Source organism: Chondromyces apiculatus DSM 436 (assembly GCF_000601485.1).
In the GTDB taxonomy this organism is placed as follows: domain Bacteria; phylum Myxococcota_A; class Polyangia; order Polyangiales; family Polyangiaceae; genus Chondromyces; species Chondromyces apiculatus.
Map to the genome: position 1 here is coordinate 57672 of NZ_ASRX01000055.1, position 41038 is coordinate 98709.

At 70.5% G+C, this 41038-nt stretch carries 27 protein-coding genes and 1 pseudogene (1 of these 28 running past the window's edge); 12 read left to right on the top strand and 16 right to left on the bottom strand.

Features of this window, described 5'->3' with window-relative positions:
• The 6 genes in view from CAP_RS29670 to nuoE are tightly spaced (at most 4 nt apart) and all read right to left on the bottom strand, a layout consistent with a single transcriptional unit that may run on beyond the window.
• A protein-coding gene (locus CAP_RS29670) for a complex I subunit 4 family protein (protein ID WP_052376321.1) crosses the window boundary here: on the bottom strand, positions 1–1325 show its 5' portion. 568 nt of this gene lie to the left of the window's left edge; 1325 of the gene's 1893 nt are visible here — the first part of the coding sequence; the start codon lies at positions 1323–1325; its stop codon lies beyond the left edge, outside the window.
• Complete coding sequence (gene nuoL / locus CAP_RS29675; protein ID WP_052376322.1) at positions 1322–3877, bottom strand: NADH-quinone oxidoreductase subunit L; 2556 nt, start codon at positions 3875–3877, stop codon at positions 1322–1324. The genes CAP_RS29670 and nuoL overlap by 4 nt, the downstream gene beginning before the upstream one ends.
• A 1-nt stretch (position 3878) precedes the next feature.
• A complete protein-coding gene (nuoK, locus tag CAP_RS29680; protein WP_044247032.1) occupies positions 3879–4190 on the bottom strand; it encodes an NADH-quinone oxidoreductase subunit NuoK in 312 nt (103 codons plus the stop codon).
• Entirely contained in the window at positions 4187–4795 is a 609-nt protein-coding gene (locus CAP_RS29685; RefSeq protein ID WP_081865390.1) for an NADH-quinone oxidoreductase subunit J family protein, read from the bottom strand. The genes nuoK and CAP_RS29685 overlap by 4 nt, the downstream gene beginning before the upstream one ends.
• On the bottom strand, positions 4792–6144 hold the full coding sequence (gene nuoF, locus CAP_RS29690; RefSeq protein ID WP_044247033.1) for an NADH-quinone oxidoreductase subunit NuoF: 1353 nt from the start codon (positions 6142–6144) through the stop codon (positions 4792–4794). The genes CAP_RS29685 and nuoF overlap by 4 nt, the downstream gene beginning before the upstream one ends.
• A 4-nt stretch (positions 6145–6148) precedes the next feature.
• Positions 6149–6628, bottom strand: a complete 480-nt coding sequence (gene nuoE / locus CAP_RS29695; protein ID WP_044247034.1) for an NADH-quinone oxidoreductase subunit NuoE — start codon at positions 6626–6628, stop codon at positions 6149–6151.
• 385 nt (positions 6629–7013) lie between these two features.
• Here nuoE and CAP_RS55860 point away from each other — a divergent pair.
• From CAP_RS55860 to CAP_RS29710, 3 genes and pseudogenes are all read left to right on the top strand, one after another.
• Positions 7014–7232: pseudogene (locus tag CAP_RS55860) on the top strand (zinc ribbon domain-containing protein); the annotation flags it as partial.
• Positions 7233–7625: 393 nt separating this feature from the next.
• Complete coding sequence (locus CAP_RS48875; protein WP_231511759.1) at positions 7626–8549, top strand: hypothetical protein; 924 nt, start codon at positions 7626–7628, stop codon at positions 8547–8549.
• Between the two features lie 101 nt (positions 8550–8650).
• Positions 8651–9013: a DUF2752 domain-containing protein gene (locus CAP_RS29710; RefSeq protein ID WP_044247065.1), complete on the top strand. Its 363-nt coding sequence runs from the start codon at positions 8651–8653 to the stop codon at positions 9011–9013.
• Positions 9014–9029: 16 nt separating this feature from the next.
• Here CAP_RS29710 and CAP_RS29715 read toward each other — a convergent pair whose 3' ends face one another.
• From CAP_RS29715 to CAP_RS29735, 5 genes are all read right to left on the bottom strand, one after another.
• A complete protein-coding gene (locus CAP_RS29715) occupies positions 9030–9641 on the bottom strand; it encodes a hemerythrin domain-containing protein (protein ID WP_231511760.1) in 612 nt (203 codons plus the stop codon).
• A gap of 162 nt (positions 9642–9803) precedes the next feature.
• Complete coding sequence (locus tag CAP_RS29720) at positions 9804–10784, bottom strand: serine/threonine-protein kinase (RefSeq protein WP_063748775.1); 981 nt, start codon at positions 10782–10784, stop codon at positions 9804–9806.
• Positions 10785–11200: 416 nt separating this feature from the next.
• Entirely contained in the window at positions 11201–13927 is a 2727-nt protein-coding gene (gene mutS, locus CAP_RS29725; RefSeq protein ID WP_044247037.1) for a DNA mismatch repair protein MutS, read from the bottom strand.
• A 137-nt stretch (positions 13928–14064) separates the two neighbouring features.
• The gene (locus CAP_RS29730) at positions 14065–17220 is read right to left on the bottom strand and encodes an LVIVD repeat-containing protein (RefSeq protein ID WP_052376323.1); all 3156 of its coding nucleotides are present in this window, start codon (positions 17218–17220) and stop codon (positions 14065–14067) included.
• Positions 17217–18977 (bottom strand): SMP-30/gluconolactonase/LRE family protein, encoded by a 1761-nt coding sequence (locus CAP_RS29735; RefSeq protein WP_052376324.1) that lies wholly within the window; start codon positions 18975–18977, stop codon positions 17217–17219. Before CAP_RS29735 ends, CAP_RS29730 begins: the two co-directional genes overlap by 4 nt.
• A gap of 273 nt (positions 18978–19250) precedes the next feature.
• On the opposite strand from CAP_RS29735, the gene CAP_RS29740 reads away from it, so the two are divergent.
• The 5 genes from CAP_RS29740 to CAP_RS29760 all read left to right on the top strand — a co-directional run bounded on the left by CAP_RS29740 (position 19251) and on the right by CAP_RS29760 (position 29313).
• The gene (locus CAP_RS29740; protein ID WP_197041409.1) at positions 19251–21821 is read left to right on the top strand and encodes a serine/threonine-protein kinase; all 2571 of its coding nucleotides are present in this window, start codon (positions 19251–19253) and stop codon (positions 21819–21821) included.
• Positions 21822–22219: 398 nt separating this feature from the next.
• A complete protein-coding gene (locus CAP_RS48880; RefSeq protein ID WP_231511761.1) occupies positions 22220–23236 on the top strand; it encodes a PP2C family protein-serine/threonine phosphatase in 1017 nt (338 codons plus the stop codon).
• Between the two features lie 129 nt (positions 23237–23365).
• On the top strand, positions 23366–24397 hold the full coding sequence (locus CAP_RS29750) for a hypothetical protein (protein ID WP_044247040.1): 1032 nt from the start codon (positions 23366–23368) through the stop codon (positions 24395–24397).
• 179 nt (positions 24398–24576) lie between these two features.
• Complete coding sequence (locus tag CAP_RS29755) at positions 24577–28569, top strand: serine/threonine-protein kinase (protein WP_052376325.1); 3993 nt, start codon at positions 24577–24579, stop codon at positions 28567–28569.
• Positions 28570–28632: 63 nt separating this feature from the next.
• Positions 28633–29313, top strand: a complete 681-nt coding sequence (locus CAP_RS29760) for an OmpH/Skp family outer membrane protein (protein ID WP_081865394.1) — start codon at positions 28633–28635, stop codon at positions 29311–29313.
• A 42-nt stretch (positions 29314–29355) separates the two neighbouring features.
• Here CAP_RS29760 and CAP_RS29765 read toward each other — a convergent pair whose 3' ends face one another.
• The 4 genes from CAP_RS29765 to CAP_RS29785 form a co-directional block, all read right to left on the bottom strand.
• Entirely contained in the window at positions 29356–30198 is an 843-nt protein-coding gene (locus CAP_RS29765; RefSeq protein WP_156041255.1) for an exodeoxyribonuclease III, read from the bottom strand.
• A gap of 35 nt (positions 30199–30233) precedes the next feature.
• Positions 30234–32225: a CBS domain-containing protein gene (locus tag CAP_RS55220; protein ID WP_044247042.1), complete on the bottom strand. Its 1992-nt coding sequence runs from the start codon at positions 32223–32225 to the stop codon at positions 30234–30236.
• Positions 32226–32377: 152 nt separating this feature from the next.
• Positions 32378–32998, bottom strand: a complete 621-nt coding sequence (locus CAP_RS54145) for a putative quinol monooxygenase (RefSeq protein ID WP_231511762.1) — start codon at positions 32996–32998, stop codon at positions 32378–32380.
• Positions 32999–33119: 121 nt separating this feature from the next.
• The gene (locus CAP_RS29785; RefSeq protein WP_044247043.1) at positions 33120–34061 is read right to left on the bottom strand and encodes a LysR family transcriptional regulator; all 942 of its coding nucleotides are present in this window, start codon (positions 34059–34061) and stop codon (positions 33120–33122) included.
• A 616-nt stretch (positions 34062–34677) separates the two neighbouring features.
• On the opposite strand from CAP_RS29785, the gene CAP_RS29790 reads away from it, so the two are divergent.
• The 3 genes from CAP_RS29790 to CAP_RS29800 all read left to right on the top strand — a co-directional run bounded on the left by CAP_RS29790 (position 34678) and on the right by CAP_RS29800 (position 38799).
• Entirely contained in the window at positions 34678–36147 is a 1470-nt protein-coding gene (locus tag CAP_RS29790) for a glycoside hydrolase 64/thaumatin family protein (RefSeq protein ID WP_044247044.1), read from the top strand.
• A 123-nt stretch (positions 36148–36270) separates the two neighbouring features.
• Positions 36271–37254 carry an AAA family ATPase gene (locus CAP_RS29795; RefSeq protein WP_044247045.1) on the top strand — a complete coding sequence of 328 codons (984 nt, stop codon included), beginning with the start codon at positions 36271–36273 and terminating at the stop codon, positions 37252–37254.
• Positions 37255–37590: 336 nt separating this feature from the next.
• Positions 37591–38799 carry a hypothetical protein gene (locus CAP_RS29800; protein ID WP_156041256.1) on the top strand — a complete coding sequence of 403 codons (1209 nt, stop codon included), beginning with the start codon at positions 37591–37593 and terminating at the stop codon, positions 38797–38799.
• Positions 38800–39054: 255 nt separating this feature from the next.
• On the opposite strand, the gene CAP_RS29805 is transcribed toward CAP_RS29800, so the two are convergent.
• The gene (locus CAP_RS29805; protein ID WP_156041257.1) at positions 39055–40152 is read right to left on the bottom strand and encodes a tetratricopeptide repeat protein; all 1098 of its coding nucleotides are present in this window, start codon (positions 40150–40152) and stop codon (positions 39055–39057) included.
• Positions 40153–40516: 364 nt separating this feature from the next.
• On the opposite strand from CAP_RS29805, the gene CAP_RS29810 reads away from it, so the two are divergent.
• Positions 40517–41011, top strand: a complete 495-nt coding sequence (locus CAP_RS29810) for a hypothetical protein (protein ID WP_052376326.1) — start codon at positions 40517–40519, stop codon at positions 41009–41011.
• Positions 41012–41038 lie beyond the last annotated feature (27 nt).

Genomic DNA, 41038 nt, shown 5'->3' on the forward strand with positions numbered 1-41038 from the left:
AACAGCGCCGTGTAGATGGGCATCACCTTGGCGATGCCGCCGAACTCGGAGATGAGGCGCGTGTGCCGGCGGTCGTAGATGACGCCGACGAGGAGGAAGAGCGCGCCGGTGGAGATGCCGTGGTTCACCATCTGGAGCACGGCGCCCTGGATGCCGGTCGGCGTCACGCCGAACAGGCCGAGCATCACGAAGCCGAGGTGGGCGACGGAGGAGTACGCGACGAGCCGCTTCACGTCCGCCTGCTTCCAGGCGACGAGCGCGCCGTAGATGATGCCGCCGAGGATGGCGACCCCTGCCAGGTTGGCCGCGAGGCTGGAGGCCGGCCCGGGGAACAGGCCCATCGAGAAGCGCAGGTAGGCGTAGGTCCCGATCTTCAGCATCACGGCCGCCAGGATGATCGACCCGCCCGTGGGCGCCTGGACGTGCGCGTCAGGCAGCCAGGTGTGGACGGGCCACATCGGCACCTTGATGAAGAAGGCGATGGAGAAGGCCCAGAAGCACATCATCTGCGCGGGTCGGGAGAGCACCACCTGCGAGAGGGCGAGGTAGTCGAACGACCAGACGCCGGTCAGCCGCTGGTGCGTCCACGCGAGGTACACCATGGCGGCCAGCATCAGCATGGAGCCGGTCATCGTGTAGATGAAGAGCTTGAGGGCGGCCTTGATCTTCTCCGCGCCGCCCCAGATGCCGATCATCACGTACATCGGCACGAGCATCAGCTCCCAGAAGACGAAGAACAGGAACAGGTCCAGCGCCACGAAGGCGCCGAGCATCGCGCCCTGCAGCAGCAGCAAGCAGAAGCAGAGCTCCTTGACCTGCGTCTTGATGGATCCGAACGAGGCGTACGCCGCGATGGGGCCGATGAAGGTCGTCAGCAGGATGAGCCAGAGGCTGATCCCGTCGACGGCCACGTGCCAGCGGATGCCCAGCGACGGGATCCAGTCCTTGATGAACTGGAAGTGCCAGCCAGGAGTCATGGGCACGGTGAGGAGCGCCAGGGAGACGACGAACCCGACGCCCAGCACCACGAGCGTGAAGCCCCGCACGAGCGAGAGCATCTGACGCGGGATGAACAGGACGCCCACCGCGCCCAAGATGGGCATGCCGATGAGCACGTTGAGCAGGTGCGGCCACTCGTCAGCCGTGGCCTCTGCCGCGGCGCCCTCCACAGGCCACAGCCACTGGACGCTCAGCACGGTCAGCGCCGTGATGAGGCCGAGGGCGACGCGCCGCCGTGCAGGGAACTCACCGCGCGGGAGGATCCCCGCGACGATGCCGGCTGCGAGCGCCAGCCAGTACTTGATGACCAGGTCGAAGGGGCTCATTGCAGGCCTTTCGGCTGGATCAGATCAGGGATCCGCTCCGCCGGGATCGTGCCGGTGGGCAAGGTGGGGGGCTGCGGCGCCGGCAGGGCGCCGGGCTCCGTGGCGCCGCGACGGCCGCCCGCAGGCCGGGTCAGCGTGAACGTCTCGCTGGACTCGCTGCCCCAGGCGTTGCGCACGCGCAGGGTGACGTCCTTCGTCTCCCCGGGATCGAGCTTGACGGTGTGCTCGGTGGTCTTGGCGAAGGTGGTCTCCGAGACCCCTGGCGTGTCCCAGCGGTAGGAGTAGCCCAGGCCGGGAGCTGCCGAGAGCTTCACCTCACCGCTGCGGCGTAGCGCCTCGTCGTTCACCGTCGCATCGGCGTGCGGCTTCACCATGAACCAGCCCACGCCCACCAGGCCGAGGACCATGGCCGCCGCGTAGACCTGCACGCGACCGGTCTGGAAGGCGCGGAGCACGGTGCCGAAGAAGCCCACGAGGGCGGCGGTGAACTTGGCGAGGATTCCATCGACGATCCACTTGTCGGCGATGGTGAAGATGTCCGCGAGCGCGTCGACCATGCCCACGACCGTGGCGTCGTACAGCTCGTCGATGCGCCACTTGTCGTAGATGAGCCGGTGCAGGCGGGGGAACATGGTCGCGAAGCGTCGCTCCGGCTCGCCGCGGCGGTTCTGGTACACGACCATCGCCCCCACAGTGCCCGCGAGGAAGGCCGCGATGCCCGGGAGCATCATCGGGAAGAGCAGCCCTTCGGTGCCCTCCCGCTGCCGGATGGCGCGAGAGCTGAGCGCGAAGACGGGCTCCAGCTTGTGCGCGAGCGGAGCGACGTGGATCGGCTCGGCGACCAGGAAGCCCGCGCCGATGGAGAAGGCGGCGAGGACCATGAGGGGGATCGTCATCGGCAGCGGCGACTCGTGCGGCACCGGGCCGGTGATCTCGCCGTGCTCCTCGTGGTGGTCGTCGTGGCCGTGGTCATCGTGGCCGTGGCCGTGACCGGGGTCCTTCCACGTCGGGTCGATCTTCCACCCACGGAACTCACCGTGGAAGGTCCGGAAGTACGAGCGGAACATGTAGAAGGACGTGAACACCGCGCCGGTCACACCGGCCCAGTAGATGGCCCGGCCGAGCCAGGAGGGCCACATCCACTGCGACACACCCGGCGCGCTCACGGCCATGATGTCGACGGTGAAGGCCTTCCACAGGATCTCGTCCTTCGACCAGAAGCCCGAGCCCAGTATCGGCAGGCCCGCGATGGCGAAGCAGGCGATGAGGTACGTCCAGCGGGTGATGGGCATGTAGGCCTTGAGCCCGCCCATGTTCCCCATGTCCTGCGATCGGTCGGTGTCGTGGATGCGCACGTGGATCGCGTGGATCACCGAGCCGGCGCCGAGGAAGAGGCACGCCTTGAAGAAGGCGTGGGTGAAGACGTGGAAGAAGCCCGCGGCGAACGCGCCCACGCCCACGCCGATGAACATGTACCCGAGCTGGCTGACTGTGGAGTAGGCCAGCACCTTCTTCAGGTCGTTCTGGAAGAGGCCGATGGTCGCCGCCAGCAAGGCCGTCAGCGCGCCGGTGACCGCCACCACTGCCAGCGCAGCAGGCGAGAGCACGAAGACCGCCGAAAGACGGGCGACGAGGTACACGCCCGCGGTGACCATGGTGGCCGCGTGGATGAGGGCGGAGACGGGCGTGGGGCCCGCCATCGCGTCCGGGAGCCAGATGTAGAGCGGGATCTGCGCGCTCTTGCCGGCACAGCCGAGGAAGACCATCAGGCCGACGGCGGTCGCCGCCAGGATCGTCACCGGCTGCTCGGGCAGGAGGAAGTGGAGGAAGCCCGGCAACGTCCCCGAGGACATGTTGCCGATGGGCCAGATCTTGACGTTCTGGAGCAGGCTGCTCGCGCCAGACTGGATGCCGTCGAAGCGGAGGGTGCCCACGTAGTAGACGATGAGCGCCATCGCGACGAGCAGGCCGAAGTCACCGATGCGGTTGACGATGAAGGCCTTCTTGCCCGCCGCCGCGTTCTTGTCTTCGCCGTACCAGAAGCCGATGAGGAGGTAGCTGCACAGGCCGACGCCCTCCCAGCCCACGAAGAGCATGGCCAGGTTGTCGCCCATGACGAGCGTGAGCATCGCGAAGCAGAACAGGTTCAGGTACGCGAAGAACCGGTGAAAGCCCGGGTCATTCTTCATGTACTCGCTGGAGTACAGGTGGATGAGGAAGCCGACGCCGGTGATGACGAGCATCATCGTGCCGCTCAGCGCGTCGACGCTGAACGCGACATCGATCGGGATCGACTGACCCATCCGACCCTGGATGGAGATCCAGCGCCAGGCGGTCCACGTGAGCTTCCCCTCGGCAGGGAGGAGCAGGTACGTCAATACGCTCGCCAGGAAAGAGCCGCCGAGCGCGGCGAGCGCCATCAGCCGGACGCCCTCCTTGCCCAGCCGCTTGCCGAACAGTCCATTCACCAGCGCGCCCAGGGCGGGCAGCGCCAGGATGGCGGCGAGCAGGGTGAAGTCCGACGCGGGGAACAGAGTCCTCAGGGCTTCCACGCTAGCTCCTCAGCAGATCGGCCTCGTCGGAGCGCATCGTCCGTCGGACCCGGTAGAAGGCAAGGACGATGGCAAGCCCCACAGAGGCTTCGGCCGCAGCCACGGCAATGACGAAGAAGGTGAAGATCTGCCCGTTGTGGTTCAGCGGGTGGATCCGGTTGTAAGCGACGAGGGTCAGGTTCACTGCGTTGAGCATCAGCTCGATGCTCATCAGCAGGATCAACAGGTTCCTGCGGAGCAGGAAGCCGATGGCACCCGTGATGAAGAGCACCGCGGCGACGACCAGGTAGTACTCGATGGGGACGCTGCTCATGAATGGACGTCCTTGGTGTGGGTGGTGAGCACCGCGCGGGCAGCGTCACTCCCCTGCTTGTCATCATCGCCCGGCGCGGGGGCGAGGGTGGGATCTACCTGCTTGCCGCGGGCGACGGCGACGGCGCCGACCACCGCGATCAGCAGCAGGACGCCAGCGATCTCGAAGGGGACGACGGCCTGGGTGAACAGCTCCCGTCCGAAGCCCTCGACGGTACCCATCCCGGTGGGCGCGGCGGAGAGCGCCCGCGGACCGGCGCTGGCCGAGAAGACCAGCACCAGGGCGCCCACGCTCGCAGCGAGGAGAACTCCGGCTCCGAGATACCTCGGCAGCGCAGAGCGGGTGTCGCGCCCGGACGTCGCCGAGGGGCCGAGGAGCATGATCACGAACAGGAACAGCACGACGACGGCGCCGGCGTAGACGAGGATCTGGATGGCGGCGAGGAACTCCGCCGCGAGCATCAGATAGAGGCCAGCGATGCCGACGATCGCCGAGAGCAAACCCATCGCGCCGCGGATCGGGTTGCGGGAGGCGACGGTGAAGAAGCCCCCGAGCACGACCAGGAGCGACGCGAGGAAGAAGAAGGCGAGTTCGAAGATCTTCACGGTGCGAGCACTCCCGTGGACGACTTGCCCTTCGTCCGGATGGACTGCTCCATTTCCTTGCGGAACTTGCGCAGGAAGCCGAGCGCGGGCATCGCCGTGCCCTCTCCGAAGGCGCAGATGGTGTTGCCCATGATGTTGTCGGCGATCTCGTGGAGTCGATCGAGCTCTTCGAGGGTGGCCTGCCCGGCGACCATCCGGTCGAGGATGCGGAAGATCCACGCGCTGCCTTCCCGGCAAGGCGTGCACTGGCCGCACGACTCGTGCCGGTAGAAGCGCATCAGGTTGTGGAAGGCGAGGATCGGGTCGACCTTGTCGCTGAGCACGATGGCGCAGCAGGTGCCGAGCATGGTGCCGAGCGCGCGGTAGGTGTCGACACCCATGGGGACGTCGAGCGCACTCTTGCCGTGCCAGGGGTGCAGCGGAGACTTCGGATCTGGCGCGTCCACCACGTCGTCAGGGCGGATGATGGGGCAAGAAGAGCCGCCCGGGATCACGCCCAGGAGCTCGCCGTGCTTCACCCCTCCGCCGAGGTCGTAGACGAGCTCCCGGAGGGTAAGCCCGACGCAAGCCTCGAAGACGCCAGGCTTGTTCACGTGCCCGCTCACTCCGTAGAGCCGGCAGCCGCCATCCTTGATGTTGTGCAGATCGGAGAGCTTCGAGAAGGCGTCGCCACCCATCTCCAGCGCGATCGGGACGGCCGCGATGGTCTCGAGATTGTTCACCGTGGTCGGCATCCCGAAGGCGCCGTACTGCGCGGGGAACGGGGGCTTGAGCCGCGGCTCCCCGCGCTTGCCTTCCAGGGAGTTGAGGAGGGAGGTCTCCTCGCCACAGATGTACGCCCCGGCGCCCGTGTGCACGTAGACCTCGACCGGGTAGTCGATGCCGAAGGGCTTCTTGCCGAGATAGCCCTTCGCGCGAGCTTCCTCGATGGCTCCCCAGAGGCGCTCCTTGGAGAGGTGAAGCTCATCCCGCACATAGATGTACGCGGCGTGCGCCCCGATGCCGAAGCATCCGATGATGCACCCCTCGATGACGAGGTGCGGGGCCTTCTCCATCAAGGTCCGATCCTTGAAGGTCCCCGGCTCCCCCTCGTCGGCGTTGATGACGAGGTAGTGGGGGCGATCTGGCTTGGGCGGCCACGGCATGAAGCTCCACTTCACGCCCATCGCGAACCCGGCGCCGCCGCGGCCCCGGATGTTCGCCGCCTTCATGTCATCGACGAGCGCTTGGCGATCCATCTGCAAGGCGCGCTTCGCCTGCTGATAGCCGCCGTCGCGCTCGTACACGGACAGGCGATGGCCATCCTGGACGTCGTAGTGCTTGGAGAGGTACTTCGTCTGGCGCAGCATCCGGTTACCTCGTGAGCCGGTCGAGGATTGCGTCGACCTGCTCGATGGTGAGGTCCTCGTGGTAAATCTTGTCGACCTGCATCATGGGCGCGGTGCCGCAGGAGGCGAGACACTCCGCCGTGCGCAGCGTCACCTTGCCATCCTTCGTCGTCTCACCTGCGTGAATGCCGAGGCGTTTCTCGCAGTGGTGGAGGATGCGATCCGATCCCGCGAGAGCGCAGCTCAAGGTCCGGCACACCCACACCTGGTGCTTGCCCACCGGCTGCTGGTTGAAGAGCGTGTAGAAGGTCACCACGCCCTTCACATGGGCGGACGAGAGTCCCAGCCGATCTGCGACCCACTGAATGACCTCGTCCGAGACCCAGCCATGCTGTTCCTGGCAAAGGTGGAGCACAGGGATGCAGGCGGCCTGGCGGTTCGGATAGCGCGAGAGGATCTTCTCGAACTCGAGCTCTCGCTCGGGGCTCAGGGCGAAAGATGTCATGTCGGCTGCTGGCACGGTCGCTGGCTCCCTATTGCCTCGGGTCGCCGGAGCCGACGCGAGGCCGACTCGGGTTCGCGGTGCCCCGTCGGCGGACAGTAGGGGCGCCACCAGAAGGTCGGCGACAGGGGCGCCCCTCGCGGGGATACACGCCTCATGAACCAACCTTCGCGTGTGAAGCCAGCCGAAGCTGGCAGTCGTCAGCGCAGTTCCTGCGCGTGTGGCCGTTCTATCTGACGGAGCAACTTCTCGAAGCGCGCGCACGCTAGTGAGCGACGCCAGGTCGTGTCAAGGCGCGCAGCGTAATGCCGTGGGTGCGAACGAAACGCAAGAGCCGGCCTACTCCTTGCCTCGAATCGCGGCCCCAGATCGCTGCCCCCGCTTGGCGATGGCGGGAGGACGTGGACCAGGGACGGGTGAGACCGTCACGCTTGTTCTTTCTTCCATCTTGAGCCCAGGGCTCCCCTTCCAGTACCCTCCGCGCCAATTCGCAACGCGCGCAGGGCGCGAGCAGCAGCGAACTCCTCGCCGGAGGTGGTGCGTGTTTTGTCCGAATTGCGGGACGCAGAACTCCGAAACGGCGTCCACGTGCATGAAGTGCGGCTTCAACCTCAAGGGAGCGGCCGCCCCCAAGTTCAAGGGGACCATGCTGATGAATCAGCAACCTCCGGCAGGCGGCCCCCCGCGCCCTCCCGGCGCGCCTCCGGCCGGGCTGCCTACGCCCTCGCCCGCTGCGCCGCCTCCTGGTATCCCGGCGGCTCCCCTGAACCAGGGACTCGCGGGCACCGTGGTGGGTGTGCCGCCCGCAGGTCTCGGTGTATCGGCCGGACCGCTCCCCGGGCCTCCTCCTCCTCCAGCAGGAGGGTACGGTGGTCCTCCGGGAGGGTTCCCTGGCAGTAGCCCGCCGGCGCCCCCTGCTCCTGGAGCAGGCCCCGCGTTCGCTGGCGCAGCGGCAGGCCCCGCCGGGGGGCCGGCAGGCAATTACGGGCAGAGCCCTCCCATGAATCCACTGGGTGGAACGCTCGCCATCGACCAGCTCCCCTCCTACGGAGCTGTCGGCGGGGGTGCGCCCCCTGGTGGATCGGCCGGCTCCTTCCCTCCTCCCGGCGGACAGCCACCGGGAGGCTACGGGGCGGCCCCGAGCGGCTACGGTGGCCCTCCCGGTCCTGACGCAGGCGGTCCTCCGGGCGGCGGTTACGGCGGCTCTCCCTCGGGTGCTCCCGAAGGTTATGGCGCGCCTCCGGGCGGCTACGGCGCGCCTCCGGGCGGGGCTCCGGGTGGCTATGGCGCGCCTCCGGGCGGCGGTTACGGTGCGCCTCCGGGCGGCGGCTACGGCGCGCCTCCCGGTGGGGCTCCAGGCGGCGGCTACGGCGCTCCGGGTGGCTATGGCGCTCCTCCGCCAGGGGCCTCCAATCCTCCTGGCGCCTTCGGGGCTCCGGGCGGTGATCCGGGAGCCTTCGGAGGCCAGCAACCGGGGTACGGCGCACCTCCTGCGGGTGGCTCTTACGGCCTCCCGGGCACGGGTGGCGCGCTCGCCGCGCCGGGCCAGTTCGGCGCCGCACCCATGGGGGGCGGTCCTGGTGGCATGCAGCCTGGCGGCTTCCGTGGGGAGACCCGGAACCCGGTGACGACCCTCATCCTGGGGATGGTGTGCTGCCTGTACGGCCTCTACCAGATGTGGACCATGCTGAACGAGCTGCAGCAGTACACCCGGGACCAGGAGTTCAAGCCCTGGTACATGTTCATCCCGCTGCTCCAGTACTACTTCCTGTGGGTCAAGGTGCCGGAGCAGGTGACCCGCGCGAAGCAGATGGCAGGGTCCCGCAATCCGCAGGCGGCAGGCATCGTCCTCTACATCTTCCTGCCGATGTACGCGCTGTCGAAGGACCTGAACGAGGTCTGGGATCCCAACGCCGCGGTGTGAACAACACCGCCTCGACGCCCGCGACAGGATCCGAGCGCACACAGGCTGCGCTCCTTCTCCCCCCACCTTCTCCTCACGGACGCCTCACCCGCTTCGCACGGGTGGGCGCGCTCGTCGCCGTGCTCGGCGGAGCCGTCGCGCTCGAGATCCCTCTCTGTCCCTTCGCCATCCTCACCCGTCATCCCTGCCCGGGCTGCGGCCTCACCCGGGCCGCGCTCGCGCTGATGCGAGGGGATGCCGCGGAAGCCCTGCACCTGCATCCCCTGTCCGTGGTGCTGGTCCCGGTGATCGGGCTCGTCCTCGCCCACAACGCGCTGAGCTACGTGAAAGACGGCCGGGTCGCCGCGACCGAATCACTCCAGGGGCGCAGACCCACCGTCATCGCCCTCGTGCTCGGCGCCCTCGGCCTCATCGTCTGGATCGCGCGCTTCTTCGGCGCACTGGGTGGCCCCGTCCCGGTGTGAGCCGGACGCAGACCCATCACACCCGCGACACCCGCGACACCCGCGCGCGGGTCACAGCACCTGACGCCAGGGGCCGTTCCTCCGTGGACCGCGAAGACGTACCCGTCCCGCCACGTCGCGCCGTGCGCCGACCTCGACCCACGGGAGCGCGCAGGGGCGCAGAGGTGTCGATGTGGAGCAGCAGATCGTACGCGCGCGCCAGGTGCTCGCCGAGGTCATCGAGCTGCTCGTCGGAGAGGTCGCGCTTCATCTTCTGGAACATCCAGTCCTCTTCATCGGCTGCGTGCTGCTCGAAGAGCCCCCTGAGGAGCTTCAGCCGCGCCTCGAAGCACACGTCCGTCACGCGCGTGCGCAGCAAGCTGTCGGCCGCGAAGCGGGTCAGCGCGTGGGTCTCGTGAGCCTCGTGGAGCTTTCCACGATCACCCCTCATCCGCTCCGCGCACGCCGGATAGAGGTAGGTCTCCTCGATCCGCATGTGCGCCTCGATCGTGCGCGCCAGCTCGTTGATCATCACGGTCCGACGCCCAGGGCTCGGCTCCACCGTGATGCGATCGATGAGTCGACAGATGTCGAGATGTTGCTGCTCCAGAAGATCCAGCGCGTCCATCGAACCCTCCCCCTCGAGCATGGATCGCTCGATCCTGCCCTCTTGCAACGCATCAGGCACCACGCCGCCGCCCACACCGTCGCGAGCGTTCGTCCCGGGCCTTCGCGCGCTCCCGCGAAGCGCCAGAGGGGACGACCCTCGTGGGGGCGGTCTTGGCCCCCTGCTCCCAGCGGTGCGCAGGTACTAACGCCTGCGCGACGTCCGGCGGGTAGAAGAGCGCTGCAAGGCGCAGACCGCTCGAGGGTGAGCGGCGCCTGCGCGCTCGGCAACGGCAGTGAGGGCGGAGCGCATCTCCGCGGCGCTCTGGAAACGGGCATCCGGGTGCTTGGCGAGCGCGCGCGTGAGGATCGCCTCCAGCTCGCGGGGCGCATCCGCGCGGCGACGCCGGAGCGGAATGGGAGCGGCGCGCACGATCGAGACGAGCATGTCGACGTCGGAGGAGCCGCGGAACGGAAGCTCCCCGGTGAGCGCAAACCACAGCAGGAGCCCCACCGCGAAGAGATCGCTGCGCTCGGTGATGGCGCGGCTGCGCAGCGCTTGCTCAGGCGACATGAACCGCAAGGTCCCCACGAGGGCCCCCGGGCTGTCCGTCGTGTACCCATCGCCCGTATCGATCCCTGGCTCGTGTGCGAAGCCCAGGTCGATGAGCTTGACCAGGACTCCCCCTCCCGCCTGGGGCACGAGCAGGATGTTGTCCGGCTGCAGATCCCGGTGCACGACCCTCGCGTCATGCATCGCCCCGAGCCCCGCGAGGAGCTGATCGGCAATCGCGAGCGCGCGCTCCGTGGAGAGTGGACCGTGACGACGGACCTCATCGCCCAGGGTCACGCCTTCGTAGAGCGGCATCAGGTAGAACGGCCGTCCATCCTCCAGGCGCCCATCTGCAAGTGCCGGACAGACGTTGGGATGATCGATGCGGCGCGCGAAACGAACCTCCCGCGTGAACCGGTTCACGATGCCCGGATCGTGGGCGTGCTCCCGTCGCAGGACCTTGAGGGCGACCGGCGTGTCGGTCGCGAGATCTCGGGCAGCGTACACGGCCCCCATGCCGCCTTCGGCCAGGAGCCCCTCGATGACCAGCCCCTGGGTCGCGACCCCGGCCAGCGCGTCCTCCTGGAGGGTCTCCTCGGAGGTGACGGCGCTGCGGCCCCTGTGACGGACCACACCGGACCGAGCCAGCCCGATCGGGGAACTCACCGCGGGAGGGGCATCGAGCGCGGCAACGGCGCCGCTGGCTCCAGGCACCGACCTGCCCAGGACAGTCTTGGGAGAAATCGGTGCTCCCTGTATTCGCTGTGCGGGTTCCACTGGTAGACGCTCGTCAGGTTGTGCCTGATGAGTGTCCATGGTTCGAGGGGTACTGGCAAGCCTTTTGGCCCCCTCTCATGACCGGATCCGAGGGTTGGAGGGAGCGTCTTACGTCCGGAATTTACAGAGGATTCCCTGTCCCAGACAGGTGTCCGCTCCGGGCGGCGGGGAGCAACCCTAGGGTTCAACCCGAACGCACCCTAAGGGCAGCCGTCCCGCGGTGCACGGAGGTGTTCCATTGTGGATGAAGTGAGCAGGGAGGAAGGAGGGGGTCAGGAACCCAGGAGGCCCTTCAGCTTGACCACGAGCTGAAGGGCATCGAGCGGGGTCAGTCGGTCGATGTCGACCGCGCGTACCGTATCGAGCACCGCTGCCTGCTCCGCCGAGGGGGCCGGAGGAGGAGCCGCGAACAGGTCGAGCTGGATGGCCCCGGTGCGGGACCGCCCGCGCAGCGAGGCATGCTTGCCGCCGGGCAGCGCTGCGCCTCCCTCCAGCGTGCCCAGGATGGCCTTCGCCCTCGCGAGAACCCCTTCCGGGACCCCTGCGAGACGGGCGACGGCGACCCCGTAGCTGCGGCTTGCCGGCCCTGCCTCCAGCTTGTGCAAGAAGATGACGTCGTCACCGTGCTCCCGGGCCGACACGGAGTGGTTGGCGACCCCGGGACCACGGCGCGCGAGCTCCGTGAGCTCGTGGTAGTGCGTCGCGAACATGGCCCTGCAGCCGACGACATCGTGCAGATGCTCGGCGACTGCCCACGCGATCGCGAGCCCATCGTAGGTGCTCGTCCCTCTGCCGATCTCGTCGAGGATCACCAGCGACCGCCTCGTGGCTTCCCGCAGGATGGTCGCCGTCTCGCGCATCTCGACCATGAAGGTGCTCTCACCGCGGGCCACGTTGTCGCTGGCCCCCACGCGGGACAGGATGCGGTCGACCACCCCCACCTCCGCCGCCCGGGCCGGCACGTAGCTGCCGAGCTGCGCGAGCACCACGATCAGCGCCACCTGCCGCATCAGGGTCGACTTGCCGGCCATGTTCGGCCCCGTGATCAGCCACAGGCGCTCGCCCGAGAGATCCAGCGTCGTGTCGTTGGGCACGAAGTTTCCGGCAGCCGCATGACGCTCCACCACCGGGTGCCGGCCCGACTGGATGGCGATGGCATCTCCCAGCGTGATGTGCGGGCGCGCGTAGTCGTACCGGTGCGCCACGTCGGCGAGCGCTGACGCCACATCCCACTCGGCGAGGCGCCGGGCCAGGACGCGAACCCGGTCCGAAGCCTCCGCCACCCGGCTGACCAGACGTGAAAACAGCGCCGTCTCACGCTCCAGCGCGCGCGCACCGGCGTGCTCGATCTTGTCCGCCAGCTCGTCCAGCTCGTCGCTCGTGTACCGCTCCCCCGTGGCCACCGTCTGCTTGCGGCGAAACGTGTCGGGCACCTTGGACAGGTGGGTCCGGGTCACCTCGATGTACCAGCCGAAGACCCGGGTGTAGCGGACCCTGAGCGACGAAGCGCCTGTCTGTGCCCGCAGCTTGGCTTCGAGCGCCACGATGAGCTCCGTCCCGCTCTTCTCCAGCGCGCGCGACTCGTCGAGTTCCGCGTCGTAGCCCTCGCGAAAGATGCCCCCCTCACGCGCGTGCGGCGGCGGACGCTCGATCAGCGCGGACGCGAGCTCCTCCAGCAGCTCCCCCACCGGATCCACGTCCGCGCCGAGCACCCCATCGCCGTCCACCCCGCCGCCCCCCTCGTAGCTCTCCGACGAGGGCCCGCCGTCCACGAACGCGCGCTCTGCGGCGGGGATGGACCGGACTGCCGTGATCGCCGCGGGAGCTGCCGCGAGGCCATCCCGGAGCGCCCCCAGATCCCTCGGCGTGGCCTCGCCGAGCAGGGCACGCACCGCCAGCCGCTCCAGGTCACCGATCCCACCGAGCGCGTCCCGCAGGTCGGTGCGGGCCCGGGGGTGGGTCACGAACAGCTCCACGGCGTCCAGGCGGCGGCGGATGGCCCCGATGTCCGTGAGGGGCGCCAGCAGGCGGCGGCGGAGCAGGCGGGCCCCGGCCGGCGTGACGGTGGCGTCGATCACGTCGAGCAGCGAGCCGCGCCTCCCCCCGTCGGCAGCCCGCACCAGCTCCAGGTGCACCTGCGCGGTCTCATCGATCCGCAGCGTGCCCGAAGCCTCCTGGGGAGCCACGCGCCGCACCGGCACACGCGCCCCCGGGCTGCAGCGCCGCGCGAAGCGGAGCGCCCGCGCAGCAGCCCGGTTGGCGACGAGGGGGTGCTCGGTGAGCGCCTGCGCCGCGATCGGCTCGGCCGCAGCCTCGTCCAGCGTCGCAGCCACGTGCGCGTCCTCGAGGTCGTCGTCCTCGCGCAGCGCGGCCTGAGGGATCACCGCGCTTGCAGCCGCGCGCACGTCGTCCAGCCCCTTGCCGAAGAGGACCTCCCGCGGCTCGGCGCGGGCGAGCTCCGCGAGCAGCGTCGCGGCGTCGGGGAGGACGGCTGCCGACAGCTCCCCCGTGGAGAAATCGAGCAGCGAGAGCCCGTACATGGCCCGCCCCGGAGGCGCACCTGGCGCCGCGGCGACCGCATCGACCGCCGCGAGGTAGTGGTTCGCCCGCGCGTCGAGGTGCTCGCTCTCCGTCACCAGGCCCGGCGTGATCACCCGGACCACCTGCCGCGGCACCAGGCCCTTGATCTTCGAGGGGTCACCGAGCTGCTCGCAGATGGACACCTTGTGGCCGAGCGCGACGAGGCGGGCCACGTACCCGTGCGCCGCGTGGTGCGGGACGCCGGCCATGGGCACCTCCTCTGGCTCCCCCTTGTTGCGGCTGGTCAGCGTGAGGTTCAGCGCGCGGGAGACGAGCACTGCGTCCTCGTTGAACATCTCGTAGAAATCACCCATCCGGAAGAACAGGATGGCGTCGGGATGCACAGCCTTCGCATCCTCGTACTGACGCATCACCGGGGTCAGCTTCTTGCGGGCGGCGGACGGCGCAGGCGCAGACATCGGCGTGTAATTAGCCGCATGCGGCGCTGAGGTCCATGTACGCGCAGCCCGAGATCGGTCGTGTTCCTCGTGGAAGAAGGCAGCCGATGCCGGGAATGCACCCCGGCCTGGACCGCCGACGGCTCGGGACTGTCGGCTCAGTAGTACTGACGAGAAACGGAGAGCGAGCCCGGAAGGATCATCATCAGGCCCTCGAGCGACCCATCCGTCACGGCCAGCTCACCGGTCGCCGGGAGGAAGCGCATCGACTGAGGCTGGATGTCCGCGCCGCCGGCCGCGAGGTTCACGATGAGCGGCACGAAGGCCCCCTGCGTGGCGAAGCGGAACTGCATGTCACGCTGAGGCGGCACCAGGCAACGCCCGTCCTGGCAGGGCGTCCCCGGGCAGTCGGCTGCGGATCCGCATACCTTGCGCCCTTCGGTGATCGCGAGCTTCATCATCGGGCTGGTGAGGACCCTGGGATCTCCTTCGCAGATCGCCACGTCGTCGGGCCACCCTGCCGCCAGGGCGCAGCCTGGCGTCGAGGACGTGGACGAACGAACCCGAGCGTTCATGCGAGCCACCGTGGAATCGCAGGAGTTCCTGCACACGCTCGACACGGGGTCGACGATCACGTGATGAAGGAAGCCGGTGACCTGCGAGGTCGCGATCCACTGACTGCGTCCCCGCACCTGGTACGCAGCGGAGCCTGGGAAGCAGCAGTTGAGATCGGAGGAGGGCCCCCCGAGCGTGGGCGGATCGAGGACCAGGTGATCCTGGTAAGCCTCGCGGATGGTGAGCTCTCGCCGCGGCGAGGGCGACGCCGCCAGCCCGAACTCGGCGCGGCACGAGTCGTACGTGCACGTCCCCCGGCTCGGATCCGACCAGTGCGCGTTCGACTCGTCGGGCAGGTCCGAGACGATCGCCAAGAAGTCCGAGAGGGCCTGCACCGAGGCCTCCGACGCGTCTTCACCGGCCGCCTCGAGCTGCTCACGCACGCTCTCGGCGCTCTGGACACCGCGGCCACAGAACAGCCCCGCCGTGTCGTAGAGGTCCCAGCGCTTCTCCCGCGCGTCCGCGCCATCGCAGGCCCCCTCCACGCACCGCAGCGAGCCGGCGTTCGTGCTGAAGCCGGGGAGCGCCCCCTCGTAGGTCACGGCCCACGCTTGATTGGCGATGTGCGCGCGCGGATCCTCGAGGTTCATCCGCAGCGCGTTCCGGCCATCGATCTGGCCGGCGCGCAGGTAATCCAACTCCGGATCGGGGGCCGTGTCGATCACCAGCCTCTGCGCGCCCACCGCGAGCCCGAAAAAGGTGTCCGGGTCCGCCGGGAGCGGCGCCCGCATCTTCGGTTGCTCGTCGTCGTCGGAGAGCGCGGTGCCTGCGCGGTCGTAGAGGAGCGGCAGCGTCAGGAGACCCGGCTCGCCCCGCAGACCGCTCGTCTCGCTTGAGAACACGAAGTTCAGGCTGCGCGGCGTGTTGGGGACGACCACGTTGCACGACGGCTCGTTGGTGCTCGCGAGGTTTTCACTCCCCTCCCCCTGGCAGCGATCTCCGACATCCTTCGGGGGTAGCTGGGGACCATTACCGTCGGAATCTTCAGGCGCGGACGAGTTGGCCTGATCCGGGTCGTAGTGGAACGGACAGAGGTCCGTGGCGTCGGGGATGCCGTCCGCGTCCATGTCTCCGGGAGGCGCGTTCGGCGGAGGACCGTGGCCGGACGGACCCACCGCGGAGCACCCCAGGGTCTCGCTGAAGATCTTGGGTCCGCGGCACGAGGCGTCGAGATCGTCGATGTCGATCACGCTGATCTGCGCGTTCGTGAGGAGCGCGAACGCGAACGTACCGCGCAGCCGCGTGGGGCTCGCGCCGCTGTCGAAGGCCGCCGACGTGCGGTACAGCGTCTCCAGATCGCAGCTCGGATCGGCCGTGTCGCTGCACACGTCGAGCGTCGGGTTCGGATCGCAGCGGATGCCGGTCGTGGCGACGCCGGTCTCCGGATCGACCACCGGCAGATCCCGATCGATGATGAGGATGTCGCGCACCGGGGCGTTGAACCGCACCCGATCCGGAGGGATGAACGGGTTCCACTCCGGGTGCGGCCGCGCGATCGGGGTCCGCTGCGTCGCGCCGTCGCTCACGTCGAAGACCATCAGGTCGCCTTCGTCCGCGTCGACTGCGTACAGGTAGCGCCGGAAGTCCACGGTGGACGAGTTGCTCACCGCGATGCGGGTCGTGGTCACCACCCGGGTCGGATCGTCCATCGATCCCGTCACCAGCGGCGGACGCTCCACCGGCGCACAAGGCGTCGCCATGTCGATCGCGTGCACGAGCGGCAGCTCCAGGTCCGCGACGAACAGCCGCTCGCCGCTCAGCGCGATCCCTGCGGGCCTCGGCGCGCCGAGCGGCAGCGTCGAGGGCGTGAGCAGCTCGGGGTTCACGCACGCCGCCGCCGGAGGCGGGCTCGGCGGATCTCCCGGGGGTGGCACCTCGGCCTTGAGCGGCACCCACCGCTCCACGGGGCAGCTCGCGTACGAGCCTGGATGGCGGTCGAGGAGCCGCTGGGCGTCGATCACCACGAAGCCGCCCATCTCGGGCAGCGTCACCACGAGCTTCTGCCGCCCCAGCCCTTCGGCGCTCAGATCACCGTGCTGGTAAGGCGTGACCGGCTCCCCTTCGTCGGCCACGTAGCTCGCCCCGTAGGCGACGTCGCAGGAGCCGCGCTCCCCCTCAGGCCCCGCTGGATCCACGACGAGCAGTATCTCTCCTGGCGCAGAGGGGAGAGAGCATGCGGGCCACGAGTTCAGCTCCGTGGGGGGCCGCTCTGCCGCTGGCCGGATGAGGTGGGAAGGCAGCGCGAAGAGCCCTTCCCGACCCACCTCGGCGGTGGCCACGAACGTCGCCGTCCCTCCCGTCGTCGACACGATGTCGACCGGCAGGGCACCCACGTGCAGGAAGTTCGCGCCCGGCACGCCCGGATCCTGATCCAGCACCGGGCTCACCGTGGTGGACATGTCGACCACCGCCACCTCACCGCGGGTCGTCTGGGTGACGAGCGCGTAGAGGTGCGGCAGGGTCGTGTTCCCCTCCTCGTCGACCCCGTAGTCGTCCACGCTGGTGGCGCTGCGCCGCGAGCACGCCGTCAGCGGCAGACCCGGCGCCTCTCCCGGCGCCGCGAGGCACACGAACGAGCTACGCCCGGATCGCTCGAGCGACCGGACATCTACGGTGACGGCTTGCTGCGCGCATCCCCCTGCCACGACCGTGGCCGAGGCGAACACGGGGAGGGCGAGCGCGGCGGCGCGGCGGATCATTGCGACTCCTGGGGCGACTCTGGCTGACCCAGCGTCAGGATCATGGATCCAAAGGTCTCTGGACGGCGCGCGTCGAGATCGACGACGCCGATGTACGAATCCGTGAAATGCCCCACGTACATGAACGAGTGCGCCCGCGCCCCGACGCTGCCCTGCACCTCCACGGAGGGCGGCGGCGCGAAGGTGTCGAAGGCGATCGCGTGAGGCCCGCGGCCGGTGCGGATGATCGCGTCGATGCGACGCCCCACCGGGTCGTACGAGAAGATGAAGCGGGAGTCGAAGGCCACGGCGAAGACCCGCAGCGCCGGCAACCCGTCCTTGTCGATGATGTGCCCGATGGAGACCCGCGAAGCCCCGTAAGCAAGCGGCACCGTGTCGTGGATCTCCAGCGTCTCGTACGCGCTCGTGAAGCGCTGCGGCCCGCAGAGCTGCGTCCCCTCCGGGGGCACCCCCTCGAAAGGCACCGGCACCGTGCGCGCTTTCCCGACGATCAGCGACGCCGGGGAGCGGTTGGCGACGAAGAAGCGGACCGGGATCTCCGTGCAGGCGGCCATGCACGAGATCCTCCCGTCCGAGCACCCTTCCCCGCACGCCTCCCACTGCGCCTCGCACGCCGACTCGCACGCGCGCCGCTCGCTGTCGTCCACCGCGACGCCGCGCGAGTCGGCCCCGCTCGTGTTGACGGTGATCCCGAGCTGGAGCGCGCGCGTCAGGTACCCCCGCGGCGGGTCCGATCCCGCGTCTGGCTCATAGCGAAGCAGGTCCAGCACCGGCTGCGCGCGGTACGTCATCAGGAACCCCGACTGGTAGCTGATCGCGTCCCCGCATGCCGCCACGAGCCCCGGCACGGGCAGCCCCGCGACCTCGGTCGGCCCGGCCGCGAGCCCCGAGAGGACGTACGTGAGCGCGGGCTTGGCGTCCCAGGGGTTCACGATCAGGCTCGCCGCCGTCTGGGTCTGGTGCGCCGTGACGATCGCGCTCCCTGCCGGGCTCGACGCGATCCCCACCGGCTCCAGGGGCAGCCGGAGCGCCCGCGGGCTCTCGTAGGCATTCTCGCCGATGCGGTAGTCGGCGCCGCACCTCCCCTGGCTGTCCGCGCCGCAGTCGAGCCGCACCGAGCGCTCGCAGGCCGAGGGGTTCGCCGCGCACGAGCGATCGTCGTCCACCTCGAAGAACGAGATCGAAGGATCGCCGCGTACCGGGATGAAGAGGCGCGCCCCCTCCCCTTGCCCCTCCGGCGGGTGCACCATGATCGCGCCCGACGCGAACGCCCCGATGATGGCCGAGCGACGGATGAACCCCTCGACGCCGAGCGGCGCGCAAGGACCGGGGTAGAGCACCGGGTTCGGGTTCTTGCCGATGGCCCCGCACGGGACCCCACCGCCTTGCAGGATGCCCTCGCACGCGGCTTTGAAGCTCGCCGACGACGCCTCGTCTTCTCCGGGCAGCGGCGCGAAGCCCGAAAGCGCCCCCTGGAGGCACAGCGCCCGCTCCGTCAACCCCCCCGCGCCGGACAGCGCGAGCGCCTGCACCGTGCCGCCGTTGTACCGGAGATCGAAGTCGGAGTTGGCCACGTAGAGCGTCTGCCCACCGGGCGACACCGCGAGGCCCGTGGGAAAGTAGAAGCGGTCGACGGGTGGAGCGAGCCCCCCGTCCGCGCTGAAGCACCCGGCGGCCGCAGCCCCGACGGCGACGGCGATCGTGAGCCCTGCACACGTCGCACGTGGCCAGTGGGTGGTTGCACGGGTAAGCATCATGCGGCCGCGGAGCCTAGTCAGCAGGTCCTAGCGAGGCAACCCGCTCGGGGCTGTCCGGTAGTGACGCCCGTCACCTGGAGGGTGGTCCCGCCGCCCCCCATGCCCCCCCGCCACGGCCTCTGACCTGACGCTTGCAAGGGAATTGCAAGGGAACGAAGCTCAATGCGCGGCGGCATCTCCCTGGTCCAACCCCTCCCTGGCGAGCGGGCAATCGGTGCTCGCCAGGCTGCGCCCTTCGGTGCCGACACCCCACGACCCGAGCCTGCGCCGTCTGTGCCCGCCGTGCTCGGGGACTACACGATCACCCGCCGGATCGGCGCGGGGGCCATGGGCGTCGTCTACGAGGCCGTGGATCGCCGCGACGGGCACCGCGTCGCGCTCAAGACCCTCGAATGCATGGACCCGTCCGGGCTCTACCGTCTCAAGCAGGAGTTCCGCGCCGCGGCAGACATCGCGCACCCCAACCTGGTGACCCTGTACGAGCTCGTCTCGGATCACGGCACCTGGTTCTTCACCATGGAGCTGGTGGAGGGGAAGAACTTCCTCGGCCACGTCGCCCTCCCTTGCACCGTGAGCGACACCGCTCCCCGTGACCTCGCCAACGGCGCCGACCTCGCCGACCACGCGTCGGCGGGCGTCACCCTGGACGCGGCAGTCGTCCGCACCCTGCAGAGCGGACAGGTCCCGCGCAACTACCCACCGCGCTCCCAGACCTCCACCGGCCCTGCCCGTTCGTCGGAGCCCCCCACCCTGCGCCGCCTCCCGCCTTCCTTCCCCGCGCCTCGACCTGCCGCGCGGATCGATCTCCTGCGGCCGGCCCTCCTCCAGCTCGCGCACGCCGTCGATGCCCTTCACCGCGCCGGCAAGGTTCACCGGGACATCAAGCCGGCCAACCTACTGATCACCCCCGAAGGCCGCCTCGTCGTGCTCGACTTCGGGCTGACCGGCGCTCCGGGCGAGCGAGATGGCCACGATGGTGAAGGTACCCCCGGCTACATGGCACCAGAGCAGGCCAACGGCGGCGCGGCGAGCACCGCGAGCGACTGGTACGCCGTCGGCGGCGTCCTTTACCACGCACTGACGGGGAGGCTCCCCTTCCGCGGAAGCGCCCTGGAGATCCTCAGCGCCAAGCTGGAGCGCGAGCCCCCCCCACCGTCGGCGGTGACCCTGGGTATCCCGCCCGATCTCGACGTGCTCTGCAGCGCCCTCCTCCGCCGCGACCCAGCCCGACGTCCCACCGGGCCCGAGGTGATCCGCGCCCTCGTCCAGGCCACCACCCCCCTGCCCTCGCACGACATCCTCACCGACAGCGCCCGCCCGGAGCTGCCCGAGAGCGGCAAGCTGGTCGGCCGCGCGAGCGCGCTCGAAGTCCTGATCGACGCCTACCAGGCCACCGAGCCAGGCGTCCCGGTGTGGATCCAGGTGCACGGACCGGCTGGCGTCGGCAAGACGGCGTTGCTGCGCCACTTCGCCCAGCGCGCTCAGCGCGGAGAGTTCGCCCTTGCTCCCCGCTTCCTCCGCACCCGAGCGCACGTGGGCCATACGGGCCACGCGGGCCACGCGGGAGCCCCGGCAATTCCCTCGGCTTCCTCGGCCTTCCCTCCCTCCTCGGCCTTCCCTCCCTTCTCGGCCTTCCCCCCCTCTTCTCCCTTCCCCTCCTCGGCCTTCCCCCCTTCCTCCACCGCGCTTGCGCTGGAGCGAAGCCCCCAGCCAGGCAACCTGCAGGAGGATCCCTTCACCGATCCCACGAGCGACACCGCCCCCATGACGGTCCGGGTCATCCGCCGCGATCGCTGCAGCCCGAGCTGGGCTCCTCGCGGCTGGACCTGCCGTAGCTGGCCTCCTCCTTCGGCCCTCGGCCTGGGCGCCACCGTGCTCCAGGGCCGCTGCCACGAGCGCGAGACTTTCCCCTTCAAGTCCCTCGACGGCATCACCGACGCCCTGAGCCGACTTCTGGGCGCTTCCGGCACACAGCCCGCCTTCGCCGAAGGCTTCGACGGTGACAGCTCGCTCGTCGCCCGAGCGTGCAGAGACCTCACGCCTGACGATGCGCTCGCGCTCCTGCGCCTGTTCCCGGTCCTGACGCGCATCCCTTCCCTCGCCGAGACCGCGGGCGTGACCTCGGCCGTCCTCGCCCGCGACCCGAGCGCGAGCCCCCACCGCCCCCTGGTCAGGCAGCAAGCGGCCAGTGCCCTCAAAACCCTGCTCGGCGCCCTCGCCGCGCGGTCCCCGCTCATCATCGTCCTCGACGACCTGCAGTGGGGAGATCGCGAGAGCGCCGAGCTGCTCCGCGAGGTCCTGACCCCTCCGAACGCTCCCGCACTCCTTCTTCTGACAGCCCACCGGAGCGACACCGCGGCCGACCTGCCTCCAGCCTGCGCCGATCTCGCCGCCGCGATCGGCGCTCCTCGGGTCCTTGCTCTGGACCCTCTCCCCAGAGAGGAGGCCCGCAAGCTTGCCCTCGATCGGCTCCAGGGCAGCGCGACCCCCGAGGCGCATGCCGAACGGATCGCGGCGGAGGCCTCGGGCTGTCCCCGGAGCCTCGAGATCCTGGCCCGTCACGCCCGCGAGGGAGGACGCCCTCTCATGAAGGAGGCGCTCGCCACCCGGATCGCCGCCTTGCCCCCGAAGGCACGCCGGCTCCTCGACATCGTGACGGCCCAGAACGCCCCCATGTGCCGCCAGAGGGCCCTCGAAGCCGCAGGAATGGGGGCCGCGCAGGCCATGCAGCTTCTCTGCGCCACCTGGCTGATAAGGCTTGACGTCAGCCCCGCTGGACCCGTGGTCAGCGCCACGCATCCGCGCCTCTGCGCCCAGCTCCTCCTCGAGTCCCCCGCCCCGTAGCCCTCTCCCCCCCGCAGCAGAGCGCCCTGCACACCGCCAGAACGGCCGTGATTCAGGCCTTTCGTCAGCAAATACCCACACCCTGCGAGCAGGTGTCGAGAGCGGCGCGAGGACGCATTCAGCACGCCCCCTTCACGTAACCCTCGGAGAGACGCCGAGCCTTTGCTACGGTGGCTGCCGGGACGATGGCCGAACTCGCAGCCGCCCTCCTCCTGGGCATATCTCTCATTGGGCTGGTTTTCTGGTACTTCTATATGAAGGACCGAAACCGCCGTAATGGCGCGGTCATAGCCCAGCAAGGCAAAACCACCCGCGGCTCTGCCGACGAGCAGAGCGACGCTCCATCCAAGGAGAGCGCCGAACCACCGGCTTCGGAGCCGGTCCCCACTGGACGCACGGTGACTGCACCGCGACGCCGCAGCGGACCGGACTACGAAGACGACGACGACGTGGGGACCAAGGAGGAGGACGACGACCTCACCTTGATCACCCTCACGCCTCCGGAGGTCATCAACTCGCCGATCTCGCGCCCGAGCACCCCTTCCTACGGCGACGAGGAAGAGGAAGCCCGCGAGGATCGCGAGGCCGAGCAGCCCTCTGCGGTGCCCATCATCTACGACGACGACGCCGCGGTCGACGAGCCCACCAGCTCCTCTCCGCTGGTGCTCATCAGCGCCGTGGGCCAGACCCACCTGGGCCAGAAGCGCCGCAAGAACGAGGACTGCTACCTCTGCCTCGACGACTACCACCTCTTCGCGGTCGCGGACGGGATGGGCGGGCACAAGGGAGGCGACGTCGCCAGCCGGCTCGCCGTGGAGACCATCCAGAAGGTCTTCGAGGAAGGAAGCTGGACCGAGGGCCCCTACCCCGACGTCCCCCGGCGCGGCAGCGAGCTTGCGAGTTCCATCCAGCGCGCCAACAAGACCGTCTACGACGCGGCGCAGGTGGACAAGTCGCTGATGGGCATGGGCACCACGCTGATCAGCGCCCGCTTCTCGCCCAACAAGCAGCGCCTCTACGTCGGGCACGTCGGCGACAGCCGGTGCTACCGCCTGCGTGACGGGGAGCTTCGTCAGCTCACCACCGATCACACCATGGGGGCGGCCGGCATCACCGGCCCGCTCGCCAACCACCTCAGCCGCGCCCTCGGCGTGGCCGCCGCGGTGAAGATCGATCTGGTCATCGCCCGCCCCCGCCCCGGGGACGTGTACCTGCTCTGCTCGGATGGCCTCTCCAAGATGGCCAACGACGACGCCATCCAGGATGTCCTCATCGCGCAGCCCGATCCCGAGAAGGCTGCCAATGCGCTCATCGAGCGCGCCAACGAGGGCGGCGGCCGCGACAACATCACCGTCGTCCTGGTCCGCGTGAGCGACCCCAAGGATCTCGCCCAGGTGGTGAAGCGCTCCGCGTGAGCGCTCCTCCTTGGAGAGTTCGCGGAAACTTTCTCACCAAAATCAGCAGTCATGTCGCCGCTTTAACGCTGCAGGTCACGCCTGATCGGCGCTTGACGCGGTCGCCCACCGCAGCCTGAATGCAACGCGGTGCGACGCGCTGCCACGCTGCTCTGCGGCCTGCTCTCTCTCTGCATTCCCTGCATCACCGCGCCTGCTGCCGCGCAGGTCGCGGGCGGCCCGCCCGTCGCGGTCCGGCTCGAACTCCACCAGGCGCCGAACGTGACGCTGTGCCCCGGCGAAGAGCGCCTCCGCCAGGAGATCATGGTGCGCACGGGTCACGACCCGTTCAGCGCCACCGCCACGCGAACCCTCTCTGTCTCCATCGAGCGCCTCGGCGATCGGCTCGTGGGCAAGATCCTCTACCTCGACGGGACCACCCGGCTCGACGAGCGCACGTTCCTGGTCGCCGACCTGCCCTGCAACTGCTGGTCGCTCTTCACCTACCTCGCCGTCGCCATCGCCTTCACCCTCTCCCCCCTCCAGGCTGCGCAGGAGGTGCAGGAGACCCCCTTCTCCCCTCCCCCTTGCCCGGTCTGCCCTCCCGGGGCCCCCTGCCCGAGCCCCGCTGCGGCCTCACCAGCACCGCGCGCGTCACGCGCGTCGGGCGACACGTCAGCGCCTCCCCCCGCGCCAGGCCACCCCGGCCTTCAGCTCGGCATCGGCGGAGAGTTCGTGCTCGGGTGCGCCACCGCGCTCGCGGGGACTGCCCTCGTCCAGTTCGAACCCCGCTGGCGCGACTTCTCGCTCCCCCTCGAAGCCCGCCTCCGGTTTCCTGCCGTCGGTGAAGGAGACCAGGGCACCCCGCTCGACGTGACCATCTACTCTGCCGCCATCGCCCCTTGCCTCCACGAAGGGCGCGCCTTCGCCTGCGCCGTCGGCGAGCTTGGCGCGCTCCGCTTGCGCGACCTCGAACGCGCCCAGGGCACGAGCTTCAACCCTGTCTTCTTCGTCGGAGCGCGCATGGGCCTCGAGGTCCCCCTCGTCGATCGCCTCATCCTCCAGCTCCGGGCCGATCTCATGGCCACCATCACCCCCGGCCCCCTCGAACTCGGGGACGACCGCTGGCGCGCATCTCCCCTCTCCGCTGGGCTCGGCGGCACCTTCATGATGAGGTTCTGAGGCTCACGGCGGCGGGGGTGGTGGGGAGAATTTCCCGCTGCGTACGCCGGTCTCCACGAGGCACGCGCTGCCGCGGAGGGTGCGCGCGCCACGGATCACAACGCACGACTCACGACCGACGCCCGGAGGCCACCTCGAATCTGGCCCGTGGGGGGTGATTTCGCGTAGTCTCATGAGCAGTGCTCCCCCAGTTTGCGCCGAGCGATCGCTTCGTGATCGACGCCCGCGCCGGCAGTGGCGGGATGGGAGACATCTACAAGGGCGTGGACCGAGAGACCGGCGGCCAGGTCGCCATCAAGCTGCTCCGCCCCACGGCCTCGCCCCACGAACGCGCCCGCTTCGCCCGCGAGGTCGCCGTCCTCGCCGATCTCCGCCACCCCAACATCGTCCAGTACATCGCCCACGGCACCTGGCGCGACGACCGCCTCTTCTTCGCCATGGAGTGGCTCGACGGCGAGGATCTCGGCCAGCGGCAGCGGCGCGCACCCCTCGGCATGCGCGACGCCGTGGAGGTCGTGCGCCGCAGCGCCGCGGCCATGGCCGCCATCCACGCCCGCGGCGTCGTCCACCGCGACCTGAAGATGTCCAACATCTTCCTCCTCCGCGGCCGCGGCACCGCCGTCAAGCTCATCGACTTCGGCGTGGTCAAGCCCCAGGTCCCCGACGAGTACCCCACCGAGCGCGGCACCATCATCGGCACCCCCCACTTCATGGCCCCCGAGCAGGCCAAGGGCGAGCCCATCGACGTGCGCGCCGACGTCTACTCCCTCGGCGCGGTGCTCTTCCGCCTCGTCACCGGCCGCAACGTCTTCGAGACCGAGCACGTCATCGCCTTGCTCGGGCGCCTCGTCCTCGAAGATCCCCCGCGCGCCCAGCAGATCCGCTTCGACGTCCCCGAGGCCCTCGACGAGGTGATCTCCAACTGCCTCGCCCGCGACCGCGACGCGCGCTACGAGGACGGCGGCGAGCTCGCCCGCATCCTCGCCCGCGTCGCCGCGCAGGTCCTCAACAACGACCCCCCTGCCACCGACAGATCCGCCTCCGCGATCCGCCGCGCCACGCAGATCCCCGAGTCCAAGCCCCTCTCGTCGTCCCAGCCCCTCTCCTCGACGAGCGGCGTGAACAGCGAGCTCGGCACCCCCTCCCGGCCTGGCGTGAGCGAGCGCCGCGTCGTCGCCTGCGTCCTCTACGACCTCGGCGGGGCCGAGCTCTCGCCCGATCTCCACGCCACCCTCCGCGACGTGCTCGGCGACGACGCCCGCCTCGAACCCCTCGCCGGCAACCAGCTCGTCGCCGTGCTCGGCGTGGATCGCTCCCGCGGCGACGAGCCCCTGCGCGCCGCCCGCGCCGCCCTCACCGTCGCCCGCGCCCTGCCCGGCGCCCGCGTCGCCCTCGCCATCGGCCGCGCCACGCGCGCTACCGGGGGCCGCCAGAGCATCACCGGCGAGGCCCTGGAGCGCGCCGCCCGCCAGCTCGAAGCCGCCGCACCGGGCACCGTGCGCGTCGACGGCGCCGCCACGGCGGCCCTCGCGGGCCGCTTCGTCGTCCAGGAAGATCCGAAGGGCGGCGTCCTCCTCCACGAGGACACCCTCGGCCTCGACGGCCGCCGCCTCATCGGCCGCCCCTCACCCACCATCGGCCGCGACCACGAGCTCACCCTCCTGCAGGGCATCTACAGCGACATCCTCACCGACGGCACCCCCCGCGCCGCCGTCGTCACCGGCCCTGCCGGCATCGGCAAGAGCCGCGTCCGCTCCGAGCTGGTCCAGCGCCTCGAAGCCTCCCCGAAGCCCCCGCTCGTCATGCTCTGCCGCGGCGACCCCATGAGCCGCGGCGCCAGCATCTCCGCCCTCGGCCGCGCCCTGCGCGCCCTGATGGGCATCCACGATGGCGAGAGCGCCGACGAGCAGATGCAGAAGGTCGCCTACCACGTCTCGACCCGCCTGCCCCGCACCCTCCGCTTCCTCTCCGCCTTCCTCGGCGAGATCATCGGGGTCCCTTTCCCCGACGAGAACGACGAGCCCCTCCGGGCTGCGCGCGGCAGCGCCCAGATCATGCAGTCCCGCATGCGCATGGCCCTCGAAGCGTACATCCGCTCCCAGGCCGAGCGCGCCCCGCTCGTGGTGGTCATCGAGGACCTGCACTGGGTCGACGACACCACCATCGACCTCGTCGACTGGCTCCTCGGGTGCACCGACCTCCGCTTCGGCGTGCTCGCCTTCGCGCGCCCCGAGATCGACACCCGCCTCCCCACCCTCTGGGAGCGGCGCAACCTCACCCGCCTCACCCTCCCGCCCCTCTCGCCCCACGCCGCCGAGCGCCTCGTCGCCGCCGTCCTCCCGCGCGAGACCACCGCCATGCGCACCGCCCTCGTCCAGCGCGCCGGCGGCAACGCCCTCTTCCTCGAAGAGCTGGTGCGCAGCGCCGCCGAGGGCCGCGACGACGTCCCCCTCACCGTCCAGTCCCTCGTCCAGCTCCGCCTCGACCGCCTCTCCCCCGACGCCCGCGAGGTCCTCCGCGCCGCTTCCGTGTTCGGGCAGTGCTTCTGGACCGCCGGCGTCGCCACCCTCCTCGAACGCTCCGCCACCGCGGAGCTGACGGCGCTCGAAGCCAGCGAGATCATCACCCGCCAGCCCGAGTCCCGCATCGCGAACCACGTGGAGTGGATGTTCTGCCAGGCCCTGGTGCGCGACGTTGTCTACGCCTCCCTCCTCGACGAGGACCGCGCCGCGCTCCACCTCTCCGCCAGCGCCTGGCTCGAAGCGGTGGGCGACGTCGACGCCGCCCTCATCGCCCACCACGCCGACGCCGGCGGCGACCGCACCCGCGCCGCCGTCCTCTACGCCCACGCCACCCACCACGCCATCACCCGCGGCGCCCAGCTCGTCACCGCCCTAGAACTCGCCAGCCGCGGCCTCGCCTGCGGCGCCAGCGGCGAGCTCCGCGCCGGCCTCCTCCTCGACAAGGCCCACGCCCACGCCGGCATGGGCCAGCTCCACGAGGGCATCCAGGCCGCCCAGGAAGCCGCGAGCCTCGCCGCCCCCAGCTCCGACCTCTGGGGCGAGGCCCACCGCCTCGCCGCCGGCACCCTCATGGAAGCCGGCCTCAGCGCCGACGGCGACGCCCTCGCCGCCTGGGCTGCGCGCCCCGACGTCGCCCCTGGCCTCTCCCCGTCGCTGCGCGCCGCCCTCCTCGCCGTCCGCGTCCGCGGCCTCGTCGATCTCGATCGCCCCCGCGAGGCCCTCGACGTCGCCCGCCACGCCGTCGACACCGCCCGCGCCTCCGGCTCCCCCGTCGCCGTCACCCGCGCCCTCGACGCCCTCCTCTTCGCCATGCCCCCGGGCGAGATCTCCGACGCCATCACCACCGGCCTCTCCCTCGTCCAGGCCGCCGAGGATGCCGGCGACGCCCTCATCGCCACCCGCGCCCGCCTCAACACCGCCTCCCTCCTCAACCAGGTGGGCCTCTTTGAGGACGCCCAGACCCTGCTCACCCGCGCCCTCGGCGACGCCAGGAGCCGCCGCATGCGCATCCTCGAAGCCGCGGCCTTGCACAACCTCGGCATGACCCACGCCCGCCTCGGGGATCTCGACAGCGGCATCGAGCACGAGCGCCAGGCGGGCCTCATCGCCGACGAGTGCCAGGCTGCCCGCCTGCGCATCCAGACCCGCACCTACGAGGTCATCTTCCTCATCTGGCGCGGCGCCCCTGGAGACATGGCCACGGCCCTCTCCCTCGCCACCCGCCTCTGCGACGAGACCAGCCGCTACCCTGCCCTCCAGGTCACCGCCTGGTTCACCCTCGCCCGGGCCCAGCTCACCCGCCGCGCGTACGAAGGCGCCCTCGTTGCGGCCCGCGAGGCCTACCAGCGCCTCGCCGGGGGCCCCATCGAGGAGTGGGAGGAGTACACCCGCCTCACCCTGGTCGAGGCCCTCATCGCCACGGGCCACCTCACCGAGGCCGACGCCATCCTCGACGAGGCCTTCCACATCCTCCTTGAGCGTGCCAAGCGCATCCACAACCCCTACCAGCGCAGCGCCTTCCTGCGTCGCAACGACGAGATCGACAGGCTCCTGCACCTCGCCCGCGAGCGCCTCGGCAGAACCTTGCCCCCCCTCGACGCCACCGCCGACCAGCGCACCCCCACCATGGGGCCGAACTCCACCAGGTAAAGCCGCCGCGCCGAACGCGCCCCGTCCTTGACGTTGGATCGTGGGGTAGCTAAGGCGACGCGCATGCATCCTGCCCCGGCCCCCCGGTCCACCGCCCCCCTCGCCGCGCGCCTCCTCGGCCGGGGCCGCACTGCCGTCCTCGCCGTCGCCCTGGGCCTCGGCGCCGCCGCCCTCGCCGCACCCAGCGCGGCTGCGGCGCAGACCAAGACCGCGGTGATCGACGTCCGCCGCGCCATGCTGGAGACCGAGGAGGGCCTCCGGGTCCAGGCCAGCCTCCGCAAGCTCTTCGACAGCCGCCAGGTCGAGATCGACGCCAAGCAGCGCTCGCTCTCGGAGGAGCAGGACAAGATCGAGAAGGAGGACCGCGCCGGCAAGACCCCGAAGGACCAGCTCGCGCGTCGCCGCGAGAACCTCCAGCGCCAGGCCGCCGAGTTCCAGGGCGCCTACGTCGAGTACCAGCGCGAGATGCAGCGCAAGGAGAACGAGCTCACCACCCCCATCCTGCAGAAGGTCCTCGGCGCCGTGCGCCGCCTCGCCTCGCAGGAGGGCTACGAGATGGTGATGGAGAAGTCCGCGGTCCCCTACTTCCGCGCCGACCTCGAGGTCACCGACCGCGTGATCCAGATGTGCAACGCCGGCGCCACCCCCGAGGCTCCCGCAGCCAAGCCCGGCGCTGCCCCCGCCAAGCCCGGCGCCGCCGCCCCCAAGCCTGCCGCGCCCGCCGCCGCCCCGAAGAAGCCCTGACGCGCCCTCACGCGCCCTTGCCCGACGCGCCCCCGCCCAGCCTCACACCCGCAGCTTCACGAAGAGCGGCGCGTGGTCGCTCCGCCACCGCAGCTCCGGCGCCTCGGCGATGTCCGCCTCCACCACGTGCGGCACGAGATCCTCCGACACCAGCGCGTAGTCCACCCGCGCCGCGTCCAGCCTCCCCGGCGGCGCCTGGCGGTTGAACCAGGTGTACTTCCGCGCCTCCGGGTGCAGGTGCCGGAAGATGTCTACCGCGCCCAGCGTCGGCATGAACACCTCGTTGAGCTGCGCCCGCGCCAGCGCGTGCGGCTCCTCCGTGCGCAGCCGCGGGAAGGTGTCGTTCTTCGTCCGCGACACGTTCCAGTCCCCGGTCAGCACAAGCTCCACCCCGAGATCCAGAAGCTCCAGACACGCCTCCATCAACCGCGTGAGAAAGCGCCGCTTGAACGCGTGCCGGTCTCCTTCATGGCGCCCCAGTTCGTGATCCCAGTACGCCTTGCTGGTCCCGTTCACCGCGTACACGTTGACCACGGCCAGCCCGAGCGCCTCGATCGCCGTCACCACCGCGCGCCCCTCCCGGTCCCACGGAAACGTCGCTGCCTTCGCCTCCCCGAGGCTTCTCTTCACGTAGGTCGCGACCCCGTACATGCGCCCTCCCCGGAAGGTCACGTTCTTCGGATCGTCACACAGCGCGAAGTGGCACGCGTACCCGGGCAGCGCCTCCTGCATGCGCGCGACGAGCGCCTCGTCCCGGGGCCGCAGCCGGATCTCCTGCAAGCAGAGGATCTCGGGCCCCCCGAACGCCTCCAGCACCGCCGTGAGCGGCGTCTCCGCCTCCTCCGCGAGGTGGGACGCCAGGTTCTCGATGTTCCACGAGACCATCGTCACCTCCTTGCTCCACGCCCTGGCGCCCGCCTTCACCGGTCCCGCGTCTCCTGCTTGCCCTCTCCGCCCCTGTCCTGCAGCGCGCGTTCCAGCAGCGACGACGCTAGATCGAGCAGCTCCCGCTCGGTCACCATCCCCACCAGCCGATCCCCTTCGACGACGGGCAAGCACCCGATGCCGTGCTCCTTCATGCACCGCATCGCCTCCTGGGTGCTCATGTCCAGCGTCGCGCGCACCGGATCGGCGTGCATGATCGACGCCACCGTCACCTCACCACTGGCCGGCGCCCCCGCCGCTCCCGCGTCCTCACGCTTCTGCTCCCCCCGCGCCACGAGCCGCAAGAGGTCCCGGTACGACACGATCCCCACGAGCCTCCCCTCGTCCTCCACCGGGATGTGCCGCATTCGCCGCCAGTCCATCACGCTCGCCGCGAACGCCACGATGTCGTCGGGCCGCAGCGTCACCAGATCGGTCGTCATGATCTGCGCCACGGTCCGGTAGCCATCCACCAGCGCCACCGGATCGTCCGCGACCTCGGCCAGGGGCCACTCGTGCACGGGCCTTCCTTCCTGCTGGTGCGCGAGCATCGCCGCGCACAGCGCCTGGTCGCGGGTGTCCGCGGTCCCCTTGCCCGCCTGTTCCATCGCCGCCAGCGATGACAGCGTCCACTGGGCCCCCGTCTGGCCGCTGCGGACGCGCTCCTCGATCACCCCGAGGTACCGATCCACGTCCGCGCCATCCACCCCCTCCGCGCGCAGCCCCTCGCGCGCCCGCGGCAGCAGCTCCCCGAGGATCAGCGCCGGCGCCGCGAAGCTCCGCCCCCCGAACCAGGTGAGCTGCGCCTTCAGCCCGTACCGCGCCGCCGCGAAGAAGTTCGCCTTCGCGTCGGCGAACTCCATCACCTGGTCCACCCGCGGCACCTCCCGCGCGAGGCCCACCATCAGCCCCAGGAAGAACGCCGCGTTCGCCACCTCGTCGCGCCGCGTCGGCCCCGCGGGCAGCACCCGGTTCTCGATGCGCAGGTGCGGCACCCCCTCGCTCACCCCGTAACAGGGCCGGTTCCAGCGGTAGATGGTCCCGTTGTGCACCCTGAGCGCCCTGAGGTCCGGCACCTCTCCCCGCGCCAGCACCTCCCGCGGATCCTCCCCGGCCTCCGCCGTGATCATCACCCGGAAGCGCGCGATGTCCTCCCGGAAGATCTCCAGCGCGCTCTCCTCGATCCACCGCTCCCCGAACTGCACCCGCGACTGCTCGATCCGCTGCGCGTGCACCGCGGACGTCGCCGGCCGCAGCTCGATCGACCGCGCGAAGAGCGCGATCCGCGTCTCGTGCCACAGCCTCCGCCCGAGCAAGACCGGCGAGTTCACCGCCGCCGCCAGCACCGGCGCCGTCACCGCCTGCGCCAGGTTGTAGAGCGGCGCGAACTCCTGCGCCCCCACCTGCAGGTGCACCTGGAAGCTCGTGTTGCACGACTCGAACATCATGTTGTCGTGCGTGGTCTCCAGCTCGTCGAGCCCCTCGATGCGCAGGTGAAAATCCTCGCCCCGCAGGCTCCTGAGCGCCCGGTTCATCACCTCGTACCGCGGCCGGTGGGTGAGGTTCTCGATCCCCAGATCCGTGACCCGCAAGGTCGGCAAGATCCCCGCGAGGAGCACCTCCGCCCCCACCTCCCGCGCCGCCCGCGACGCGACGCCGGTCAGCTCCTCGATCTCCCCCTCCAGCTTCGCGAAGCAATCCCCCCCGAGCAGCAGCGGGCTGAGGTTCGCCTCCAGGTTGAACCGCCCGATCTCCGTGGTCAGCCGCTCTTCCCCGGCCTTCTCCAGCAGCGCCTCCGCGACCGGCGCCGGCCCGAACCCTTTGCCGACCAGGAACATCTCCTGCTCCGCCCCGATCCGCCGCACCCCCGCCTCGATCCGGCCCGCCTCGATCATCTGCTCCAGGGCCATCACGTCGGCGAGCAGCGCCTTGACGAACGCCTGACGCCCCTCTTCGTCGACCGCCTCGGAGATCCGCTGCTCACCCATGCTCACCCGCCTCCCGCGGTCCACGCGCCGCGAGGACCCGCCACACCAGGCCCTGCTGAGCCATGCGATGCCCCAGAGCCCCGGGCGGTCGCGATCCACCCGCGAGGTTTGCCCGCCCGGGCCGTGACCCTCGCGCGTGACGTCGTGAGCTCCTACCCCGGCAGCTTGCCCGCGGTCAGCGCCACCGGCTCGATGACGGGCGCCGCCGCCAGCAGCTCGGACGCCTTCGCCAGGAGCGCCGTCGCGATGGGGCCCGACAGGTGCGCCTTGCGCGCGGCCTCGTCGGGGAAGGTGTCGAAGATCCCGAACGTCGATGGGCCCACCCGGAACGCGAACCACACCGACGTGCCAGGCTCTCCCTCCGCCGCAGGCAGCGCGCCGGCGAGGAAGCGCGCCACGTCCTCTTCCTTGCCTGCCTTCGCCTCCAGGCGCGCCAGCAGGCCGAGACGGGCCACGCTCCGATCCGGGTAGGCGCGCGCGAGCTTCACCGCCAGCACCTCCACGGGCTCGATGGACGGGGGCGCATCGAGCAGCTCCGGCGCCTTTGCCATCAGGGCCTTCGCGATGGGGCCCGACAGGTGGGTCTGCCGCGCGGCATCGTCGGGGAACGCATCGAAGATTCCGAACGTCGAGGCGCCGAGGCGCAGCGCGAACCACACCGGGGTCCCCCGCTCGTCCTCGGCGAGGGGCAGGGCCCCCGCGAGGAAGCTCCCCAGCGCCTCTTCCTTGCCCGCCTTCGCCTGAAGCTTCACCACCAGCGCAACCTTCACCATGGCCTCGTCTCCTCTCGGCGCGGCCCTGGCCCTCTCGCCAGTGCCGCGTTCAGGAGACCCATCCTGCGCGCCCACGCCCGCACCCACCACGATCGGCTGTCTATCAATCCATAGGCAGAGGTTATGGATGCCTGATCCTCTTTCCTGGCTCATTTCGCGTGGCCGTCACCGCCGCGTTCCCCGGGGCCTCGCTGGACGCCATCGACAGCAGCGCTTCCCAGAACAGCTTCGCGGCTGGCCCGAGGGGGCGCTCCGAGGCGCGCACGAGGGAGATGGTCCGGCCCACCTCCGGCTCCACGAGGGGCCTGTTCACCGTCTCGCCGCCGCGGACCGAGTGCTCGGGCAGGAAGGCGAACCCGATGCCCGCTTGCACCAGGCTCTGCACCCACTCCTCGCGCTCGGTGCGGTACGTGGCGTAGAGATCCACCTGCCGGGTCGCGCAGAGCTTCTGGACCTCCTCGCGCAGCTCGCAGGCCAGGCGATCCACGTACGGCTCTCCGGAGAGGTCGGCGAGCCGCACAGCCTGCCGCGATGACAGCGCGTGCCCCGGCGGGAGGACCACCAGGTAGCGCTCTTCGTAGAGCCACTTCGGCACGCACCACGGCGGCGCTTCGTCGCGCAGGTTCGTGATCACCACGTCGAGCTCGCCCTCGCCGAGCTTCCCGAGCAGCGCCTGGCTCCGCTCCACGTAGAGCTCCAGCTCCACCCCGGGGGCGCGCGCGCGGAACGCGGCGAGGTAGGGCGCGAGGCGCGCAGGGCCGAGGGTGGAGAGCACCCCGAGGCGCAGCGGCACCTGGTGGAGGCGCTGGTGGCTCTCGGCCATGGCCACGATGCCCTCGCTCTCCTGGGAGAGCCGCTGGAAGCGCGGGTACACCACCTGGCCGAGCGTCGTCAGCTTGGCCCCGCTGCGCTCACGGTAAAACAGGGAGCCTCCCAGCTCCTGCTCCAGCTTCTTCAGGGCGGCGGTCAGCGCCGGCTGCGACACGTGGCACCGCTCCGCCGCGCGGGTGAAGCTCTGCGTCGCGCAGACGGCGAGGAAGTAGCGGACCTGGTGCATCTCCATCGGGGGCACATCTTCACCCGGCGACGAGGGCGGGGGCCACGCTCGGCCGCGCCGCCGTTTCACGGGGCAGGCCGGGCTCTGCGTGGAAAGGGTGCCGTCGGTCGCCGCCCCACCCCTTTCCACGGCGGGAACGCCTTCGTCGGTCGCCGACGCACCCGTTTCCACCGCGGGAATGCCTTCGTCGGTCGCCGACGCACCCGTTTCCACCGCGGGAGGGTGATCTGCGGCACGACCGACCGCCGTGTTTCCACCCACATTGCGGTGTCAACGGAAGGCCGACGCACCCGTTTCCACCGCGGGAATGGAGGGGGAGGACCTCCCCACCCGTTTCCACCGCGGGCATGGAGGGAGAGGCGACCGACGACGCCCTTGCCACGGTGGCACTCCGGGGGGGAGGTCGGCTCCCCCTGCGCTCCCGCCGTGGCAAAGGCGCCGTCGGAAACCGACTGCACCCTTTCCACGCCGGAGCGCTCCGAAGCGGCTGCGGCGCGACGCCGTTCACCGAGAGAAGAAGCGTCCGCGCGCGGCATGGCGGGTGCCTCGGATCGCCGCCAGCACACCGTGGGGCACCGCACGCAAGCGTCCCGCCGGGACCTCGGGGTGGTAGGGTGCGCGCATGAGGACCCTCACCGCCTGGATCAGCGCGCTCTCGACCGTGGCTCTCGTCGGCGTCCTGTCGTCGAGCTGCTCGGGTGACGATGAAGGCTCGACCGACACCGGCACTCCGGGCGGCACCGGCGGCGACAGCTCCAGCAGCGCCTCGCCCGCGGGAGGCACCGGCGGCAGCGGCGGCAGCGGCGGCGATGGAACCGGCGGCTCGGGGGCGGGCACCGGCTCGCGCGGACCGGCGTACGAGGCGGGCACGGCGGGGTGTCCCGACGACGACGGCACGCGGCACATCAAGATCGTCAACAACTGCACCTCGGACCGCTGGCTCAAGCTGGACGGGCGCACCACGCCCACCTGGGCGAGGCCCACCGACTGCCCCTGGAACGGCGCGGCGTGCACCGATCTGGAGGGCGTCGGGCAGTGCACGGCGATCGCGCAGGGCATGAGCGGCGGCGTCAATCCCGGCAACGTCTACTGCAAGGCCACGGGGCAAGGCACCCAGGGCGCGTGCGCGTGCAACCCGTACTTCGAGCTCGCGCCGGGCGAGGAGCACACCATCGACATGCCCGACACGGCCGGGTTCGCGAGCGGCACCGGCTGGCTGGCGACGGACTGCAACGCGCACGGGCACGGCTGCGCTCTCGGCAACGACGCGGCGAAGAACAGCCTCTTCGAGTTCACCTACGATCCGCCCGGGCAGGGCAGGCTCTATTACGACATCAGCGCGGTCAACGCCTGGACCACCGTGAGCCCCATCGGCATGAAGAGCTGCGGTGGCGGCAGTGAGAGCACGGAGAATCCGAACGACGTCTTCTGGTGCCGCGGCACCGGATGCCGCTTCGACGTGAACACCCAGTGCCCCGACGGGAGCGACGCCTTCGCCCCCGCGCCCGACGGCTGCAACACCTGCCCCACCATGGTGGTGAACGGCAAGCAGGTGATCGTGGGCTCCTGCGGCACCTGCCCCGACGGCGCCGACGCAAACCGCATCCCCACGAACACGGTGTTCAACGCCAACAACGTCGGCGGCCCCGAGTGGATCTGGACGGGGAGCCCGGACTTCGCCGCGGGCTTCGGCCACGACGAAGGCGTGCACGCGAACCGGCGCTACACCTGCGGCGATGGTGGCTGCACCGCGGCGGCGCCGGGAGAGGCGAACACCTGCCTCGGGGGCTGCGATCTCTGCACGACCACCCAGAACGCCGCAGCAGGGGACGATGCGTGCCTGAAGTACTGCTGCCCCGATCTGACCCGGACCTACGGGGGCGCGACGTACCGCTACGACAGCGCGGGCTGCACCGCGCTCGGCGTGCAGGCGGGCACCGACTACAGCCCCGCGGTGAAGGGCGAGTGCCCGTACGTGTACACCTTCGGGTACGAGGACCACTCGTCCACCTTCCTGTGCACGACGAGCGCGTCCCTGCTCATCCAGGCCTGCCCGGACGCGGCGGACTTCCCCTCCTCGTTCGAGGACTGAACCTGGGTTTCCCCGGACGGCGACCTCTGGAAGAGCGGCCAAGCGGCAGCTCCGCCGTGAGGAGACGACGTCGAAAAGCACCCGCCACCCGGCGACACTCCTTTCCCTGGAGCCGACGGGACCATGGCCACGGCAGAGCAGCTCAAGGCGCTGCTGAAGAGCTACAGCGAGAACGACGAGGAGCGCTTCTACGCGGTGGCGATGCAGGTCGCCGCGCACGCCGCTCGGCAGGGCCACGGCAAGCTCGCCCAGGAGATGAGGGAACTCATCGATGCCTCGAAGGCGAAGGGACCGAAGAGCCAGCGGGGAGAGCGGGCCCCGGTCCCCGTCGTGCAGCCGCGAGGGGAACTCGCCGGGCTGCTCTCGGTCAGCTATCCCAAAACGCGCCTCGCGGACATGGTCCTGGAGCCAACGCTCCGTGCGCGTCTCGAGCGCATCCTCCTTGAGCAGCGGCAGCGGGAGAAGCTCCTCACCCATGGCCTCGCGCCGCGGCGGAAGATCCTCCTCGTCGGTCCGCCCGGTACAGGGAAGACGCTCACGGCGCGGGCGCTCGCGGGTGAGCTGTCCCAGCCGCTCTTCGCGGTGCTCCTCGACGGTCTCATCACCAAGTTCATGGGGGAGACGGCCGCGAAGCTCCGCGTCGTCTTCGACGCGCTCCAGCGCACGCGGGGGGTCTACCTCTTCGACGAGTTCGACGCGCTCGGGAGCCAGCGGACGTCACCGAAAGACGTGGGCGAGATCCGGCGGGTGCTGAACTCGTTCCTGCAGTTCCTCGAACAGGACGAATCGGAGAGCCTGATCATCGCGGCGACGAGCCACGTCGAGCTGCTCGATCGGGCGCTCTTCCGGCGCTTCGACGACATCCTGGAGTACAGCCTGCCGGACGAGGCGCAGGCCGAACAGCTCCTCCGCGCGCGCCTGGCGATGCTGGACACGCGGCGGGTGACGTGGAAGCAGGTCCTCGAAGCCACCCGCGGGCTGAGCTACGCCGAGATCGTGCGCGCCTGCGAGGACGCGGCGAAGGACGTGGTGCTGAGCGACAGCGACGAGGTGACGACGCGGGGCGTGCTGGATGCGCTCGAAGCGCGGCGCGGCAGGCAGCCCTGAAGGCGCGGTATACACTGGTGGTGAGCATCCGGACCCCCGAAACCGGGGTGGATATCTACCAGCCAGTCGCGAACGAGGTGCAGTTCGCGACTCCCGTGCCCATCTGAGTGCACGGTCTCCCCGACGCTCGGCCGGTGGATTGCGCATGCGGCCGCGGTGTTCTCCGCTGCCGAGGTCATTGTGGAGCCCTCCTGAACGAGGCTGAAACGAGGCCAGGGGGTTTCGTTCGAAGGGGGAAGGGTGCGGTGCGGGGAGGTTGATGTACCACCTCGCCGCGCGTTACTCTGGCGGGGCCATCGGTCCTGCAATGCGCAGGTCTGGCCCGGGAGGTTCCCCGTGAGCTTGCTTCTTCGCAACCGACGCACCCATTTCGCGCTGTGGATGGGGCTCGGTGTTGCCGCGGCCGTGGCGGGGCCCGCGGGCTGTCTCTTTCCTTCGTACACGTTCGACGAGGCCGAGCCGAGTGGGTCGGGCGCGGGGACGTCCAGCGGCGGCGGCAGCATGACGGGCGGGGGCTCGGGGGCCAACACCGAGGACTGCACGAACGGCGTCGACGACGACAACGATGGGCTCGCCGACTGCGCGGATCCGAAGTGCACGGAGGTGAGCTGCGTGTCGGCGGTGCCCGAGGGGTGGACGGGCTACTTCGCGCTCTACAACGGGGCGCCGGCGGGGGATCCGGGGTGCCCGTCGACCTTCCCGGTGCCGAGCTACCAGGGGACCGACGGGATCACCGCGGCGCCCGCGACGTGCACGTGCTCGTGCAGCGCGCCGACGTGGACGCCGGGGTGCGCGCCGATCGAAAGCATCACGCTCTCCACCGGGGATGCGGCGTGCGCCGCCGACACCAACTGCACGGGCTCGTTCCAGATCCCGGCGGGGTGGGACGGGACCTGCTACGGGCAGGGTTACTTCCCGGGCGGGCAGCTCACCTGCGGGCCCAACGCCGAGATGTCGTGCAGCGTGAATACCGGGGATCCGTGCAGCGTCTCGGTGCGCGCCTCGCGGATCGCGGCCACGGGGACGGGTTCGTGCCAGCCCCAGCTCGCGCCGGTGCAGCGGCCGGATCCGAGCTGGGATCTGCTCGGCGTGGCGTGCGGCGGTGCGCCCACCACGGGCGTCGGGTGCAACGTCGGTCAGACGTGCATGCCGAAGACGGCCGATCCGTACGAGAGCGGGCTGTGCATCTCGAAGACGGGGAACAACGCCTGCCCTGCCGGTCCCTTCACCCAGAAGCACGTCTACTATGGCGGCGTGGACGATTCCCGGGACTGCCTGAACGACTGTAGCTGCGCACCCGCGGCGAACGGGAGCTGCCCGGCCACGGTCAGCCTCTACTCCGACCCGGGCGCGAACTCGTGCGTGACGCTGGTGACCAGCTTCCCCGCGGGGACCTGCATGAACATCGCGGGCAACCCGACGCTCGCCGGTCGCACCGTCTCCACGCCCGGCGCGCCCACCGGCGGCACGTGCCCCGCCAGCGGCGGCACCCCGAACGGCACCGCGACGCCCATCGAGCCCACGACGATCTGCTGCATTCCCTGAGCCACGTCCTCGACGCCCCGGCGGCGGTTCGCGCCGGGTGAGTCGGGGGCGCTCTACCCCACAGTCCTCCTGCGGCTGGGGACACTGTCCGCTTCCCGAGGCGACGGGTTCCCAAGGCGACGGGTTCCCGAGGCGACGGGCGTCAGGCCCGAAGCGACAGAACGCTCTGGAAACCTCGGGTGGATCGCGGGGAGTGGGGCCCCGCCGGGATTCACTCCCGGTGGGGCGAGGGGGCGCGAGCCCACCCGCCGGGAATCAAAAGCGGAGGCGGGCGCTCAGGCCGCCGATGTTGGCGCCGGCGGCGGAGGGGACGAGTTCGGGGGACCAGAGGGCGCGGGCGGTGGACTTCACAGGGCGACGGCGGGCCTCGGAGGAGGGTTCGCTGGAGGTCTCGCCTTCGGGGGCGGGATCGCTGCTGCCGCCGCTGGTCACGAGCATGACGATGCCGGCGGCGATGCCGACCACGCCGAGCGGGATGGTCACCTGGGCGAGGCCCGTGTAGAGGCGGCCGCTGTCGGCGGTGGACTCGGCGGAGGGGGGGCAGGTGGTGTCGCCGCCGCAGGCCGCGTCGAGATCGCTGAGGGCGCCGCCGCGGAGGCCGAGGAACACCGCGCCGACGGCGGCGCTGGCCACGCCGGCGCTGAGCACGATCACGCCGGGGAGCTTCGAACCCTTGGGGGGCGGCGGCGGCGGCGGAGGGGGCGGGGGCTTCTCTTCGGGAGGGGGCGGAGGCGCCTCGACCTCGATGGTCACGTCGACGGTCTTCGCGTCGCGCTCGGCGAGGGTGACGGTCTCCTTGAAGGGCTCCTTGTCGCCGACGCGCGCGGAGATGACGTGGGGGCCGGGATCGACGGGGACCTCGGAGGCCAGCTCGCTCGGGCCGATCTCCACGCCGTCGATGTAGATGGCGGCCGTCTCGGCGCCGGTGCCGCGGCGGACGTTGAGCTTGGGGATGCGCTCTTCGAGCGCGGTGACCCGCTCGCCGACGCGGTTCTGGACCTCCTGGGCCTTCTTGTCGCCCTCGGCGGCGGCAGCGGCGAGGCGGTAGTTGCCGAGGGCGGAGACCAGCTTGCCGAGGCGCTCCTCGCACTCGCCGATGTTGAAGAGCACCTGCGGGGTGCGCTTGACGCGGGCGACTTCCTGGAACTTGCCGAGAGCGGCGGCGCAGTTGTTCGCGGCCATCAGGGCCACGCCCTGCTGGAACTCGACGCGGGCGCGGTTCAGCTCATCGGGGGTCTGGGCGCTGGCAGGGGGCGCGATCAAGGCCAGCCCGAGCGCAGCCGCCGCGATGGCCACGATGCCACATGTCCTCGCCTTCGTCCGTCGCCCCCGTCGCAGCGCGTCGTGACCCATCGTGTTCCTGCTCTCCCCCGGGAAAACCGCCAGAAGCGGCGATGCTACCACGCAGGCTGAACCGATGGGGAAGCTCCCGACGACGCAGCTCGGTGGTGGGGGACGAGGTCGCACGCAGGTGGATCGCCGCGCTGGGTTTTGCGGGGCGCGACGCCGCGCAGATGTTGCGGCGCGAAGCCAGGGTGGCGCCCTTGTTGCTGCGCTTATCGATGGATCGACGCTGGCGTGCGCGGCCGAGGCACAGGTGTGCCGCGAGCGCGCAGAACGGATGCAGGGCAGGTCAGGCCTGGGCGGTTTGCGCACTCCGCGAGGCCGTCTGGGGCGCGCAGGGTTCTTGCAACGGAACGTTCCTGGAGCGTCCGGTATGCAGTTGCTTGCGACCCCCTACTGCGAGATCCAGCATGATCCAGAGCGTGCGCTGGTCCGCGTCACCCGGAACGAACGTCCCTACCAGTCACTCGACGATCTCGACGTGGAGATCTCGCAGGTCGGCGCAGCGCTCGCGGGTGTGAAGGGGCACTGGCGGCTGATGGTGGACCTGCGGGCCGTGGCGCCGCGGAACGATCCGGCCTTCGAGATGGCCGTGGCGCGGCTGCGGGACTGCATGTTCAGGCACCCCGAGCGCATCGCGCTGGTGGTGAAGACCGCGGTGGGGGCCCTGCAGGTGAAGCGCCACGTGCGCGAGGATCATGTGGACGCGGAGGTCTTCGAGGAAGAGACGCTGGCGCTGGGCTACCTGCTCACGCCCGGCAAGGCCGCGCGGATCTCGGACCGGCCCCGCGGCCACACCCCCGTGCCCCGCCACTACACCCCCGTGTCCCAGCAATACGAGCTGATCCAGGTCGGCCGCCGCTTCTAGAGACTTGATCAGCTAAGAGCCAGGCAA

Coding starts and splice junctions, on each gene's coding strand:
- nuoK (WP_044247032.1), bottom strand. CDS start 4,190: ATGAGCAGCGTCCCCATCGAGTACTACCTGGTCGTCGCCGCGGTGCTC.
- nuoF (WP_044247033.1), bottom strand. CDS start 6,144: ATGCTGCGCCAGACGAAGTACCTCTCCAAGCACTACGACGTCCAGGAT.
- nuoE (WP_044247034.1), bottom strand. CDS start 6,628: ATGACATCTTTCGCCCTGAGCCCCGAGCGAGAGCTCGAGTTCGAGAAG.
- CAP_RS48875 (WP_231511759.1), top strand. CDS start 7,626: ATGAATCCACTGGGTGGAACGCTCGCCATCGACCAGCTCCCCTCCTAC.
- CAP_RS29715 (WP_231511760.1), bottom strand. CDS start 9,641: ATGCTCGAGGGGGAGGGTTCGATGGACGCGCTGGATCTTCTGGAGCAG.
- mutS (WP_044247037.1), bottom strand. CDS start 13,927: ATGTCTGCGCCTGCGCCGTCCGCCGCCCGCAAGAAGCTGACCCCGGTG.
- CAP_RS29730 (WP_052376323.1), bottom strand. CDS start 17,220: ATGATCCGCCGCGCCGCCGCGCTCGCCCTCCCCGTGTTCGCCTCGGCC.
- CAP_RS29735 (WP_052376324.1), bottom strand. CDS start 18,977: ATGATGCTTACCCGTGCAACCACCCACTGGCCACGTGCGACGTGTGCA.
- CAP_RS29760 (WP_081865394.1), top strand. CDS start 28,633: ATGCATCCTGCCCCGGCCCCCCGGTCCACCGCCCCCCTCGCCGCGCGC.
- CAP_RS29765 (WP_156041255.1), bottom strand. CDS start 30,198: ATGGTCTCGTGGAACATCGAGAACCTGGCGTCCCACCTCGCGGAGGAG.
- CAP_RS55220 (WP_044247042.1), bottom strand. CDS start 32,225: ATGGGTGAGCAGCGGATCTCCGAGGCGGTCGACGAAGAGGGGCGTCAG.
- CAP_RS54145 (WP_231511762.1), bottom strand. CDS start 32,998: ATGGTGAAGGTTGCGCTGGTGGTGAAGCTTCAGGCGAAGGCGGGCAAG.
- CAP_RS29785 (WP_044247043.1), bottom strand. CDS start 34,061: ATGGAGATGCACCAGGTCCGCTACTTCCTCGCCGTCTGCGCGACGCAG.
- CAP_RS29790 (WP_044247044.1), top strand. CDS start 34,678: ATGAGGACCCTCACCGCCTGGATCAGCGCGCTCTCGACCGTGGCTCTC.
- CAP_RS29795 (WP_044247045.1), top strand. CDS start 36,271: ATGGCCACGGCAGAGCAGCTCAAGGCGCTGCTGAAGAGCTACAGCGAG.
- CAP_RS29805 (WP_156041257.1), bottom strand. CDS start 40,152: ATGGGTCACGACGCGCTGCGACGGGGGCGACGGACGAAGGCGAGGACA.
- CAP_RS29810 (WP_052376326.1), top strand. CDS start 40,517: ATGCAGTTGCTTGCGACCCCCTACTGCGAGATCCAGCATGATCCAGAG.